Annotated in this window: 60 protein-coding genes, 2 pseudogenes and 1 riboswitch (1 of these 63 only partly in view); of the genes and pseudogenes, 43 read left to right on the top strand and 19 right to left on the bottom strand. The window is 66.2% G+C overall.

Annotated elements, in window-relative coordinates; translation table 11 throughout:
• Positions 1-937 precede the first annotated feature (937 nt).
• From IPG97_17175 to IPG97_17250, 16 genes and pseudogenes are all read left to right on the top strand, one after another.
• Complete coding sequence (locus tag IPG97_17175) at positions 938-2,149, top strand: RHS repeat protein (protein ID MBK6858228.1); 1,212 nt, start codon at positions 938-940, stop codon at positions 2,147-2,149.
• 89 nt (positions 2,150-2,238) lie between these two features.
• Positions 2,239-2,688 (top strand): hypothetical protein, encoded by a 450-nt coding sequence (locus IPG97_17180; GenBank protein MBK6858229.1) that lies wholly within the window; start codon positions 2,239-2,241, stop codon positions 2,686-2,688.
• 328 nt (positions 2,689-3,016) lie between these two features.
• Entirely contained in the window at positions 3,017-3,487 is a 471-nt protein-coding gene (locus IPG97_17185; GenBank protein MBK6858230.1) for a hypothetical protein, read from the top strand.
• Positions 3,488-3,783: 296 nt separating this feature from the next.
• Positions 3,784-4,077 (top strand): hypothetical protein, encoded by a 294-nt coding sequence (locus IPG97_17190; GenBank protein ID MBK6858231.1) that lies wholly within the window; start codon positions 3,784-3,786, stop codon positions 4,075-4,077.
• A 52-nt stretch (positions 4,078-4,129) separates the two neighbouring features.
• Positions 4,130-4,330 (top strand): hypothetical protein, encoded by a 201-nt coding sequence (locus tag IPG97_17195; protein ID MBK6858232.1) that lies wholly within the window; start codon positions 4,130-4,132, stop codon positions 4,328-4,330.
• A gap of 60 nt (positions 4,331-4,390) precedes the next feature.
• Positions 4,391-5,686 (top strand): RHS repeat-associated core domain-containing protein, encoded by a 1,296-nt coding sequence (locus IPG97_17200; GenBank protein ID MBK6858233.1) that lies wholly within the window; start codon positions 4,391-4,393, stop codon positions 5,684-5,686.
• A gap of 352 nt (positions 5,687-6,038) precedes the next feature.
• A complete protein-coding gene (locus tag IPG97_17205) occupies positions 6,039-6,320 on the top strand; it encodes a transposase (GenBank protein ID MBK6858234.1) in 282 nt (93 codons plus the stop codon).
• A pseudogene (locus tag IPG97_17210) lies at positions 6,317-7,165 on the top strand (IS3 family transposase). The gene IPG97_17205 and the pseudogene IPG97_17210 overlap by 4 nt, the downstream one beginning before the upstream one ends.
• Positions 7,166-7,231: 66 nt before the next feature.
• Positions 7,232-7,837 (top strand): transposase, encoded by a 606-nt coding sequence (locus tag IPG97_17215; GenBank protein ID MBK6858235.1) that lies wholly within the window; start codon positions 7,232-7,234, stop codon positions 7,835-7,837.
• Positions 7,838-8,026: 189 nt separating this feature from the next.
• Positions 8,027-8,308, top strand: a complete 282-nt coding sequence (locus IPG97_17220; GenBank protein MBK6858236.1) for a transposase — start codon at positions 8,027-8,029, stop codon at positions 8,306-8,308.
• 269 nt (positions 8,309-8,577) lie between these two features.
• On the top strand, positions 8,578-8,892 hold the full coding sequence (locus tag IPG97_17225; protein MBK6858237.1) for an integration host factor: 315 nt from the start codon (positions 8,578-8,580) through the stop codon (positions 8,890-8,892).
• A gap of 7 nt (positions 8,893-8,899) precedes the next feature.
• Positions 8,900-9,436: a cytidylate kinase family protein gene (locus IPG97_17230; GenBank protein MBK6858238.1), complete on the top strand. Its 537-nt coding sequence runs from the start codon at positions 8,900-8,902 to the stop codon at positions 9,434-9,436.
• Between the two features lie 165 nt (positions 9,437-9,601).
• Positions 9,602-9,925: a DNA-directed RNA polymerase subunit omega gene (rpoZ, locus tag IPG97_17235; protein MBK6858239.1), complete on the top strand. Its 324-nt coding sequence runs from the start codon at positions 9,602-9,604 to the stop codon at positions 9,923-9,925.
• Positions 9,888-11,213, top strand: a complete 1,326-nt coding sequence (gene coaBC, locus IPG97_17240) for a bifunctional phosphopantothenoylcysteine decarboxylase/phosphopantothenate--cysteine ligase CoaBC (protein MBK6858240.1) — start codon at positions 9,888-9,890, stop codon at positions 11,211-11,213. The genes rpoZ and coaBC overlap by 38 nt, the downstream gene beginning before the upstream one ends.
• Positions 11,210-12,402, top strand: a pseudogene (locus tag IPG97_17245) (methionine adenosyltransferase). Before coaBC ends, IPG97_17245 begins: the two are co-directional and overlap by 4 nt.
• 70 nt (positions 12,403-12,472) lie before the next feature.
• Positions 12,473-14,278: a hypothetical protein gene (locus IPG97_17250; protein MBK6858241.1), complete on the top strand. Its 1,806-nt coding sequence runs from the start codon at positions 12,473-12,475 to the stop codon at positions 14,276-14,278.
• A 71-nt stretch (positions 14,279-14,349) separates the two neighbouring features.
• On the opposite strand, the gene IPG97_17255 is transcribed toward IPG97_17250, so the two are convergent.
• Both IPG97_17255 and IPG97_17260 read right to left on the bottom strand, forming a co-directional pair.
• The gene (locus IPG97_17255; protein ID MBK6858242.1) at positions 14,350-14,874 is read right to left on the bottom strand and encodes a TrmH family RNA methyltransferase; all 525 of its coding nucleotides are present in this window, start codon (positions 14,872-14,874) and stop codon (positions 14,350-14,352) included.
• On the bottom strand, positions 14,871-15,560 hold the full coding sequence (locus IPG97_17260; GenBank protein MBK6858243.1) for a methyltransferase: 690 nt from the start codon (positions 15,558-15,560) through the stop codon (positions 14,871-14,873). The genes IPG97_17255 and IPG97_17260 overlap by 4 nt, the downstream gene beginning before the upstream one ends.
• Here IPG97_17260 and def point away from each other — a divergent pair.
• From def to IPG97_17320, 12 genes are all read left to right on the top strand, one after another.
• A complete protein-coding gene (gene def / locus IPG97_17265; protein MBK6858244.1) occupies positions 15,559-16,095 on the top strand; it encodes a peptide deformylase in 537 nt (178 codons plus the stop codon). The genes IPG97_17260 and def overlap by 2 nt on opposite strands.
• A gap of 10 nt (positions 16,096-16,105) precedes the next feature.
• Positions 16,106-17,047, top strand: coding sequence for a methionyl-tRNA formyltransferase (locus tag IPG97_17270; GenBank protein MBK6858245.1), 942 nt, complete (start codon positions 16,106-16,108; stop codon positions 17,045-17,047).
• A complete protein-coding gene (locus tag IPG97_17275; protein ID MBK6858246.1) occupies positions 17,044-18,273 on the top strand; it encodes a hypothetical protein in 1,230 nt (409 codons plus the stop codon). Before IPG97_17270 ends, IPG97_17275 begins: the two co-directional genes overlap by 4 nt.
• A complete protein-coding gene (locus IPG97_17280) occupies positions 18,270-18,779 on the top strand; it encodes a MogA/MoaB family molybdenum cofactor biosynthesis protein (GenBank protein ID MBK6858247.1) in 510 nt (169 codons plus the stop codon). Before IPG97_17275 ends, IPG97_17280 begins: the two co-directional genes overlap by 4 nt.
• Positions 18,780-18,882: 103 nt before the next feature.
• A riboswitch (FMN riboswitch) is annotated at positions 18,883-19,008 on the top strand.
• Positions 19,009-19,071: 63 nt separating this feature from the next.
• Positions 19,072-20,190 carry a bifunctional diaminohydroxyphosphoribosylaminopyrimidine deaminase/5-amino-6-(5-phosphoribosylamino)uracil reductase RibD gene (gene ribD, locus IPG97_17285; GenBank protein ID MBK6858248.1) on the top strand — a complete coding sequence of 373 codons (1,119 nt, stop codon included), beginning with the start codon at positions 19,072-19,074 and terminating at the stop codon, positions 20,188-20,190.
• Positions 20,190-20,759, top strand: a complete 570-nt coding sequence (locus IPG97_17290; protein ID MBK6858249.1) for a riboflavin synthase — start codon at positions 20,190-20,192, stop codon at positions 20,757-20,759. Before ribD ends, IPG97_17290 begins: the two co-directional genes overlap by 1 nt.
• Positions 20,756-22,111, top strand: coding sequence for a bifunctional 3,4-dihydroxy-2-butanone-4-phosphate synthase/GTP cyclohydrolase II (locus IPG97_17295; protein MBK6858250.1), 1,356 nt, complete (start codon positions 20,756-20,758; stop codon positions 22,109-22,111). The genes IPG97_17290 and IPG97_17295 overlap by 4 nt, the downstream gene beginning before the upstream one ends.
• A complete protein-coding gene (locus tag IPG97_17300; GenBank protein ID MBK6858251.1) occupies positions 22,101-22,595 on the top strand; it encodes a 6,7-dimethyl-8-ribityllumazine synthase in 495 nt (164 codons plus the stop codon). The genes IPG97_17295 and IPG97_17300 overlap by 11 nt, the downstream gene beginning before the upstream one ends.
• A gap of 99 nt (positions 22,596-22,694) precedes the next feature.
• Complete coding sequence (locus tag IPG97_17305; GenBank protein MBK6858252.1) at positions 22,695-23,807, top strand: hypothetical protein; 1,113 nt, start codon at positions 22,695-22,697, stop codon at positions 23,805-23,807.
• A 44-nt stretch (positions 23,808-23,851) separates the two neighbouring features.
• Positions 23,852-24,220 (top strand): FKBP-type peptidyl-prolyl cis-trans isomerase, encoded by a 369-nt coding sequence (locus IPG97_17310; protein ID MBK6858253.1) that lies wholly within the window; start codon positions 23,852-23,854, stop codon positions 24,218-24,220.
• A gap of 125 nt (positions 24,221-24,345) precedes the next feature.
• Positions 24,346-25,221: an ATP phosphoribosyltransferase gene (locus IPG97_17315; GenBank protein MBK6858254.1), complete on the top strand. Its 876-nt coding sequence runs from the start codon at positions 24,346-24,348 to the stop codon at positions 25,219-25,221.
• Between the two features lie 25 nt (positions 25,222-25,246).
• Positions 25,247-25,474: a cold shock domain-containing protein gene (locus tag IPG97_17320; protein ID MBK6858255.1), complete on the top strand. Its 228-nt coding sequence runs from the start codon at positions 25,247-25,249 to the stop codon at positions 25,472-25,474.
• Positions 25,475-25,539: 65 nt separating this feature from the next.
• Here IPG97_17320 and IPG97_17325 read toward each other — a convergent pair whose 3' ends face one another.
• Entirely contained in the window at positions 25,540-25,983 is a 444-nt protein-coding gene (locus tag IPG97_17325; GenBank protein ID MBK6858256.1) for a hypothetical protein, read from the bottom strand.
• Positions 25,984-26,107: 124 nt separating this feature from the next.
• On the opposite strand from IPG97_17325, the gene IPG97_17330 reads away from it, so the two are divergent.
• From IPG97_17330 to IPG97_17355, 6 genes are read left to right on the top strand one after another with little or no spacing between them, the layout of a single operon-like run.
• Positions 26,108-26,971 (top strand): translation initiation factor IF-3, encoded by an 864-nt coding sequence (locus IPG97_17330; GenBank protein ID MBK6858257.1) that lies wholly within the window; start codon positions 26,108-26,110, stop codon positions 26,969-26,971.
• A gap of 46 nt (positions 26,972-27,017) precedes the next feature.
• Positions 27,018-27,212: a 50S ribosomal protein L35 gene (rpmI, locus tag IPG97_17335; protein ID MBK6858258.1), complete on the top strand. Its 195-nt coding sequence runs from the start codon at positions 27,018-27,020 to the stop codon at positions 27,210-27,212.
• 27 nt (positions 27,213-27,239) lie between these two features.
• On the top strand, positions 27,240-27,608 hold the full coding sequence (rplT, locus tag IPG97_17340; GenBank protein ID MBK6858259.1) for a 50S ribosomal protein L20: 369 nt from the start codon (positions 27,240-27,242) through the stop codon (positions 27,606-27,608).
• Positions 27,609-27,641: 33 nt separating this feature from the next.
• Complete coding sequence (locus IPG97_17345; protein ID MBK6858260.1) at positions 27,642-28,436, top strand: RNA methyltransferase; 795 nt, start codon at positions 27,642-27,644, stop codon at positions 28,434-28,436.
• Positions 28,437-28,487: 51 nt separating this feature from the next.
• A complete protein-coding gene (gene pheS / locus IPG97_17350; protein ID MBK6858261.1) occupies positions 28,488-29,486 on the top strand; it encodes a phenylalanine--tRNA ligase subunit alpha in 999 nt (332 codons plus the stop codon).
• A 37-nt stretch (positions 29,487-29,523) separates the two neighbouring features.
• Positions 29,524-31,941: a phenylalanine--tRNA ligase subunit beta gene (locus IPG97_17355; GenBank protein ID MBK6858262.1), complete on the top strand. Its 2,418-nt coding sequence runs from the start codon at positions 29,524-29,526 to the stop codon at positions 31,939-31,941.
• A gap of 326 nt (positions 31,942-32,267) precedes the next feature.
• Here IPG97_17355 and IPG97_17360 read toward each other — a convergent pair whose 3' ends face one another.
• The 12 genes from IPG97_17360 to IPG97_17415 all read right to left on the bottom strand — a co-directional run bounded on the left by IPG97_17360 (position 32,268) and on the right by IPG97_17415 (position 45,085).
• On the bottom strand, positions 32,268-33,227 hold the full coding sequence (locus IPG97_17360; protein MBK6858263.1) for an alpha/beta hydrolase: 960 nt from the start codon (positions 33,225-33,227) through the stop codon (positions 32,268-32,270).
• A gap of 51 nt (positions 33,228-33,278) precedes the next feature.
• Positions 33,279-35,162: a glycosyltransferase family 39 protein gene (locus tag IPG97_17365; protein MBK6858264.1), complete on the bottom strand. Its 1,884-nt coding sequence runs from the start codon at positions 35,160-35,162 to the stop codon at positions 33,279-33,281.
• Positions 35,163-35,316: 154 nt separating this feature from the next.
• Positions 35,317-36,555 (bottom strand): hypothetical protein, encoded by a 1,239-nt coding sequence (locus tag IPG97_17370; GenBank protein ID MBK6858265.1) that lies wholly within the window; start codon positions 36,553-36,555, stop codon positions 35,317-35,319.
• A gap of 35 nt (positions 36,556-36,590) precedes the next feature.
• The gene (locus IPG97_17375; protein MBK6858266.1) at positions 36,591-36,953 is read right to left on the bottom strand and encodes a carboxymuconolactone decarboxylase family protein; all 363 of its coding nucleotides are present in this window, start codon (positions 36,951-36,953) and stop codon (positions 36,591-36,593) included.
• Positions 36,950-37,852, bottom strand: a complete 903-nt coding sequence (locus IPG97_17380) for an NAD(P)-dependent oxidoreductase (protein ID MBK6858267.1) — start codon at positions 37,850-37,852, stop codon at positions 36,950-36,952. The genes IPG97_17375 and IPG97_17380 overlap by 4 nt, the downstream gene beginning before the upstream one ends.
• Positions 37,849-38,604 (bottom strand): SDR family oxidoreductase, encoded by a 756-nt coding sequence (locus tag IPG97_17385; protein MBK6858268.1) that lies wholly within the window; start codon positions 38,602-38,604, stop codon positions 37,849-37,851. Before IPG97_17385 ends, IPG97_17380 begins: the two co-directional genes overlap by 4 nt.
• A gap of 101 nt (positions 38,605-38,705) precedes the next feature.
• A complete protein-coding gene (locus IPG97_17390; protein ID MBK6858269.1) occupies positions 38,706-40,184 on the bottom strand; it encodes an aldehyde dehydrogenase in 1,479 nt (492 codons plus the stop codon).
• Positions 40,181-40,744, bottom strand: coding sequence for a nuclear transport factor 2 family protein (locus IPG97_17395; protein ID MBK6858270.1), 564 nt, complete (start codon positions 40,742-40,744; stop codon positions 40,181-40,183). The genes IPG97_17390 and IPG97_17395 overlap by 4 nt, the downstream gene beginning before the upstream one ends.
• A 76-nt stretch (positions 40,745-40,820) precedes the next feature.
• Positions 40,821-42,473, bottom strand: coding sequence for a cytochrome P450 (locus IPG97_17400; GenBank protein ID MBK6858271.1), 1,653 nt, complete (start codon positions 42,471-42,473; stop codon positions 40,821-40,823).
• Positions 42,470-43,261 (bottom strand): SDR family oxidoreductase, encoded by a 792-nt coding sequence (locus IPG97_17405; protein MBK6858272.1) that lies wholly within the window; start codon positions 43,259-43,261, stop codon positions 42,470-42,472. The genes IPG97_17400 and IPG97_17405 overlap by 4 nt, the downstream gene beginning before the upstream one ends.
• Positions 43,261-44,460, bottom strand: coding sequence for a cytochrome P450 (locus tag IPG97_17410; GenBank protein MBK6858273.1), 1,200 nt, complete (start codon positions 44,458-44,460; stop codon positions 43,261-43,263). The genes IPG97_17405 and IPG97_17410 overlap by 1 nt, the downstream gene beginning before the upstream one ends.
• Positions 44,461-44,497: 37 nt before the next feature.
• Entirely contained in the window at positions 44,498-45,085 is a 588-nt protein-coding gene (locus IPG97_17415; GenBank protein ID MBK6858274.1) for a TetR/AcrR family transcriptional regulator, read from the bottom strand.
• Between the two features lie 199 nt (positions 45,086-45,284).
• Here IPG97_17415 and IPG97_17420 point away from each other — a divergent pair, with 199 nt between their 5' ends.
• From IPG97_17420 to argJ, 4 genes are all read left to right on the top strand, one after another.
• On the top strand, positions 45,285-45,533 hold the full coding sequence (locus tag IPG97_17420; protein MBK6858275.1) for an AbrB/MazE/SpoVT family DNA-binding domain-containing protein: 249 nt from the start codon (positions 45,285-45,287) through the stop codon (positions 45,531-45,533).
• Complete coding sequence (locus IPG97_17425; protein ID MBK6858276.1) at positions 45,530-45,937, top strand: type II toxin-antitoxin system VapC family toxin; 408 nt, start codon at positions 45,530-45,532, stop codon at positions 45,935-45,937. Before IPG97_17420 ends, IPG97_17425 begins: the two co-directional genes overlap by 4 nt.
• A 673-nt stretch (positions 45,938-46,610) precedes the next feature.
• A complete protein-coding gene (locus IPG97_17430) occupies positions 46,611-47,663 on the top strand; it encodes an N-acetyl-gamma-glutamyl-phosphate reductase (protein MBK6858277.1) in 1,053 nt (350 codons plus the stop codon).
• Between the two features lie 124 nt (positions 47,664-47,787).
• The gene (gene argJ, locus IPG97_17435; GenBank protein ID MBK6858278.1) at positions 47,788-48,957 is read left to right on the top strand and encodes a bifunctional glutamate N-acetyltransferase/amino-acid acetyltransferase ArgJ; all 1,170 of its coding nucleotides are present in this window, start codon (positions 47,788-47,790) and stop codon (positions 48,955-48,957) included.
• 57 nt (positions 48,958-49,014) lie between these two features.
• On the opposite strand, the gene IPG97_17440 is transcribed toward argJ, so the two are convergent.
• From IPG97_17440 to IPG97_17450, 3 genes are all read right to left on the bottom strand, one after another.
• Positions 49,015-49,560 carry a hypothetical protein gene (locus IPG97_17440; protein ID MBK6858279.1) on the bottom strand — a complete coding sequence of 182 codons (546 nt, stop codon included), beginning with the start codon at positions 49,558-49,560 and terminating at the stop codon, positions 49,015-49,017.
• Positions 49,561-49,727: 167 nt separating this feature from the next.
• Entirely contained in the window at positions 49,728-50,300 is a 573-nt protein-coding gene (locus IPG97_17445) for a hypothetical protein (GenBank protein ID MBK6858280.1), read from the bottom strand.
• Positions 50,301-50,471: 171 nt separating this feature from the next.
• Positions 50,472-50,693: a hypothetical protein gene (locus IPG97_17450; protein MBK6858281.1), complete on the bottom strand. Its 222-nt coding sequence runs from the start codon at positions 50,691-50,693 to the stop codon at positions 50,472-50,474.
• A 153-nt stretch (positions 50,694-50,846) separates the two neighbouring features.
• Between IPG97_17450 and IPG97_17455 the strand changes: the two genes are divergently transcribed.
• Positions 50,847-51,077, top strand: coding sequence for a hypothetical protein (locus tag IPG97_17455; protein MBK6858282.1), 231 nt, complete (start codon positions 50,847-50,849; stop codon positions 51,075-51,077).
• Positions 51,071-51,388: a type II toxin-antitoxin system PemK/MazF family toxin gene (locus tag IPG97_17460; protein MBK6858283.1), complete on the top strand. Its 318-nt coding sequence runs from the start codon at positions 51,071-51,073 to the stop codon at positions 51,386-51,388. The genes IPG97_17455 and IPG97_17460 overlap by 7 nt, the downstream gene beginning before the upstream one ends.
• Positions 51,389-51,414: 26 nt before the next feature.
• On the opposite strand, the gene IPG97_17465 is transcribed toward IPG97_17460, so the two are convergent.
• Positions 51,415-53,514: a cellulase family glycosylhydrolase gene (locus IPG97_17465; protein MBK6858284.1), complete on the bottom strand. Its 2,100-nt coding sequence runs from the start codon at positions 53,512-53,514 to the stop codon at positions 51,415-51,417.
• Positions 53,515-53,547: 33 nt separating this feature from the next.
• Here IPG97_17465 and IPG97_17470 point away from each other — a divergent pair, with 33 nt between their 5' ends.
• From IPG97_17470 to IPG97_17480, 3 genes are all read left to right on the top strand, one after another.
• Complete coding sequence (locus IPG97_17470) at positions 53,548-54,009, top strand: hypothetical protein (protein ID MBK6858285.1); 462 nt, start codon at positions 53,548-53,550, stop codon at positions 54,007-54,009.
• 27 nt (positions 54,010-54,036) lie between these two features.
• A complete protein-coding gene (locus IPG97_17475; protein MBK6858286.1) occupies positions 54,037-54,570 on the top strand; it encodes a hypothetical protein in 534 nt (177 codons plus the stop codon).
• A 222-nt stretch (positions 54,571-54,792) separates the two neighbouring features.
• Positions 54,793-56,382, top strand: the 5' portion of a protein-coding gene (locus IPG97_17480) for a hypothetical protein (GenBank protein MBK6858287.1). It continues 825 nt past the right edge of the window; the window shows 1,590 of its 2,415 coding nt (coding positions 1-1,590); the start codon lies at positions 54,793-54,795; its stop codon lies beyond the right edge, outside the window.

Here is a 56,382-nt window from a genome sequence, read left to right on the forward strand (position 1 = left end):
GGTGGCTGGTTGTTCACGAGAACCATTTGAGAGGTTCCGGGTTTGACGTTAGCAGGACGCCTGGTTTTGGTTTGTGACCAGTTCGGGAACGAGACCACCATTGCCCGTGATGGTGGTGGGCAGGCGTTGTCGATGGTGGACGAGGCGAAACCGTCAGCTGGTGTTTGGTGAATGCGGGCAGGTTGGAATTGGTGACTGACGGAACTCGCTCGATTGGCTTGGTATATGATGGGGCTGATGACTCCGTCAGGTTCACCGATGCTGGCGGTGGTGTTTTGGTCGCCCACCCACGAGGGGCACCGGTTGAAGTCGATGCGCAAACCCGCCACGACGGTGGAGCGGCTGGGAATGAAGTTGCTAACACCTCTGACCATTTGGGTCGCTGTCACCCAAACCAATGAAAATGGTGAGCCGATTAGGTTCGAATATTTACGCCGGGGTGAAGGCGATCATCGATCACTTCAGGGTCAGTCATGTGAATCGACTACTACAACACTGCGGGTGTTCACACGTCCACGGTGTCGGCCCCCGGAACTGAAGTCGAAACGGTCACCACGCTGGTCCGCGACTCCCGACACGTTGGCGCTTGAGCAGGTCACGTCTCCTGCGGGGTGGTGTTTGAGAATGATGCTCGTGGGAATCGGTTGATGGCCCGTGATGCGTCGGGTCGGGTGACGTTGGACCTACAACTTGTTTGATCAGGTGACGTCGGTGTCGTGGTGAGACGAAGTCCGTTGCTGGTGCCGACGGTGGGGTGGTGATCTTGACTGTGGCGTATAACGCGATGGCATGCCGGAGACGGTGGTGGAAGCTGCTGGTACTCCTGATGAGGCGGTGTCGTCGTTGGTATGACCCGTGCATCGCGAGGATTTGCGTGAGGTGGTCGATGGTCGGGTGAGATTGGCTGTACACCTACGACGAGTTGAGCGGTGATTTGGTGTCGGTGACGGACCCGGAGGGCAACAAGACCTCCATGGACTATGACTCGATCGGGCGTCTGGAGTGGGTGGTGGCCCCGAAAGGCAATCTGGTGGGCGCAGACCCGGAGTTGTGGAAGACCAGGTTGGTGTCTGATGCGTTTGGTCGGGTGATCGAGGAGACCGATCCGTTGGGCAACCGGGTGAAGACAGGGTTCGACGCCAACGGGAACATGATCCGGGTGGAGACCGGCTTGTCAGCGACGGTCACCAAAGGTGACGTGACCACCTATGGCTATGACGCCGTGGATCGGCTCACGTCGGTGGATCCACCCGGTCCCGGTGCCCGCACCTATTCCTATGACGCGGATGGCCGGCGGGTGGGGTTCGTGAACGAGTTGGGTGGCACGTGGGCGTACGGGTATGACGGTTTGGGCCGTTTGGTCTCACAGAGCGACCCTGCCGGGGAGGTCACCGCCTATGGCTGGGATGGTGAGGGCCGGTTGGGGACGGTGACCCAACCCGACGGGTCCTGCACACCACCAAAAACCGGGTGTGTGACCTACTCGTATGATCCGGCGGGGCGCCCGGTTGGGGTGGATTACGCGGATCCTGGTACTCCTGATGTTGAGAACATCACCTATGACGTGATCGGCCGTCGTACCCACGCCAGTAGGGGTGGGGTGACGGAGATGTGGGGTTGGGATCAACGGTCCCGGCTGGTGTCGCACAGCGATGTGAATGGTCGTTCCACTGGTTATGGCTGGGATGACACCGGAAACCTGACGTCGATCCACCCCGGCCAGACCATTACCGGTGACCCGCACCTTCGACGGTGCGGGCAGGATGGTGTCGACCACGGGATTGGGGCCGGCTCACCACGTTTGGGTATGACCAGAACAGCAACTGGTCCGAGACGGTGTTCCCTGCGGTATCGGCGAACCGGGACGTCTATTCGTTTGACCGGGGTGGATCGGATGGTTGGTGTGTCTTGGAACCGCGGATCCACCGTGCTCGGCTCGCTCGCATATGGGCCCCGTGACTTGAAGGGCCAGGTCACGTCTGTCACCGGCACCGGAGCCGTGGCTGGCCAGGACCAGTCGTGGTCCTATGACGATCGGGATCGCCTCACTTCGACTGGGACGGAGGGGTTCGGGTTTGATGCGGCCACGAACCTGGTGGATGCGGATGGTGTGTTGCAGGTGTTCGACCCCGCCCAACGCTTGTGTTGACATCGCAGACCGCGACCGGCGGTGATTGTGGACGCCACCGGCTGATGCCACCACCTCATGGCTATGACGCCTGCGGGAACCGGACGTCGATGACTCATCCGTCGGGAACAACCGCAACCTATGGGTTTGATGCCGAGAACCGCATGACGTCGGCGGTGTTGCCGACGACATGGCAAGACGACACTGTCCGCCAGTACGTACCGGTTCCTGTTGCCCGTGTTGCGGACAGCGCGGCGGGCACCGGTACCTGTGATGGGGCGCCGTGTGCTCGTATCGCCGCTGGTGATCCGGTGGCGTTGACGGTCGCTGGTGTTGGTGGTATTCCAGCTGCGGGGGTGACGGCGGTGGCAGTGTCGATCATCGCATCGGGCACCACGAGCGATGGCTGGTTGGAGGTGAACCCGGCCGGGGACGCCGCCGCGGGGACTTTGCCGCTCAACGCTGGGCAGACGTCGGCTCAGACGGTGACGGCGAAGGTCGCAGCCAACGGCACCATCGTGTTGTCCAGCGATGTTGGGGTGGGCGGGCTCAAGGGGTGACGGCAACACCGTGAGGTGACGGGTCCCACCGGTCAGAGCGCGTGATGGCGGCTATGATGGCCGCTGTTCACACAGCACCCGAACCGATGGAGAGTCCCAGCATGCCAGCTAACCCACTCACCGCGCCTGACGTGAGCAAATCCGCGCTGGGATCGAACGCGGGGACCTGACGCCTGTTCGCCCGCGGGCTGGGACGTCATCGCAGCACGATCGGACGCGATCGCCTGCAACGGTGGCCGAGCCGCGCACACCACCAAAGCGCAGGTCCGAGCTGACACGGCACGATTGCGACCAAAAGCACCGATGCTGGTCGCGAACCCGAACTGGCGTGGCAGGTGACCAAACGTCTCGTGGCCGGAGATTCGCCGACGACGATCTCGATCGAGCTGGCCCAAGGCCCCACGGCTATACCGCCAACATCTCCCACGAAATGATCTACCAGGGCGTCTACGCCCCGAAACGTCACGGCCCGCCCACCAAGGTCTACAAGATGTTGCACCGCCGTCGTCCACGACGCCGACACACCGGTCAACGCCATAGCCAGCAACGATCCAGCGTTCTCGGCCAGTTCAACATCATCCACAACCGCCCACCCGCCGCCGAGGCACGGGCAGAGGTCGGTCACCCCGAAGGCGACGGATCATCGGCGCCCCGCAACCAGTCCGCCATCATCACCCTCGTCGACCGCAAAACCCGGTACCCGTGGCTCGCCCGCCACGACACACCCAACTGTGCCTACACCGCCTTGAGCACCCAAACGCCCTCACCGCCACCCTCGAAACGATCCCACCTGAGCTGAGACTGACCCCTCACCTGGGATCGCGGCAGCGAGATGGCCAACCACCCCGCCATCGCCCAAGCCACCGGAATCGACATCTACTTGCGACCCCACAAACCATGGCAACGCCCAACCAACGAGAACACCAACGGCCTTATCCGACGCTGGCTCCCCAAAGGCACCGACCTCTCGATCTACACCCGCCGACCTCGACCGAATCGCCCACCGCATCAACACCATCCCCCGACGCTCACTCGGCTGGACCACCGCCGCCCACCACTACCATCACGCTGTCGCGATGACCGGTTGAACTCGCCGTGGATGTATCGGTCGATGTGGTCGGCTATTTCCGGGCGCCGTCCCCGTGGGTTCCGGCCCTGAACTACTGGCCTGTCACCCCCGCCGTTACCGCCGAATCGGCCTCGGGTACTGGTGTGTGTGATGGTTCGCCGTGCGGGACCCTGCCCGCTGGTGACACCGACGTCGCGACCGCTGGTCACGGCGGCATCCCCGCATCAGGGGTGAACGCGGTGACGGTGTCGATCGTGGCCCAAGACAGTACCTGGCGGCCACGCACGGGTCGCCCCGAACGGGACCGCATCAGCCGGTGAGCTCGTCTGGGAAGCAGGCAGTGTCGGGGCTGCTGGTGTGTTCACGGTTCCGTTGACCCCGGACGGGTCGATCACTCTCAACACCGCTGGTCCCACCAGCATTCGTGTTGCGGTCACCGGGTACTGGAAGATCCCCACCGGAACCGACACCGGGCTCGGCTTGGATCTGCTCGATGCCCCACCCGCCTCGTCGACACCACAAACAGCACGGGGACATGTGACGCAAACCCGTGTGGGACGCTGCAAGCGATGAACCCTGTCGACGTGGAGGTCACCGGGCCAGGGCGGGCTGAGTGGTGATATCACTGCGGTGATGGTTTCGGTGACTGCGATCGACCCGACCGCGGCTGGTGTCGTCGGTGTCGGCACACAAGAGGGTGAGCTCGATGGTGGGATCGTGGTGTTCGACCCCGCCCAACACGCATCCACCACCATGATCGTCGCCCTCTCCGACACCGGAACCATCACCGTCGGGTCATGGACCGAAACTGATGTGGCAATCGATGTGATCGGAGTGTTCCGGGCGCCGACCCGCACCTGGCGTTACGAATACGACACCACTGGCATGCGCACCGCGAAGCAACTAGACAACACGGCTGGTGCCGGTGCCGAGTGGCGTAAAGAACACACCTGGACCGCCGGAACCGGCCTCCCGCTACTGCTCGCGGAGCATCAAGGAGGCCAGAGCACGTATGTGATCTACGGTCCTGGTGGGACACCGATCTATCAGATCAACAAAACCGGTGAAGTCATCTACCTCCACCAGGACCACCAAGGCTCCACAAGACTCACAACCAACGCCAACGGCACCACCCGCAACACCATCACCTACAACGCTCACGGCGAAATCACCGCCAACACCAACTGGTGGCTCGAACAACCACTCAACGGCTACACAGGCCAATACCACGACACAGAAACCGGCTACATCTACCTAAGAGCCCGCCACTACGACCCCACAACCGGCCAATTCACAACCCTCGACCCACTAGTCGCAATCACCGAAGAACCCTACGGATACACCGGCGGCAACCCCGCTAATGGAAGTGACCCTAGCGGCCTCTGTGGGTTCCTTGGCGATGGGCCATGCAGTCCAGTTGGTATCGCCGAAGACATTAATGATCGGGCGGGGCAAGCGCGCGAACTCGCAGGAATTTGCAATACAAAGTTTGATGAGGGCTGCACGTCCTATGCCGAGGCAAGGCCCGGTGGCACGCAACATGTGGTTGATGTTTGTTCCGGTTTCTTGGCTGGTTCCTCGCTAGGCTTAGCGAAGGGACTCATCGGGGATAGGGCGCGCTGGGGTGAGCCGGGAACAGCTGCTGGATGGGTTATTGGGGGCGTCTCCTTGGTCCCATTCGCGATATTTGCAGCACCACTATTTAATGCGATAAGTATCACGGCCGGGGCGTTCGATGCTTGGAACGGTTGTGCCGCATCTGACTCGCGAACATTCAAAGGCTGTGTCGCCACCATTGCAGTTTGGGTGATGGCGGCGGGATTTGCTAAGGGAATTTCGGGCTCTCTTCCTGCTTCAGCAGGCGGGAAGAACGGATGGATGCAGGTCATTACTGGCGCCTTCGGCTGGATGCCTGGCTACGAGGAATGATGTGGCGTCCGTTGGAAGTTTTTTGATTATCCTAAGCTTTGTTGGGGTTATCAGAATTTCAATTCTACATGGATGGCCATACCGTCTTCGTGAGGAGCCTTTCCCTGATCGTCCGCTTGCGCTGGCGATGCCCGTCGCCCTCGTGCTGGGGAGCTTGCTACTCCTGGTCGCCGCATCGCGGTAGCAACCTACTGTTTGCTATTTCTAGGGCAAAGACGCGATTGGAGGTCCCCAGGCCGCGGGGGGGGGGGGGGGGGGGGGGGGGGGGGGGGGGGGGGGGGGGGGGGGGGGGGGGGGGGGGGGCGAATCTGGGGGGCATCATCTTTGAGGAGATGTGATGCCAGAGAAGCGCATGAAGTACGACCAGGAGTTCAAAGACGGTGCGGTGAGGCTGGTGCTTGACACTGGTCGACCGATCGCTGAGGTTGCCCGGGAGATCCAGGTTCATCCGGGCACGCTTGGGAACTGGCTCGATAAGGCCCGTGAGGCTGAGCGACCTGATGGCCTTGGGTTATCCGAACGTGAGGAGCTGTTGAAGCTCCGGAGAGAGGTGCATGAGCTGCGGATGCAGCGTGATGTACTCAAACGATCGGTGGTCCTTTGGGTGGACGAGGCGATGGGCCGGCGGCCGTGACCGCCCACATCGCAGCCCAAAGGACCGAGCACAAAGTTCCGGTGGCGACATCGTGTCGTGCCTTGGGGGTTTCAGAATCGTGGTTCTATCGGCACCACAACGCTGAGCCGACTCCGGCTGCTCAACGGCGCAGAGCTCGACGTTGCGGTCGCTGAGGTGTTCGCTGCTCATGACGGCGAGTACGGGTCACCGCGGATCCATGCCGAGCTGATCGAACGATCCGGAGTGGGCCCGCCTCGACGTGAAATCGGTGGCGGTGTCGATGAGCCGCCAGGGCCTGGTGGCCAAAGCCAAGCGTCGGGTCCGGCGATCGCTTACGCGACCGGACAAGACGGCCTACAAGTTCCCGAACCTGTTGAACCGCCAGTTCAACCCGGCCGCTGCGAACGTTGCGTGGGTTGGCGACATCACTGAGATCAAGACCTGGGAAGGCAAGCTGTACTTGGCGACGGTGATCGACCTCTACAGCCGCCGGCTGATCGGGTTCGCGATCGCCGAGCACTGTCGGGCGCCACTGGTGTGTGATGCGTTGAAAATGGCCATCGCCGCCCGGGGCGGCAAGGCCAACATCGGCGGAGTCATCATGCACACCGATCGCGGCAGCCAGTACACCTCTGACGCGTTCACCGGCCTGTGCCGCCGCCAGGGCATCACCCAGTCGATGTCAAGAGCCGGGTCATGTCTGGACAACGCCGTCGCCGCATCGTTTTTCGCGGGCCGGCGCTCGCCACCGAATCACAACTTGGATCGACCGCTACAACCGGATCCGTCGCCACAGCCACTGTGGCTTGAAAGCCCCGATCACCTACGAGAAACTGACCACCCCAGCGGCCACTGCCGCCTAACCCCCGGCCTCCACGATCCGTGGGGAACTCCACTCCCGAAAGGATCTGGAGCGGGTTCCTGACGCGTTGGCCGAGTTGGCTGTCCCCGAGCAGATGGCAGTAGCGATCGAGCGTAGCGACGGCATCGTCGTTGGGTTGCTTGGTGCTGCTGGTCACTCGGTTCTGGTGGCTGAACCAGCAGGGTTCAGAGCCACACGGCCACGCTGGGGGTCGGTGTGCACAAACTCGGATGCTGGGGACGCGTTCATGCTCGCTGACTACGCCCGGACCGATGGCCAGCGGCTGCACCGGGTTCTTCCGGTCGTGGAAGCGACTCGAGAACTTGGAGTGCTCGCCCGTGCTCGTAGCGCTGTGGTCGATGCCCGCACTGCAGCGTCGAACCAGTTGTGGGCCGTCCTGGCCGAGCACTGGCCCGGGGCCGCAATGGTGTTCCAGAAGCTGACCTCGAAGATAACCCTGGCGTTCTTGACCGACTATCCGACACCGCAGGCGGCCGCCCATCTAGGCGAGGGACGGATGGGCCAGTTCTGCCAGCGTCACGCATATGGGGCGGGAAAACTCCCGCTGAACTCGTCAGCCGACTTCGAGCTGCCCCTGTCGCCGCGATGCCGATCTACCCGAATGTTCTTTCGGCCATCGTCGCTGGGTCTGTCGCCCAAATCCGGGTGCTGAACACCGAAATCGCCCGCATCGAGGCCTCCATCGCTGAGGCTATCAGCCGTCGTCCTAAGGCCAAGCTGCTCGAAACCCTGCCCCGTACTGCAACCGTCAGCTTGGCTCAGCTCATCGCTGAGATAGGCCCATTGCTGGATCGGCGCGAGAGCCCCCGAACAGGTCGCGGCCATCTGCGGTGCGGCATCTGTGACCCGAGCCTCTGGCAAGACCCATACGGTCGGGTTCCGTTACGCCGCGAACAAGGCATCTCGCGTGGCGAATACTGGTTTCGCTGACAATTCCCGACACTCCTCAGCTTGGGCTGCCGACCGCTACAGCCAGGTCCGCGCCCGCGGAGCCCGCCACCCCCACGCCGTGCGAATCTGGGCCCGCTGCTGGCTCCGCGTCATCTGGGCCTGCTGGCACACCAACACCATCTACGACCCGTTACGACACGGCGGAGAGCAGCTCGCCGTCACCACCACTTGACCAAGAGAACTCAAACGATCGGTGGTCCTTTGGGTGGACGAGGCGATGGGCCGGCGGCCATGACCACATACATCGCAGCCCCGCCGAGGGGGTGACTGCGGTGGCGGTCTCGATCATCGCGTCGGGAACGACTAGCGATGGCTGGTTGGAGGTGAACCCGGCCGGGGACGCCGCGGCCGGGACTCTGCCGCTTAACGCTAGGCAAACGTCAGCACGGAGTGTCCAACGTGTCCGCCTGGGGCGGGCGGGGCAGGGGTAGGGTTTTCGTCATGGCACAGCCTCCTTCCCTCACCCCCGAACAGCGTGCTGCCGCACTGGAAAAGGCGGCGGCTGCTCGTCGGGCCCGGGCCGAACTGAAGGAGCGCCTCAAGCTGGGGTCGATCACCCTGGCCGAGGTGCTCGAACAGGGCGAAACCGATGAACTGGTCGGTAAGACCAAGGTCCTCGCCGTGTTGGAGTCCCTTCCCGGCGTCGGCAAGGTCAAAGCCCGCCGCACCATGGAAGAGATCGGCATCGCCGATACCCGACGGGTTCGGGGCCTCGGTAGCCAGCAGCGCGAGGCGTTGCTGGCCGCGTTCTCCTGACCGGCCGGTGCTGATCACGCTGGCTGGCCTGCCGGGTTCGGGTACGAGCACCGCGGGCCGGGAGGTCGCGTCCCGGTTGGGGCTCGAACACGTGGACGGCGGCAGTGTGTTTCGGGCGTTGGCGGCTGAGCGAGGGATGAGCCTGGCGGAGTTCGCCACGGTGGCCGAAGCCGACGATCGAATCGACCGGGAGCTGGACGACCGGCTTACCGACCGGGCGAGAGATGGGAACGTCCTGTTGGAGTCCCGGTTGTCGGCTTGGTTGGTGACCCGGGCCGAGGTTCGGGCGCTACGAGTTCTGATCTACTGCGACGAGGTGGAACGGGCCCGTCGGGTAGCGGGCCGTGACAGCCACGAAGCGCAGGAGGCGTTGGAGGTGAACCGGGTGCGGGAGGCCTCCGAGGCTGCTCGCTATCTCGCCTATTACGGCATCGACGTGAATGACACATCGGTGTACGACGTCATCCTCGACTCCACCTCTACCCCTCCTGAAGAACTGGTCGCGGCGATAGTGGCGGCTGCTGCAGCTTTCGAAGGGGCTTGAGCACGGCCCGCTGCTACGGCGCCGGCAGGCCGGCGACCGAACTCAGCCGGAAGTCGGTAGTCGCTCGGGCGGTATGAGACTTGGTAGGATCAGCCGTCCCCTGGCCGTACTTTGGCCACAATCCAACCAAGAGGTCCACCAGCCATGGCCTGGCAGCACGACACGATGATGAACCCTCCGATCGAGGGACTGCTCGACCGGGCTGGCTCCAAGTTCCGACTGGTCACGTTGGGGGCGATGCGGGCCCGTCAGATCAACTCGTACTTCGGCCAACTTGGCGACACCTCGGGCAAGCTCGTGCCCCCGCAGGTGGCCTCGGTTGCTCGTAAGCCGCTGTCCATCGCTTTCGAAGAGATCTCCGCTGACAAGATCGAGGGCATCGACATCGACCCCGAGGCCTTGGCCGCCGAGGCCGCCGAGATCGAGGCCGCCGAGGCTCAGGCCGCTGCCGATGCCGCAGCAGCCGAGGCTGCGGCCGGCAACTCCTGAGCTGGGTCTGAAACCGAATCAGGCCGGTCTAGCGGTGCCGTCGGGACCTCGCGTTGTCCTCGGTGTAACTGGCGGTATTGCCGCCTACAAGGCAATTGAGGTTTGTCGACGTCTCGTCGACGGTGGCGCCCACGTACAGCCGATCCTCACTCGCGGTGCCCTGCGCTTCGTGGGCGAGACAACCTTCTCCGCCTTGGCCTCCGAGCCGGTCCGCACATCGCTGTGGTCCGAGGCCGACCCGATACCCCACACCACGCTGGGTCAGGGCGCCGACGTGATCGTCGTGGCTCCCGCCACCGCCCGGCTGTTGGCCGACTATGCCGCGGGGCGGTCCAACGACCTGCTCACCGCCACGTTGCTGGCCACTCGGGCCCCGGTCGTGGTGTGTCCCGCCATGCACACCGAGATGTGGGAGCACCCCGCCGTCCAGGAGAACCTGGCCACGTTGCGTCGACGTGGCGTCCACGTGGTCGACCCCGAGTCGGGTCGTCTTGCTGGTGGAGACGTGGGGCACGGCCGCTTGGCCGACCCGGCCCGCATCGTCGAGGCCGTTCTGGCTGTGCTGGCACCGTCCGACCTGGCCGGGCTGGAGGTGGTCGTAACCGCCGGCGGTACCAGGGAAGCCATCGATCCGGTCCGCTTCATCGGCAACCGGTCCTCCGGCAAGCAGGGTCATGCCGTGGCCGTGGCCGCTGCTCGACGAGGTGCCCGGGTCACGTTGATCACCACCGCCGTCCTTCCTGCGCCAGGCGTGCACGAGGTGGTGTCGGTGGTGAGCGCCGCCGAGATGCACGACGCCGTCATGGGGCGGGCTGCCACCGCCGATGTAGTCGTGATGTCGGCGGCAGTGGCCGACTTCCGACCGGTCACGGTGGCCGACCACAAGATCAAGAAGGCCGACGGTCCACCCGAGATCCGCCTCGAGCCGACCGTTGACATCCTTTCCGCCCTGGGTCACAGCAAGGTGCCCGGCCAGATCGTGGTCGGATTCGCCGCCGAGACCACCGACGTCGCCGCCCACGCCCGAGCCAAGTTGACGGCCAAGAACGTCGATCTACTGGTGGCCAACGACGTGTCGGCCCCCGCGACTGGGTTCGAGCACGACACCAACGAGGTCGTCATCTACGGTGCAGCAGGTTCGGAGACGTCGGTACCGCTGACCACCAAGGAGGGGGTGGCCGAGAGGATCCTCGATGCCATCGCAGACCTTCGCCTACATTCTCCGCCGCCCCAAATCGTCAAGTCGCAACCGTCAACTCAAGAATCGCCCCCCAAGGAGCAGCAGTGACCCAGTGGACCTTCACCTCGGAGTCGGTGACCGAGGGCCATCCCGACAAGATGGCCGACCAGATCTCCGACGCCGTACTCGACGCCATCCTGGCCAAGGACCCCATGGCCCGTGTGGCGTGTGAGACCCTCATCACCACCGGCCTGGTGGTGGTGGCCGGTGAGATCACCACGTCGGCCTACATCGAGTTCCCCAAGATCGTCCGCGAGACGATCAACGGTATCGGCTTCGACAACGGCAACACCGGGTTCGACGGCAACACGTGTGGCGTCATCACCTCGATCGACCCCAGAGCCCCGACATCGCTCAAGGCGTCGACACCGCCTTCGAGACCCGCACCGGTACCGCTGGCGAGGATGCCCTCAACAGCCAGGGAGCTGGCGACCAGGGAATGATGTTCGGCTACGCCTGCAACGAGACCGAAGATCTCATGCCGCTACCGATCTGGTTGGCCCACAAGATGGCCGCCCGCCTCGCCGAAGTCCGCAAGGCCGGGACCATCCCGTACCTGCGCCCCGACGGCAAGACCCAGGTCACCTTCGACTACGAGGGAAACACCCCGGTCCGTCTCCGCACCGTGTTGATCTCGACCCAGCACCAGCCCGGCATCGACGCCGAGACCACCATCAAGCCCGACCTGATCGAGCACGTGATCCGTCCGTCGCTGCCGGCCCAGTTCGCCGACGACGACTTCGCCGTCATGGTCAACCCCACCGGAAAGTTCGAGCTCGGTGGCCCCCACGCCGATGTGGGCCTCACCGGCCGCAAGATCATCGTCGACACCTACGGCGGCATGGCCCGCCACGGCGGCGGCGCCTTCTCGGGCAAGGACCCGTCCAAGGTCGACCGTTCGGCCGCCTACGCCGGTCGCTGGGTGGCCAAGAACCTGGTGGCCGCCGGTGCCGCTGATCGGGCCGAGGTCCAGGTCGCCTACGCCATTGGCGTGGCCCACCCCGTGTCCCTGTTGGTCGAGACGTTCGGCACCGCCAAGGTCGAGGAGACCAAGATCGTCAAGGCCGTTCAGGACGTGTTCGACCTGCGCCCCGGCGCCATCCTCCGCGACCTCGATCTACGTCGACCGATCTACCAGAAGACGGCGGCCTACGGTCACTTCGGTCGCAACGACCCCGACTTCACCTGGGAGCACACCACCCGGGCCGCCGACCTCAAGTCGGCACTCGGACTCTGATCAGTCCACGTTCGACTCGTGTCATGTCCCGGAGGGGCGGGTTTCGGCCCGCCCCTCCGGCGCGTCCGTGATGACTGGTGAGGGGCGGCGAGTGGTCCGGGTCCTGCCCGACGTGGCCGCCATCGACAAGGAGTTCGACTACCTGGTTCCGACGGGTGTGGCGGTGTCGGTGGGCGACGTGGTGCGAGTCGACCTGCACGGTCGGCGGGTTGGAGGTTGGGTGGTGGCGGCCGATGTCGAGTCCGAGCCAGGAATCACACTTCGGCCGTTGGCCAAGGTGAGCGGTCGGGGACCCTCGCCCGACGTGATCGAACTCGCGGACTGGGCGGCCTGGCGCTGGGCTGGGCGGCGGGCGTCGTACCTGCGCACCGCCAGCCCACCAGCGGTGGTTGCCGCCCTTCCCCCGGCGTCGCCGTCACGTTCCGCACCGGATCTGGCGAGCTTGCTGGCCGACGCCGCGCCCGACACGGCTCGCGTGATCCGTCACGCCCTGGAACTCGAGCGGGCGCTGCTTCGGCTGGCCCCGGGGGCCGACCGCTACATCCTGGTCCGGGCCGCCCTGGCCGATGCCGCCACCCGGGGCGGATCTTGCCTGGTGCTGTGCCCCAGCGTGGATGAGGCCCGGGGTCTTGGTCGGCGCCTGATCCGGGACGGCGTAAACACCGCGGTTGTTGTCGACGGTGACCGGCCGCGGGTGGTGGCCACCGAATGGGCCCGCGCCGCGGCCGGGGCGACCGCGGTGGTGGGGACCCGAAGCACCGCATGGGCACCCGTCGCCAACCTGACCCGCGTGGTGGTGCTCGACGAGCACGACGAGGCTTACCAGCAGGAGCAGGCCCCGACATGGCACGCACGCGACGTGGTCCTGGAACGCGCCCGCCGGGCGGATGTTCCGGTCGTGCTGGTGTCACCGTGTCCCACTCTCGAAGCACTCGGCTGCGCAACGTTGGTGAAGACCGACCGTCAGAGCGAGCGCCTCGGGTGGGGCAGGGTCGAGGTGGTCGACCAGCGCGATCTGGACCCTTCCCTGGGACCGCTGTTCTCGCCCCGGTTGGTCGACCTGGTTCGAGGACCGGGACGGGTCCTGTGCGTGCTCAACCGGACCGGCCGGTCCCGCCTGCTGGCCTGCGCGACCTGTTCGACGCTGGCCCGCTGTGAACGTTGCTCGGGGCCGGTGGCTGACCTGGGCGGTGGATCGATGGTGTGCGGGCGTTGTGGCACGGAGCGTCCGCCGGTGTGCCTGGACTGTGGCGGCGCCCGGTTCAAGAACCTGCGACTGGGTGTCAGCCGGGCCCGGGAAGAGCTGGAGGCTCTGGTCGGCGAGCCGGTGGGGGAGGTCACCGCCGGATCACCCGAGATCGGGCGGTACGACCAACGGGTGGTGATGGGCACCGAAGCTGTGCTGCATCGGGTTGACCGGGCCGACATGGTGGCGTTCCTCGACTTCGACCAGGAGCTCCTCGCTCCCCGCTACCGGGCGGTCGAACAGGCCCTGGCCCTACTGGCCCGCGCTTGCCGGCTGGTGCATCGCAGCGGTCGTGGCGACGCCCGGGTTCTGGTCCAGACCCGTTCACCCGATCATCCGGTGCTGGTCGCGGCCCGTCTTGCCGACCCGGGCAGGCTGAGCGACAGCGAGGCGGTGCTGCGTTCGGCCCTCGGGTTTCCTCCGGCGGTGGCGATGGCGGTGGTGTCGGGTATGGCGGCCGAGGCCTGGATAGCCGCCTTCGGCGCTCCGTCCGGCGTGGCCGTCCAGGGACCGGTCGAGGGCGCATGGAGGCTCACCGCCCCCGACCACGAGACCCTCTGCGACGCCATGTCCACGGTGACCCGCCCACCCGGCCGCCTGCGCCTCGAGGTCGACCCCCTGCGCCTCTGAAAGGAGTCCCTCCAGCGGCGTCGGCCCGTTCATTCGGACACTGCCGAACCCATGGTGGCACCGCTCGCCTCCTAAGCCCAGGCTTGGCGGCGGGCCTCGTACATGGCAATCGATGCTGCGGTCGCCACGTTGAGCGAACCGATCTTGCCCAACTGGGGGATGAACACGACCGTGTCTGCGCCGTCGAGCACGGTGGCGCTCAGCCCGCGGTCCTCGTGGCCGACGGCCAGGCACACCGGATCTGTCAGTTCGACGGAGTGGATCGGCTCCGCACCGTGGGCGAGTTCCACCGCCACCAGGCTGTAGCCGGCCACTTTGATCTGGCCGATCGCCTCCGCCACTTGTTCGCAGCGGTGCAGGGTCAGGTACCGCTCCGATCCCAAGGCGGTGCGACCCACCCCGGCGGTGGAGGGGTCTGGGGTCTGGCCACATAGCCATACATCGTCCACCCGCAGCGCGGCCGCGGTCCGCAGGATCGAGCCGACGTTGGCCGGGGTCGCCACCGAATCGAGCAATAGGGCCACTCGACCGGAGGCGTTGCGGCGCCATTCTCGGTGGAGCCGCTTCAGGTCCGTGCTTCCGAGCGGTCGGTTCATGTCCGGTCCTCCGGGTCGTCGGTGTGGGAGGGCCTCGACGCCGACACACTCAACAGTCGGTAGCCGGCCCGGCTGGCCCGACGGGTTGTCGGCCAGCCGTTGGCCTCCAGCCAGCGGGCCAACGAGTCAGATCCCAGATGCTTCTGCACCACCAGTTCGGCCGTGCCGTGGGCCGGGTCGAGGCGCTCCAGCCAGCCGGTGAGCAGGTCGTGGAGGGCGGTCTTGCCGATCCGGATCGGCGGGTTCGACCACACCTGGTCGACCGTCAGGGCAGTGGGTACCTCCTCGGGGGCCACCACCCGTACCTGATCGGCCACGCCGTTGGCTTCGGCGTTGGATCGGCACAGAGCCCTGGCTCGCTCGTTGACCTCGACCGCCCAGACGGTGGCGTCGGGCCCGGCCCGCAAGGCCAGGGTCACCGCGATCGGTCCGTAGCCGCATCCGACGTCGGCCAGGACCGGGCCGCGGACCGGCGGACCCTCGGCCAGCAGTACCCGTGTGCCGGGATCGACCCGGTCCCCGGAGAACACGCCGCGGTCCGTCGCCAGTCGGATCAAACGACCTTCGGGCAGTACGAGCTCTACCTGGGCGGGGGCCGAGGTGACAGAGGGGTCGGAGGAGAAGTAGTGCCCGGAGGGGTCGGGCTGGGGGGTCGCCACGTCGGCGACGGTAGCCTTCTGAGCCATGGCCCCCTACGAGATCCGCGTCATCGGCGATCCGGTGCTCAAGCAACGCGCCGACGACATCACCGACATCGACGGAAAGCTCGCCCGCCTGGTCGACGACATGGTCGCCACCATGTACGCCGCACCCGGTGTGGGGTTGGCTGCCCCCCAGGTGGGCGTGCAGAAGCGCTTGTTCGTGTGGGACATAGACGATGGCACCGGTGCCCACGCCATCGTCAACCCCGAGATCGTGGAGTCCGACGGCGAGTGGACCTATCAGGAGGGTTGCCTGTCGGTCCCGGGTCTTTCCTGGGAGATCACTCGACCCAACCACGTCCACGTGATGGGCCGAGACCTGGACGGAAACGAGGTCTCCTTCGATGCCTCCGAGTTCGAGGGACGCATGTTCCAGCACGAGTTGGACCACATAAACGGCGTACTGCTGGTCGACCGGCTCGACGAGGATCAGGCTCGACAGGCCAAGCGCCAGGTCCGAGAACTGATGCTGGGCCTTGGCGAACAACGGCCGGCGTCGGGCCGACTGTCCCTGCGCTGACCGGACCACCGTGACCTCCACCGGAGCCGAGCCGGCACCTTCGACGGCCCTGGCCGAACCACCGCGTCACCCCCGACGGATCGTCTACCTGGGAACACCGGAGATGGCAGTGGCCCCGCTGCGCGCCTTGGTGGAAGCGGGCTACGAGGTGGTGTTGGTGATCACCGGCAAGGACAAGCGCCGGGGCAGGAGGGGTGCCGCCACGCCCACCCCCGTGAAGGCGACGGCCGAGGAAATGGGGTTGCCCATCGGCCACGACCCTTCCCTGGCCACTTCTGTGGGTGCAGATCTCGGGGTGGTGGTCGCATTCGGGCAGATCCTTCGTCGACCGGTGCTGGAGGCATTGCCCATGGTCAACATCCACTTCTCGCTTCTGCCTCGATGGCGCGGGGCGGCACCGGTCGAGCGGGCGATCCTGGCTGGAGACACCGTTACCGGGGTTTGTGTAATGGCGGTGGAGGAGGGCCTCGATACGGGAGGGGTCTATGCCCGTACTGAAGTTCCGCTGGGTCCCGATGTCACGGCAGCCGATCTGCGTTCCGAGCTGACCGCTGCGGGGTCAAATCTGCTGGTGGACACCTTGAACCGAGGGTTGGGTACGCCCGAACCCCAGGTTGGCGAGGTCACCTATGCCGCCAAGATCCACACCCGAGACCTACGCCTCGATTGGAACCGGCCCGCCATGGATCTGCATCGCTTGATCCGGGTCGGTGGTGCCTGGAGCACTTGGGCCGATTCTCGCCTGAAGGTGCACAAAGCGATTGTCCATTCCAACCGAGTCGGCCTCGGGTTACCGGGAGCGCTGCACGGTGTCGAGGTGACGACCGGTGATGGAACATTGGAGCTGACAGAGGTGCAACCCGAAGGAAAGGGCCCGATGTCCGTCAAGGCATGGTTGAACGGCATCCGGCCGAGCCCGGGCGAGGTACTCGGGTCTGAGGTGGACCGGTGAACGACAAAGCCCGCCGCACGGGCCGCCCCGGCCAGGCCCAGCGATCGACTAGGGGGACGGCCAATCGGCGTGTGGCCGTGACACCCTCAGCTTTGCCGACCGATGCTCGACGGGTAGCAGTTCAGGCCCTCGTGCGAATCGATACCGAAGGGGCATATGCCAACCTGATCCTGCCCAGCGTGTTGGCCCGCAGCGGCCTACCAGACAGGGACCGGGCCTTCGTGACCCAACTGGTCTACGGAACCACCCGCCTTCGGCGCGCCTGTGACTGGTTCGTGGACCGTTTCGTCCACGGCGACCTGGACCCCGAGGTGCGGGCGGCACTACGGCTGGGTGTATTCCAACTCAGGTTCCTCGGAACTCCACCTCATGCCGCCGTGTCGGCCACCGTGGCAGTGGTTCCTCGCCGGGCGAGGGGGCTGGTCAACGCGGTACTACGTCGGGTATCGGAAGCCGAGGATGCCTGGCCGTCCGACGCGGTGCGCCTCAGCTATCCCGACTGGATCGCCGACGCACTTGAGCGTGACCTCGGGGCCGATCGCTCCAGGGGGGCACTGGAAGCCATGAACGGGGCCGCACCCGTGACCGAGCGTGCCGACGGCTACATCCAAGACGAAGCCTCCCAGTGGGTAGCCGCCGCCGTCGGAGCGGAGCCAGGCGAACGCGTACTGGATCTGTGCGCGGCCCCGGGGGGAAAGGCCACGGCCCTGGCCGGGGCCGGGGCATGGGTGGTGGCCGGTGACATCCGACCGGCCCGGGCCGGTCTCATCTCCGCCAACGCCAGTCGGCTGGAGGCCGGCTCCGAAGCGGGTGGAGCTGTGAACGTCGTCGTCGCCGATGGGCTACATCCGCCGTTCGCTTCTGCCTCTTTCCAACGGGTCCTGGTCGATGCGCCGTGCTCAGGACTGGGCTCGCTCAGGCGTCGGGCCGATGCCCGGTGGCGAATCGACGAGGCCGCGCCCACCCGCCTGGCCGAGATCCAATCCCAGCTCCTCGATTCGGCCGCCGACCTGGTGGTCAGCGGCGGGACGCTGGTCTACTCCGTCTGTACGCTCACCGCCGAGGAGACGACCGGCGTGGCTGAGCGTTTCACGACGGCCCACCCGGGGTGGGTTGCCCAAGCTGTCCCCGGTACGCCTTGGGAGCCGTGGGGGAGCGGTGCCGTGCTGTTGCCGCAGTCAGCGGGAACCGATGGAATGGCCTTGTTCGTGTGGAGAGCGCCATGAACGAGTCGACCGACCACGGACCATCGATTACTCCGCGGTCAGGTTGGTCGGCTCGGGTCATCACCGTGTCCGACGGAGTGGCGGCCGGAACCCGTCAGGATCGGGGCGGCCCCGCCGTGGCTGACGCGCTTTTGCGAGCCGGTGCGACCCTCGGTGACCCAGTGGTGGTCGGTGACGGGGTGGACAGCGTTGCGGCTGTCCTGTTGGAGGCCTGCGAGGGTTTCAACGGTGTGGTCATCACCACCGGAGGGACCGGCTTCGGGCCCCGTGACCTGACCCCTGAAGCCACCCGTTCGGTGATCGAACGCGAGGCGCCGGGAATGGCTGAGGCCATGCGGGTAGTGAACCCACTCGGACGACTGTCTCGGGGGATGGTTGGAACCGTCGGTCAGGCGTTGGTGGTGAATCTGCCCGGATCACCCACCGGTGCGGTGGAATGCCTCGAAGCGGTGGTAGACGTCATCCCACATGCCCTCAAGATGCTGAGCGGCGACACGGGCCACTGAGCAGAGCATCGGTAGATGCCGAACTGGTCGCGGCACGTACGACCGCTGTTGCCCGCGACCGAAATCCGCACCTACAGTGGAAATCCACAACCGAACCAACTACGTCCCCTCGCGGGGCAGGGTGGAAATCCCTACCGGCGGTGAAAGTCCGCGAACCCGGGCTGCGGCTCGGGCCGATCCGGTGCAACTCCGGGACCGACGGTCACAGTCCGGATGAGAGCGAGGGCGCCGTCGCCTCGCGCGCCGCGTGCCCGGTCCACACACGGGAGCAACGGTGAACGATTCCGAGGCCATGGTGAAGGCGATCGAGGTCGCATCCACGGTCCGCGGAACCACATCGCCCAACCCGTGGGTCGGCTGTGTGATCCAGACGGCTGGCGGCGAGGTGTTCACCGGCGCCACCGCGCCGCCCGGCGGCCTCCACGCCGAAGCCGCTGCCCTCATCCAAGCAGGAGCTTCGGCGCCGGGATCAACGGTGTGGGTGACACTCGAACCGTGCTCGCACACCGGGCGCACCCCACCCTGTGCCGACGCACTGATCGAAGCTGGGGTCAGTCGTGTCGTGGTCGGAATCGAAGATCCTGACCCCCGGGTTGCTGGTCGCGGGTTGGCAAGGCTCAGAGACGCCGGAATCGACGTCGAGGTCGGTGTCGAGGCATCCGCCATCAGAATGCAACTGGCGCCATACCTCAAGCACCGCAGGACCGGCCGCCCCTGGGTGGTGCTCAAGCTCGGCGCCAGCATCGACGGTCACACCGCAGCCCCCGACGGATCCAGTCGCTGGATCACCGGCGCCACCGCTCGGGCCGACGCCCACCTCCTACGAGCCCACAGCGGTGCCGTGGTGGTTGGTGCCAACACCGTTCGTCAGGACGACCCCTCTCTCACCGTCCGCCACGTCGAGGGCATCGATCCCCTGCGGGTGGTGCTCGGCCGTGCCGCCCCAGACGCCAAGGTGCAGCCCGCCATCGAGTTTCAGGGTGACCTCGACGATCTCCTGGTCCAGTTGGGTGAGAGGGGCGTTCTCCAGGTGTTGGTCGAGGGTGGTGCAGGCGTGGCCGGGGAGTTCCACCGCCGTCGCCTCGTGGACCAGTACGTCTTCTACATGGCCCCGGTAATTTTCGGCGGTACCGATGCACGGCCCATGTTCGACGGGCCGGCAGCTGCCACCATCGCCGACGTGTGGAGGGGAGCGTTCAGCTCGATTCTGCCGCTGGGAGCGGATCTACGCATCGACCTGCTCGCCGACGTGGACCCGCTGATCGCTGGGGCGGTCCCGGTGGGCCGAGCCGTGGATGCCACCGATGGCCCGACCACCGGATCCACCCCTGTGGTCACCATGGACCTGCCCCTCCCCGACGGCCTCACCGTCGAGGGCACGATCGAATCCCCAACCGAAGAGGAGAGCTGATGTTCACCGGCATCGTCGAGGAACTTGGCACGCTCGCCAGCCGTTCAGGTCCACGTCTACGAATCTCGGCCAACACCGTCCTCGGAGACGTGGAGATGGGGGCATCGATAGCCGTGAACGGGACCTGTCTCACCGTGGTCGCCTGGGGAGACGGCTGGTGGGAAGCCGATGTGGTCGAGGAGACCTACGCCCGCACCAGCCTCGGTGCCCTCCAACCCGGTGACCGCGTCAACCTCGAACGCCCGGTCCGACTGGCCGACCGCCTCGGCGGCCACCTGGTGCAGGGCCACGTCGACGCGGTCGGAACCATCCTCACCCCGGCCCCCGACCTGAAGGTCACAGTGCCGCCCGAACTCTTGCGCTACATCGTGCACAAGGGATCGGTGACCGTCGACGGCGTGAGCCTCACCGTGGCCGCCGTCCACCCCGATGGGTTCTCCATCGCCGTCATCCCCCACACTGCCGAGGTCACCACCCTGGGTCGCAAAGGCCCCGGAGACCCTGTGAACATCGAGCTCGACGTGATCGCCAAGTACGTCGAGTCGCTCCTGGAAGGACACAAGTCATGACCGCTACCACCGACGCGTCCGAGGGCCGCCCCAACCGGGGTCCAACCGACGACGGCCCGCTTGCCGACATCGGCGAGGCCCTTGAAGCGTTCGCCCGCGGCGAGATCTTGGTGGTGGTGGACGACGAGGACCGAGAGAACGAAGGCGACCTGATCATGGCCGCCGAGCACGTCACTCCCGAGAAGATCGCATTCTTCCTCCATCACACCTCCGGTTTCATCTGCGCTCCGATCACCCCCGAACGCGCCGCTGAGCTCGACCTGAGGCCCATGGTCGAGCAGAACACCGAGTCGATGCGCACCGCGTTCCTGGTAAGCGTCGACTACCGCCACGGAACCACCACCGGGATCTCCGCCTTCGACCGGGCCGCCACCGTCCTGGCCCTCGTCGATCCCACCACTCGCCCCGGCGACCTGGCCCGGCCCGGCCACATCCTTCCGCTGGAGGCACGCGAGGGCGGGGTGCTCAAGAGGGCCGGCCACACCGAGGCCACCGTCGACCTGGCTCGAATGGCTGGCCTCTACCCAGCCGGGATCCTGTGCGAGATAGTCGACGACAAGAAGATGGGCATGGCCCGCCAGCCCGAGCTTCGTCGCTTCGCCCGTGAACACGACCTCTACATGATCTCCATCGCCGACATGATCCGCTACCGGCGGCGAACCGAGAAGCTGGTTCGGCGGGTCGCTGAAGCCCGTATCCCCACCGGGTGGGGCGACTTCAACGCCTTCGTGTACGAGAACGTCCTCGACGGTGAACAGCACATCGCCATGGTCCGTGGGGACGTCAACGGTGCCGACGATGTGCTGGTCCGGGTGCACAGCGAGTGCCTCACGGGCGACGTGTTCGGGTCCATGCGCTGCGATTGCGGGGTGCAGCTCGATGCGGCCATGAAGATGGTGGCCGACGAAGGAACCGGTGTCGTGGTCTACCTGCGGGGTCACGAGGGCCGGGGAATCGGCATCGGCCACAAGATCCGGGCCTATGAGCTCCAAGACGAAGGCCACGACACCGTGGAGGCCAACGAAGCCCTGGGACTTCCCGTGGATTCGCGCGAGTACGGCATCGGAGCTCAGATACTTGTAGATCTCGGCATAACGACGATGCGGTTGATAACTAACAACCCAGCTAAGTACGGAGGCCTGGACGGGTTCGGACTCGATATCACCGGCCGGGTCCCGTCGATTACCGCACCCAACCCCGAGAACATTCGATACCTGAAGACCAAGGCGGAGAAGATGGGCCACCTCCTCGAAGGCTTGGAGGACTTGCCGCCCGATGCTTCTGGAGCGGTGACCCCGGCGTCGGCCGACGACGTTCTGGTCCTAGACGAGGAACACGACCATGGCCGGTGACCACCAGTCCTCGCTGGCACCCGTTCCCGTGCTGGATGGCAACGGCCTGAAGGTGGCGATCATCGCCGCCCGATGGAACTCCGAGATCACCATGCGCCTCCTCGACGGGGCCCGGCGTGGGCTGAGTGCTGCTGGCGTAGATCCGGCCGATGTGATCGAGGACTGGGTACCGGGAGCCTTCGAACTTCCTCTCGCCGCCCGTACATGGGCTGTATCAGGACGTGTCGATGCAGTGATATGTCTCGGCTGCGTGATCCGTGGGGAGACGACCCACTACGAGGCGGTGGCAGGGGAGTGCGCCAGGGGCATTCAAGACGTCCAGCTCGCCACCGGCGTCCCGGTGGCGTTCGGTGCGCTCACGGTCGAGAACCTCGATCAGGCCCTAGCCCGCAGCGAGGACGTCGGAGGCCACAACGTTGGCGAGGACGGCGCCAACGTGGCCGTGGAGATGGCCAGGCTGGTTCAGCGGGTGCTGGATCGCTGAGTCGACTCGACCGCGCGTTCGAGATGTCCTCACCGAACGGGCCGAAAGTGGCAAGCTGGGTACCCCCCGGACGCACATCGACAAGGGAGACCGGGTCGCGTGTATGTGCATGAACTAGCCGCCGAGCTTGGCGTTGAGCCCCGTGACGTGATCGACCTCGCCGCGCTCGCCGGCTTCGGATTGGTGAACGCCGATACGTTCCTTACACCCGACCAGATCACCACGCTGCGTCTGTCAGCACCGAGCAGCGCGGCCTTCGCCAACGGCGGAGCGCTACCGCCGTCGGCGTTCTCCTTCGATACCGGCGGTGCTTCGGCCGGTGGTTCCTTCTCCGGACCGCTCGGCTTCGCGCCACCGGGAACGACGCCACCACCCACTTCGGCCCCACCGGCCGAGAAGCGGTGGGACGAAGAACCGTTGTGGGAGCCGCTCACCTTCGGCGGTGCCCTGGATCCCTCCACCGTCACAATCGATGACACCGGTGTCCACTACGGAGAACCGGCAGCCACGCCCGTCTACAACCCACCCCCACCCGAGGTGGACATTTCGCGGTTTCGGGCTCCGCCACCCCCGCTGCCGATCGCGACCACTGACCACACCAAGCTCCGCAAGCTCGCAATCGGCGTTGTCGGCCTGTTGGTGATCATCTTCGGTGCCCGATTCGTGGGTGAGCAGCTCGACATCATCGGGCCCGGTGCCGAACGGCACTGCACCCTCACCACCAAGCCGTTCGAAGGTGGTGAGGGAATGATCGAGGAGTTGGTGTGCCTGGATGGACGAGGCAAGGAGGTGAGCCGTGAGGTCCGCGTCCCCGACAGTACCTCGCCCGGCATCGAGTTCGGCACCGCCGAGAATGGCGACACCACCCGAATCATCGACCTGCCCGAGTTTTGTCGGGGCGCCACGAACTTCGAGGATTTCCGGTCAGGCCTGAGTGACCAACTGACCAAAGCCGACTCCATGGCGCCGGTGGGCAACTGGTACGACGAGAACGACGGCTACGGAAGCGGCGGCCTCGGAACCATGCTGGAGACGTTTGGAAACGCTGGTCCCAACCCCCAGCTCACCGACCTCCACCAGTATCTGGCCGATGTCGAAGAAGCCGTTCGCTCCAACTCCCTGGAGGCCGCCCGGATGCTCGTGGCCGCCAGCGAGCAGACGCACGAGGCCCAGCTCCGGGCTCTGCGCACCATCACCCTCAACCAGTGCTGACAGCACGGACCATGGGGGGCTGGCGATCCGTCTAGGGTCCAGCCATGACGAAGCCCGAGGTCACCATCCCAGACACACCGCCCCCCGCCGAACTGGTCATCGAAGACATCGAAGTCGGTGACGGGCCTGAGGCGACTGCTGGTCAGCCAGTCGAGGTCCACTACGTGGGGGTTGCTTGGTCAACCCGCGAGCAGTTCGACGCATCCTGGGACCGGGGTGACAGTTTCGGGTTCCGCTTGGGTGCTGGCCAGGTCATCGCCGGATGGGATCAGGGAGTTGCGGGCATGAAGCTGGGAGGCCGCCGCCGCCTGACCATCCCGCCGCACATGGGTTACGGCTCCGCTGGGGCCGGCGGGGTCATCGGCCCCAACGAGACCCTCGTGTTCGTGGTCGATCTGCTCGGGGTCGGCTGACGCGCCGGCCGCGGAGCGGGTGGCCCGGCGGGCCTGGTTCAGACGCTGTCGGCGCGTCTCCTCGGACCGTGACTGGGTGCAACCCTTTGGCTCCAGTCACGGTCCACCCGATACCGTCAGCCACCGTGCTGCAACTGGTTCTCCCCAAAGGTTCGCTCGAAAAGGCCACCCTCGAGCTGTTCACCGCTGCTGATCTGACGGTGAACCGGTCATCTACCGTCGACTACAAGGCTTCCATCGACGACCCCAGGGTCGATTCGGTTCGAATCCTGCGGCCGCAAGAGATACCGATGTACGTGGCCGAAGGGATGTTCGACCTGGGCATCACCGGTCGGGACTGGATCGAGGAGACATCCAGCGACGTGGTGTCGCTGGGTGAGCTGCACTACTCCAAGGCCACGTCTCGCCCCATCCGCATGGTCGTCGCTGTGGCCGGGGATTCACCGGTGCAGCGCGTCGAGGACCTGCCCCAAGGCGTGAGGGTGTCCACGGAGTACCCCGAGGTCACCCGGCGGTTCTTCGAGAGCCGCGGTATCGAGGCCGACATCCGTCTCAGCTACGGCGCCACCGAGGCGAAGATCCCCGACATCGTCGACTGCATCGTCGAGATCACCGAGACCGGACGGGCCCTGCGGGCGGCCGGGTTGCGAGAGATCGACCAGATCCTTCAGTCCTACACCGAACTGGTGGCCAACCCGGCGGCCTACGCCGACCCTGACAAGGCCCACGCCATGCACCAGATCCGCACCCTGCTACAGGGCGTGCTCGAGGCACGGGGCAAGGTGCTGGTGAAGCTGAACGTCGGTGATGGTGACCTGGACGCGGTGATCGGTCTATTGCCAGCAATGAAGGCACCCACGGTGTCCAAGCTCCATGGTGATGGGGGATACGCAGTGGAGACGGTGGTCCTCAAACGGGAGATCAACGTGTTGATTCCGGCGCTGAAAGATGCGGGGGCATCCGACATCATCGAGCTTCCGCTCGCCAAGATCGTCCACTGACGGTCGCCGTCCTGAGGTGGCCACCGTGACCATCCCCTCCACTGTCAACCTGGTTCGTTCTGGTGTCGTGGTGGACTTCGACGACCATGTTGGTGCGGGCCGTTTGGTCGACGTCGACGACGAGAGGGAGTGGTGGTTCCACTGCACCCGAATCGCGGACGGTTCGCGTCACATCGAAACGGGGGCCTCGGTCGGTTTCCGGGTGACCACAGGCCCCACCGGGCTGGAGGCCACCGACGTCACCTCTCGGTGAACACCGTTCATGCGGGTCGCCAGCGGCGAGCCAGGCGAGTGACCACTCGGTCTGGTGTCTGGAAGTCAGTCTCCGCCGTCTTCTTCGGTGGTCTCGGGAGTCACCGCCGTTGCGGCACCTTCTCCCGCGGTGGCCTGCTCCCAGGAGGCCTTGACCTGAACGAAGGCAAGGCGGATCTGGGCCAGGGCATCGGCCAGAGTGGCCTCATCGGGGCCAAGACGACCTTCGGTCACGCCCAACAGCGCGCCGAAGGCGTCGATGGCGAGCTGGGCCTCGGGGAAATTCGGGGGTTGGTTCGAGAGGTGGATGGCGGCGAGCTCGTAGCAGCCCATGGCGTGGTTGGCGATGACCACCGCGGCGGGGACCTGGGCCAGCTGGTCCCGGACGGCTTGCATCTCCGCTGCGATCTGATGTGCCTCCAGCTCCTGGTCGGCCGTGAGCCGGTCGGCGGGGGCGGCCGGGCCGCCTCGATCCACGGGGTGCTCTCCACCGGGGGTCCAAAGGCTCATGGGAAGGCAGACTCCTGAATCGTTGCGCCGGACTTGTGAGCCCGGTCGAGGGTCCTGGTACCCTACGACACGCAACAACCAGTGGAAGCGGGGCTATGCCCCCACCCGGCCACCGCCCTCGGGCATGTGCGTCCGGGTCGATGGCTGCAAAGGGTGCTTCGGTGCCGGCTGCGGATGTCGGCTTTCCCGGCATCCGCATCGTTCGTTTTCGGGCCCGGCTCGGCGCGGTGCATGTCGAACAATCTCAATCGACCATGCGTCAGGGAGGACCTACGCACTTGAACAAGAGCGACCGGCCATAGCTACGCCGACCAGCAACAACGAGCCCCGGATCAACGAACGCATCCGAGCCCGTGAGGTCCGACTCGTCGGACCGGACGGGGAACAGGTGGGGATCAAACCCTTCCCGGAGGCGCTCAACTACGCCCGGGCCCTCGACCTCGACCTCGTCGAGGTGGCCGACAAGGCCAACCCGCCCGTCTGCCGAGTCATGGACTACGGCAAGTACAAGTACGAGGCGGCCCAGAAGGCCAAGGAATCCCGGCGCAAGTCCACCAACGTGGTGATCAAGGAGATGAAGTACCGCCCCAAGATCGGTGGCGGTGACTTCGACACCAAGACCCGCAAGGTGGCCAAGTTCCTGGGCGAGGGACACAAGGTCAAGATCACGATCATGTTCCGTGGTCGTGAGATGGCCCACCCCGAACTGGGCAAGAAGATCCTGGACAAGGTGGCCGAAGAGGTCGCCCACACCGGCCGGGTCGAGGTGTACCCCAAGCTCGACGGTCCCCGAAACATGATCATGGTGCTGGCACCGGACAAGAAGGCTCAGGCCGCCCACGCCGATCAGCTCCGCAAGGCCCAAGAGGCCACCGCTCCGGAGTCGACCGAGCCAGCCGCCGGCACCGCCCCAGAACCGCCCCAGGCTGATGCCGCCGCCCCCGCCACCGACGAGACAGTCGCCACCGAGGCCGGCGCCGAGGCCTGAAACCCGCTCCGTCGCCTAGTTGGAGACGGACAGGAGGAAACCACAGATGCCCAAGATGAAGACCCACCGCGGCGCTGCCAAGCGCTTCAAGGCCACCGGCACCGGCAAGCTCCGGCGCCGCCGCGCCTTCCGGAACCACATCCTGGAGAAGAAGCCGTCAACCCGTACCCGCCGCCTGAAGGACGAGGTCACCCTTGTCTCGGGCGACGAGGCCCGCATCAAGCGGATGCTCGGCAAGTAATCACCACCCTCTCGAAAGGAGCCCTCCATGGCCAGGGTCAAGCGCGCCGTCCACTCCAAGAAGCACCGCCGCGCCACGCTCGAGCGCGCCAAGGGTTACTACGGCAACAAGAGCCGTTCGTACCGTGCCGCCAACGAGCAGGTGATGCACTCCCTGCAATACGCCTACCGGGACCGTCGTGCCCGCAAGGGTGAATTCCGCAAGCTGTGGATCACCCGCATCAATGCCGCCTGCCGCCTCAACGGAGTCAGCTACAGCCGTTTCATCAACGGCCTCAAGCTGGCCGGAATCGAGGTAGACCGCAAGGTCCTTGCCGATCTCGCTGTCACCGATCCCGGGGCTTTCACCGCCCTGGTGCAGGTGTCCACCGAGGCGCAGGCTGCCAAGGCATCCTGAACCTCGGGTGGGCTCTGTCCACCCGATCCGACCGTGCGCCCGCTCTCGGCCCGAAATCCTCGCGTCACCCGGCTCAACCGCCTGGTGAGACGCCGGGAGGAACGGGTCGAGCAGCGGGCGTTCGTCGTCGAAGGACCCGTGCTGGTTCGAGCCGCTCTGGAAGCGGGTGCGGAACTGATCGACGTCTATGTGGACGACGACGCGATGCAACGCCCGGCGGTGGCGGCCCTGCTGGATGACCTGCCCGCCGAGGTCGACCCGTGGCTGCTGCCTGTGGGCACCCTGGACCGGATCGGCGATGCCACCACCTCCCAGGGCGTGCTGGCCACGGTTCGCCTGCCTCGATCGAGATGGCCCGACCCTTCTCACACCGATCTGGTGATGGTCCTGGTAGATGTGGCCGACCCCGGCAACACCGGTACGTTGCTCCGGACCGCCACGGCGGCCGGTGCAGGCGCAGTTGTCGTGGTCGGCGGCGCTGATCCCACCAGTCCGAAGGTGGTGCGGTCCTCGGCAGGAGCGGTGTTCTCGATCGACGTCGTCACGTTCGACTCGCCCGACTTGGCGATCGAGAATCTCAAGACGGCCGGTTACGTGACGGTTGGAACGACCGTCCAAGGGGGCGAGAACTATGACGAAGCCGACCTCTCGGGGTCGGTGGCCGTGGTCGTCGGCAACGAAGCCCACGGGCTGGATTCCGCCGTGATGGCATCCCTTGATCGGCTCGTGACCATTCCGATGGCGGGCCCCACAGAGTCCCTGAACGTGGCCATGGCAGGCACCCTGGTGGCCTTCGAAGTGCTCCGCCAGCGCCGGCGCGCCGTCTGATCGGATCGGAGTGGACTCGGGGGGGCCTGAGGCGCAAAAGTTCCAGGCACCATGATCGACGACATCCGCCGCATCGAAGCCGATGCCGTCACCCGTATCGAGGCTGCCGCCACTCTGGATGACCTGGGGGTGCTCGAACGGGAGCTCCTAGGCAAGACATCGGAGCTCTCTGGCTTCAAAAAGCTCATGGGCGGACTCGACCACGAGGCCAAACGGGAGGTCGGTGCTGCGCTCAACGCGGCCCGCGAGGCGATGAGCGCGGCCGCTTCCTCTCGCCGGTCAGACCTGGAGCTGGTTGCATCCCGGCAACAGGCCGAGGCCGAACGTCTGGATCTGAGTGAGGTGAGGGCCGGGCGCGATGCCGGTCACCTCCACCTGGTCACCCAGACCATCGAGGAGCTCGAGGATGTCTTCGTGGGACTCGGCTTCATGGTGGCCGAAGGGCCCGAGGTCGAAGACGACTGGCACAACTTCACCGCTCTGAACTTCGGGGAGTACCACCCGGCACGAGACATGCAGGACACGTTCTTCGTGGGACTCGGCGGCCCTCGCGAAGTGGTGATGCGCACCCACACCTCACCGGTGCAGATCCGGGTGATGGAACAACAAGCTCCTCCGATCTACTCGGTGATGCCGGGTCGGGTGTACCGCAACGAAGCCACCGACGCCACCCACCTGGCCGTGTTCCACCAGCTCGAATGCCTGGTGGTGGACCGGGGGATCACCTTCGGACATCTGGCCGGAACCATCGACATGTTCACCAAGGCCTACTTCGGGCCGGGTTGGACTTCGCGTCTACGCCCGTCGTACTTCCCCTTCACCGAGCCATCGGCGGAGTTCGACATCCAACGGCCCGATTGGACATGGCTGGAACTGGGCGGCTGCGGCATGGTTCATCCCAACGTGTTGTCGAACTGCGGAATTGATCCCGAGGAGTTCTCGGGTTTCGCCTTCGGGTTCGGACTGGACCGTCTGGCTGCCACGAGGCACGGGGTCACCGACCTCCGCGAGCTGGCCAGCACCGACATTCGCTTCCTCGAGCAGTTCTGACCCTCCCGCTCCCACCCGCTCCCACCCAAGGCCCACCATGAAGGTCCTCCACTCCTGGTTGCAGCAGTACCTCGATTCTCCGGTGTCGCCGGAGGCCGTTGCCGCCGCGTTCGACGACCTGGGAACACCGATCGAGGAGGAGACCAGGCTGGGTGAGGGGCTGACCGGGATCGAGGTGGTTCAGGTCCTGGACCTGAGGCCGCACCCCAATGCCGACAAGATCCAGTTGGTCGACGTGGACCGGGGAGACGGCGAGCCCCTCCAGATCTGCTGCGGTGCCTCCAACATGGCGATCGGTGACAAGTTGCCTCTGGCCACCCTGGGGACGGTGATGCCCGGTGGGTTGTCGATCGAGCGCCGCAAGCTCCGGGGCGAATGGTCCAACGGCATGTTGTGCTCGGCCCGCGAGATGGGTCTGGGCGACGATCACGGCGGGATCTTGATACTCGACCCGTCATTGGCATTGGGAACACCCTTGGCCGAGGCGCTGGGGATCGAGCCCGACATCCTGTGGGAACTGGAGATCAACCCCAATCGGCCCGACGCCATGTCTGTGGTCGGACTGGCACGAGATGTGGCCGCCAAGGTGGGGGTCGGGTTCGTTCCACCCACTCCTGCGGCTGCCGTAACCGAAGACGGTGTCGAGCCGGTCGCGTGGGGCGCGTCGGGGGGTGGAGGAACGAGCTCCGCGGTGGGGCCCGACGGTACCGACATAACCGTGCACATCGCTGACCCTGCTGGCTGTGGCCGGTTCGTAGCCCGGGTCCTAACCGGGGTCGATCCTTCGGCCACCACCCCGCAGTGGATGCAGCGCCGCCTGACCGCCCTGGGCATGCGTCCCATCTCGGCCATGGTCGACATCTCCAACTACGTGATGTTGGAGATGGGTCAGCCCAACCACCCCTACGACATGGCCAAGGTGGCAGAGCGCACCCTCGGGGTGCGCCGGGCCCGCGACGGCGAGTCAATGGTGACCCTCGATGACGTCAGCCGAACCTTCACGACCGATGACCTGCTCATCGTCGACGGTGCTGACCGGGCCGTCGGGATCGCCGGGATCATGGGTGGGGCCGATTGCGAGATCGGAGCTGGAACCACCGACGTCTTGGTGGAGATGGCCTGGTTCGACCCGACGTCGGTCAGTCGGAGCTCTCGACGCCTGGGCCTCCGTTCGGAGGCGTCGGCACGCTTCGAGAAGGGTGCCGACCCCGGTGTAATCGCCGCCGCGGCCGACCGCTTCTGTGAGCTGGCCGCCGAGATCTGCGGGGCGGTCACCGAACCGGTGCAGGTTGACGTCCGGGGTGCGCTACCCGAGCGGCCCCCGGTGCGAGTTCGTACCGCCCGGGTCAATGCCGTGCTCGGAACCACCCTGACGTCTGACCGGGTGGCCGAACTGCTGGAGCCGATCGGGTTCTCTACCGTCGCCGACGGCGAGGACCATCTCGTCACCATTCCGACCTGGCGTTTCGATTCCGCCACCGAGATCGATGTGATCGAGGAGATCGGTCGCCACGAGGGCTATCGGAACATCCCCAACCGCGAGCTCACCGAGCCTCGCTCCGGGCGGCTGACCCCGCGTCAGATGGAGCGCCGGGCGCTGCGGCGTCTGATGTGCGGGCTGGGCTTGGCTGAAGCGCAGCCGCTCCCGTTCCTGGCCCCTGGACAGTTGGCCGCCGCCGGTCTCGACCCGGCCGGGATCGAACTGGTCAACCCGTTGGTGGCCGAGGAATCGGTGCTGCGCACCGCGCTGCTGCCCGGGATGGTTGCTGCGGTGGCCCACAACCACGCCCGACGTCAGCTCGGCGTCGGCCTGTGGGAGATCGGGCACGTCTTCCTGCCGCCACCTGACGGCCAGGTACTGCCCGACGAGCGTGAGCATCTCGCCGTGGCGCTGGCCGGACGGGAGGCTCCTGATGCGGTGGAGGTGTGGCAGGTCCTGGCCGAGCAGCTCCGTCTTGACAGCCCGACGGTGGCCAATGCCGAGATCCCCGGCCTTCATCCCACCCGCGGCGGCCGTTGTCTGGTGGCAGGCACTGCAGTTGGAGTGGTGGGCGAGATCGACCCCGCGGTCCTGGGTCGCCACGATATCGGTGAACGGGTGGCGTACCTGGAGGTCGACCTGGACGCGCTGGCGACGGCATCGCGTCGTAGCGAGGCGTACCGCCAGATCAGCCGCTTCCCATCCAGTGACATCGATCTGGCTTTCGAGGTGCCGGAGGAGATCTCGGCCGAGTCGGTGGAGGCGACCCTGCGCTTGGGTGATGACCTGGTGTGGTCGGTGAGGTTGTTCGACGTCTACCGGGGTGCGCCGGTCGCTGAGGGGCGACGGAGCCTGGCCTTCGGTGTACGGCTACAGGCCGTGGATCGGACCCTTACCGATGCTGAGGTGGCCGAGGTAAGGTCGGCTCTGATCGGCCAGGTGGAAGAGAAGCACCAGGCCACGCTTAGAGGTTGATGATCCGAGGGTGGCGGGCATCGGTGGCCCCAACCCCGTTGGGTAGGCGTAGAGCAGTCCATGGCCGTCGGGCTGTGAGCTATGCCGTTACCGGCAACCTTTGACCGGTCCTGGAGTCATCGGCGCTGCCCGCGGTCCGGTTCTCGTGGGCCGCCTTCGGCGGGCGTTCCTGGTTCCGTCGAGCCCGGTCCTCACTTCGTTGCGGCGGCTCAACGGCGTTTGCCCAGTGGCTCGCGAGCTCACAACAGCGCAAACGTTGTCTGTTGCAGCGCTAGTCAGGCATGGTGGTCGGGTCTCAGCGGGTGAGCCGGTGGGTGGCTGGCCCATCACTGCGGCGCTGCTGATGTTGTGAAGGCAGCCGCCAACGAGGCGATGGCCTCCTGCTCGTAGGTTGCGGCCGAGGGAATGATCCGGGTGAAGGCAAACGTGAGGTGCACGTGACCGGACAGCATCCGGTAGGTGGCCGCGACTCCAGCGGCTTGTAGGGCCGCGGCGTAGGCCCGCCCGTCATCTCGGAGCTTGTCGAACTCTGCGCTCATGATCCAGGCCGGCGGAAGCCCCGAGAGGTCATTGGCCAACAGGGGAGAGGCGTAGGGGTTGGTGGCCATGGACCGATCGGTCAGGTAGCAGTCGAGGTACTCCTCGATGGCGGAGCGATCCAGGAGGTAGCCGTCGGGGACATCACGGAACGACGGCTGCGACAAGGTCAGGTCCAACGCCGGAACATCCAGCCATTGATGGACGATGTTCGGCTCACCGCGGTCCCGGCTCATCAGACACAGGGCGGCGGCCAGGTTGCCACCGGCAGACTCTCCTCCCACCGCCACCCGGTCGGCATCGAGATCGAGGCGGTCGGTATGATCGACCAGCCAGGCCAAGGCCGAGTAGCAATCCTCGACAGGTGTCGGAAAGGCATTCTCGGGTGCCAGCCGATAGTCGACAGATGCCACCACACACCGTGCCCCTGCCGAGATGGCCCGGCACCGACCATCGCGTTCCTCGACGGTTCCGGTGCACCACCCGCCCCCGTGGATGAACAGGTACAACGGGAACGGGCCTGGGCCATGGGGTCGGTAGATGCGAACCCGGATCCGGCCGTCTCGTACCGGCACCTCGAGGTCAACCTGTTCGGCGGGTACCGGCCCAGCAGGGATCACCAGGACCGCGCCCTTTCGCGATACGGCCGCAGCCTGACGACGACGAGTGGCAATGGATGCACTGCTCGACCGGCGATCCGCTCTGTTGAAGACCCGGACCAGCCAGGACACTCGGCGTTCTAAGGGCATGGCATCACTCCGAACCGGATCTTGGTCGACATAGGGCGAATGTCGGGCATCTCATCGGGAGGAGCGTGCCTGAATCAGGACTTCGAACCCATCAACGGAACCGACGGTGGTCCATCCAGGAGTTCGGCCCACCCCTGATCCTGGGATCGCCGTCGATCCCGGAACCAGGGGAGTGAGAGCCGGACCGCGGTGGAGCAGGAACTCGTAGCGGACCGAGGGCAGACCGGTCTTGTCATGTTGGCGCACGGGCTCGATCAGTAGCTCAACTCGAGATCCCCCGTTGGGAACCGTCTCGATTGTGGTCGCCGCCCCCTCGGCCTGCGCCCCCAGCTTCCAAGTGAAAATGGCCTGGTTCTCTGATGTCGCGACCAGGTGGGTGGTGGTTGCAACTACATCACCGCCGATTGAGAGCGACCCTCGCAATTGGCTACCGGCTGCAGCCCGGTATGTCGCGGAGATGGCCAAGACCGGGCCGGTGACGAGCTCGGCGGGATCGACGGTCAGGTCGTACAGCGGCCGCGGTGAGCCGGAATGCTGACCCGTGCCGGCGGCCACGGCCCGTTGGATGTAGGCGGTCCGATCGGGGTGCTGTTGGATGAAGCGAAGGAGCGACGGGTCGGCGTCGGTCGCCCAGATGACATCATCTGAGAGGGTGGCGTCGTTGGCCGAGTTGGGATTCATGTAGATCAGGTAGTCCGCCTCGGAAACGACCACCAGCGCGGGGCGGTCGATGCTCGCCAGGGAGTCAGACCACACCTTCTGGGTCTCGCTGATCTGACGGTTCTCCAGTAGAGGCTGTCGGGCCATAGGAATGGTCATGGCCAGCGCGGCAACCGACAGGATCATGGCCATCGGTAGCGCTCGTCGGAAAGCGATGATGAGCCCTTGCGCCATGAGTATGCACAGTGGGACGTAGACTGGTATGTAGTAGATCGGGCCGTGGAGGGGGCTGGTAGTAGCCGCGACGGTGGTTCCCCAGAATCCGAGGTAACCGACGGGGAACACGACCCCGAGCGAGACCAGGAGCCATGTCGACCGTCTCCGTCGATTGCCCACCACGGCGGCGACAGCTGCGATCGCTCCGATGTATCCCCCGAGCACAAACCAGGGTAGGAACATCAGGTTCTCGACCGCCGATTCGAGGGCGATCCCCAGGTCGTAGGTGGTGGTCTCGATTCCAGGCATCATCCGGCGTTCACCGAATCCGAAGGCGTCGAGTGGGTCTGCCACGGAGATCGGAAAACTGAGCGGGCTTCCGGTGAGGTGGTTGTTGAAAGCGAGTTGGCCCAACACGAACGGCAACGTCGCGACGATCAGGGTCGGTGCAAGGCGTTGGAGTTCTCGAAGCTGGCGCCGTTCGGTCACCACCACGTATCCGAGGACAGCGACCGCCCAAAGGACGGCGTCGAACGGACGGGTCAGGATCAGGATCCCAAGGCAGGCTCCGGTGCCGAGGAGCCAGCGGCGCGATGCCAGCCGCACGCCGGCCAGCACACAGGTGGTGAAGATGGCGCCGACACCGGAGGCGAAAAGGTAGGTGAGGAACACTCCACTGTGGATGGCCACGATCGGTGACAGCACCAACAGGGTCGCGCTGAGTCCGGCGACTCGACGTTCACGGGTGATCTCCAGGGCAAGGGCATAGGTCCCGAGGATCGCCACGATGGATGCGATGATCAGGGTGAGTTCCGGCCACCCGACCAGTCGTCCCACCGACATCACCAACGGCCAGCCCGGCGGGTACTGGGAGAAGATCTCGCCGTTGTGGCGTCCGGTGAGCCAGGGCTGAAGTATCTCGCCGAAGCCGAAGTCGCTCATCGACAGCCGGCGCTTGGCGAGCAGTTCGGTCTGCCACTGGTACACCGACTCGTCGCGGTTGGCTGAGCCTCCGGGATAGGCGGCGTAGCGGGATGCGACAGCTACCAGGGTCGCCATGACGCCTAGGGCATGGACGTATCGCGGAGATGCGAGGACTCCGCCAAACCACCGCAAGAGGGATGCCGATCTGTCGTCCATTGGTAGGTGGTCACCGTAATGGGCGATCACCTAGGGGTAAGCCGGGCGATGCCGCCGTTGGTTGGGCTCTGGGTCAGGCTGGGCGTTGGAAATTGAACGCCGCACCGGTGGAGAACTCGGTGAGGGTCACCTCGTCGAACTGGGGGGCAGGGTCGGCGACGGGGTCGAGCGTGATCTGCCACGTGGCGACGGTGTCGGGAAGCGGGGTGACTCGCTGCACCCGGGCCCGAGGGGTCACGGCGTGGATGATGGCCGACAGGGCACGGTCGTCGTGTTCGACCATGATCTGGGGCCAGCTCAGGCCGTCGGCCTCCCCGAGGGCAGGGCACGGGGCGAGGGAGACCAGCAGTTCTGATCCGGGGTCGGACATGCGGAGGTCGACGTAGGCCCGGGGCAGGAACACCGGATGTACGGCCAGGATCTCGGCTACGCCGGCCAGGTCGGGCTCGGCGTCGAGCAGGGCGGCCAGCCTCTTGGCGGCCAGTCCGGCCACGCCACAGACCTGCTTGCCCCCCACGACCACTGCCTCGGCTCCACCGGAGCGGTCGGTCACCGGCAAGAGGAACGCCCGCGACAGGAGGTGCCCCTGGAGGGCGACTTCGTCGGCGATGGCGGCCAGGGTGGCCGAGGAGAACCGGGACAGTGCCAGGTCGGGGTCCATCGGGCCCCGGTAGTCGTTGGCCCCGTCGTCATCGGACAGGTCGGCCGGCCGTGCCGCCAGGGGCAGGCGGGCCACTTCGGAGTCGGCGACCCGCTCGGCGTCGCCGGGAAATGGGAGCGGTTCCGCGTCGGCTTCGACGGTGATGGTCCAGGCACAGTGGGGGTGGCGATCGGCGGGTGTACGGGGAGGTCGGTGGATCGGTCGTATCCGGGCCCGAGGGTTGGTGGCCGCGGCGGTGGCATCGAAGGTCGGGTCTTCGATGGTGTGGCACATGGTGTGTACGTAGTCCTCGCCCATCGGTTCCACGTCCATGAGGGCCCCGCAGTGGTCGAGATGGAACTCGGCGTGGTCGTCGTCGTGGATGGTGAAGCGGAAGTCCAAGAACTCGAGCGGCCCGCCGATGTCGAGTTGGATGTTCTTGCAGATGGTGGCCACCGATGGGGACTCGAAGTCCAAGAGGGTCTGCATGCGACGGCTGTAGATGGGGCTGGCTCCCATCCACTCGGCGATGGCGATCTCGGCCATCCCGTCTCGGCCGTAGCGCTCGATGAGATGGGGCATCCCCGAGCGGTCGATCATGTGGCCACACAACAAGAGCTCACGGACCAACAGCGCCAGGTCGCGGTGGCTTCGCCCGCGGTAGGGGTCGATAGCCCCCTCTCCAGCGGTGGTCGAGGTTGAATCGGTCACGGGGTCTTCTCGTGGCGGGAGATGATCTTCTCCACCTCGGTGTTCAGACGCGCGGCCCGGGGCCAACCGGCGTAGTGGGCCAGGAAGACTACCAGTGTCCGCAGGTCGTCGGCATCGAGCTCACCTAGCTTCAGGGCGGCGTCCATCTGGAGCCCGGCCACGTCCTCCAGGCCACTGCCGGCTGCCATCCCGATCAGCACTAGGCGGCGGTCGCGCACCGACAGGTCGCCTTGGGCCCATACCTCACCGAACAGGTGGTCCACCGTGGCCACTTCAAACGGCTTGTCGGGCTCGATGTCCCAGCCGTACACCTGGCGCATCTGGTCCTTGCCGCGCTGGCGTGCTTCCTCAGTGGTCATCGGTCTACCTCGGGGTCCGGATCTCGGTCGGAGACAGAGGGCGGGTGTTCTATACCGAGCGCGCTGGCCAGGCGCTCGACGGCCAGATGGGCGACGGCCATGTCCAAGCCCAGGCTCTCACCCAGGTCGATGGCCAGGCCTAGATCCTTCTCACCCAGACCACACGTGTGCACGAAGATGTCGTGTAGCCCGTCGTCGGGGGAGAGGGGAGCGGCGGTGGGGCGCAACATGACCGACCCGGGGCCGCCCGTGATCCGGTCGGAGTGTCGTACCACCTCGCCCAGCAAGGCCAGGTCGACCCCAGCGGCCTCGGCCAGCCGGGAGGCTTCGCCCACGGCGGCGAAGGAGGCGAAGGTGATCAGGTTGCGGGCCAGCTTGGCCCGGGTCCCGGCCCCGACCGGACCGAGGTGGGCGACGAGGGTGCCGAGGCGCTCCAACGGACCGCGGGCCAGGGCCACGGCTTCGTCGCTTCCCCCCACCATCAGCGCCAGGGTGCCGTCGTGGGCCCCGATGGCTCCTCCGCTGACGGGAGCGTCGACTACGTGGACCCGCTGGGCCGTCGCGATCTCGGCCAGACGGGCCGGGGTGTCGGCTTCCACGGTGGAGTGGATGACGACGACGGTGCCCGCTCTTGCCGTGGACAATATGCCGTCGGGTCCGCACATGACGTCATGTACCTGGGCGTCGTCTCTGACCATCACCGATATGACCAGGGCGTGCTCAGCGAGGGCGGCGGGACTGGAGGCGACGGTGGCACCCTTGCGGGCGAATCGCTCGGTTGCCTCGGGCACCACGTCGTACACGGTGAGTCCGCCCGGCCAGTCGCTCAGCCGACGGGCCATCGGGCCGCCGATCTGGCCCAGCCCGATGAATCCGACCGGCGGCTGTCCGGTGGTCATGAGCGGAAGATCTGGCCGCCGTCCACGGCCAGGATCTGGCCGGTGACCCAAGCGGCGTCGTCTGACAGCAAGAACAGGCAGGCCCCCACCATGTCGCCGGGGGTGCCGGGGCGTTTGATGGCCAGGTCCTTGACCAGGCTCTTGATCATGCCCTCACCGACCTGGTTCCGGGTGGCCTCGGTGTCGGTCGGGCCGGGGGCGATGGCGTTCACCCGGATCCCCTGACCGCCCAGTTCGTGGGCGAGTTGTTGGGTGAGGCCGTTCACACCGACCTTGGCCAGCCCGTAGAACCCCGAGTAGAGCCAGGCCGCGGTGGAGGACTGGTTGACGATGGCACCGCCTCCTCGCTGGGCCATGTGGGGATAACAGGCGCGGGTGCACAGCAGAGCACCGTTCATGTTCACGCCCATGAACTGCTGGTAGTAGTCCCAGTCCACGCTGATGAGCAGGTCGAACTGCATGGTGCCGTAGATGGCGGCGTTGTTGACCAACAAGTCGATGCCGCCGAACCGGTCGACGGTGGCCGAGGCCAGGGCCAGGGTGGACGCCTCGTCGCCGACGTCGACCTTCACGAACTCGGCGGTTCCACCACCGGCCGCAGTGATGTCGGCGGCGGTGGCTCGGCCCTTGTCCTCGTCGAGGTCGGCGACCACCACCGATGCTCCCTCGGCGGCCAGCGCTCGGGCGTAGGCCTCACCGATTCCTCCGGCGGCACCGGTGACGATCGCCACCTTCCCGTCGAACCTGTTCATGTCTGGTCTCGTTTCGCTTCGTTGGTAGATGGTGTCACTTGGCTAGCGGGTTGCGGCTAGCCGCTAGCGGCTGTTGGGGTTCGGTGGATCTGGCGTTGGGCTCAGGCCGGGGTGGCGACGGACTTGGTTTCGAGGTACTCCTCGAACCCGGCCACACCCATCTCCCGTCCGATGCCCGAGGCCTTGTAGCCTCCGAAGGGAACGTCGCCGCCGTACCAGACGCCGCCGTTCACGCTCATGGTCCCGGTTCGGACCCGACGGGCCACCGCCCAGGCCCGGTCGATGTCGGCGCTGTGGACCGCTCCCGAGAGGCCGTAGGGCGAGTCGTTGGCGATGCGCACTGCGTCGTCGTCGCCGTCGTGGCTGATGACGGTGAGCACCGGGCCGAAGATCTCCTCACGGGCCACGCGGGCGGTGTTGTCGAGCCCGGTGATCAGAGTCGGCTCGACGAAGAACCCTCGGTCTCGGCCAGCCGGTCGACCGCCACCGACCGCGAACGTTCCGCCTTCGTCCTGGGCCAGTCGCAGGTAGTCCTCGACTCGGTCGCGTTGGCGGGCCGAGATCAGTGGCCCGCAGATGGTGCCGGGGTCGTTCGGGTCTCCGGCCCCCAACGCGGCCATGGTGGCGGCCGCCGCCTCCACTACCTCGTCATGGCGGGCCCGAGGCACCAGGAGTCTGGTGGTGATGGCACAGCCCTGCCCGGCGTGGGTGCAGGCGGTGAAGGCGGCGAGGCTGGCTGCCGATGCGATGTCGGCATCGTCGAGGATGATGAACGCCGACTTGCCACCCAACTCGAGGAACACCCGCTTCAGGGTCTCGGAGGCCGCGGCCATGACCTTGCGCCCGGTAGCTGTGGAGCCGGTGAAGGAGACCAGGTCGACGCGGGGGTCAGACGACAACATGGCGCCCAGGGCGTGGTCCGACGAGTTGACCACGTTGAGAACGCCAGGCGGGATGTCGGTCTCGGTGGCGGCCAGGTGGGCCAACGCGGCGGCCGCCCAGGGCGTGTCGGGCGCCGGCTTGAGGATCACGGTGCAGCCGGCGGCCAAGGCCGGGCCGACCTTGGCCAGGTTGATCTGGTGGGGGAAGTTCCAGGGCGTGACGGCACCGACGACCCCGGCGGGTTCGCGCAGTACCCAGCGGTGGCTGGGAACCCCGGCGGGGCTGGCCACACCCAGGTCCTGGCTCCAGCCCTCGTAGTTCTCGGCCAGATCGGCGATGTAGCCGAGGTCTTCGACCGGTGAGTCGAGCTGGGCCAGGGTGGTCAGGAAGCGAGGTGCGCCAACCTCGGCGATGGTCAGCTCCCGCAGTTCTTCGCTGTGGTTGAGCATCGCTTCTTTGAGCTGTCGCAGGCAGCGGGCCCTGAAGGCAACGTCGGTGGTCCACCCCTCGACGTCGTCGTCGAAGGCTCGCCGGGCGGCGGCGATGGCAGCGTCCACGTCGGCGACGGTGGCATCGGCAGCCACACCGAGCACGTCCTCGGTAGCGGGGTTGAGCGTCTCGAAGGTTGCGCCGTTCGACGAGGCAACCAGGCGGCCGTCGATGAGGTTGCGGTCGAGACCGTCGCGCAGGTCGCTCACGACGGCATCTCCCACAGGCCGACCGGGGTGTCGGCCAGCTTGTAGTGGCCGGGAAGTTGTCCGGGCCGAAGCGAGCGTTCCATCCGGGCGGTCATCCCGTCGGAGAGGGTGCCGTCGGTCATCATCTCCATGAACAGCGATGCCGCGTTGCCGAAGTCGAACCAGTCCCGCTGCCACGCCCATTGGAAGTCGCCGCCGTAGAGGAACCAGCTTCCCCCGATCCCGGCCACCTCGTAGGTGCCGCCGTCGGGTCGCTTCGCATCGGCGACCTGACGCCAAAATCCGACCACCATTGCCTTCTTCTCGTCGATGAGGATGTGCTCGTAGGGGTACTGCCAGCCATCGAGGCCACCCATCTCCAACCCGAGGGCTACATCGCGGATCTCGTCGCGACCGACGGCCATGAAGTTCTCCTTGGCGCCGTAGTTCCAGCCGTAGGTGGCGTCCTCGCGGTACATGAGGGCCATCGATTCCCAGTTGCCGGCGGCTTCGGCGTCACGGTTGGCTTGGAGCCAACGCTCCACCATCTCTTCCATCTCGGCACGGGGGTAGGCGGTCATCTGGCTCTCAGCTCCTGGTCGGGTTGGGGGTTGGTGGGCGTGGGTCTGGTGTTGGCGGGTGTGGTGCCGGTGTTCGTCACTCGTCGTCGACGATGGACAGGGCATGGGTGGGGCAGTAGCGGACCGCGGCCTCGGCTCGTTCCCGGGCGTCATTGCGGGGCCGCTGGTCGAGGATGGTCAGCTCACCCTTCTTGGACACCGCAAACAGGCTGGGCGCTTCGTTCTCGCACACGGCGTGGCCTTGGCACAGGTCGCGGTCGACCACGATGCGCCAACCTTCGGTGCGGGTGGAGGGAGCGTCATCGGCATGGACGCCGAATTCGTGGTGCTGGTCGGCCGGTACCTCCGACGATGAGGAGTCCCGACGGTGGAAGTTGGCGAGGCAGGGCTGCGCCAACTGCACCACCATCTTGGAGTGGTCGTTGTGGTAGCTGTCGAGGGGTTGCGCGGCCTCGAATGTCCAGTCCTTGAGCAGCACCGAGAAGATGGCCTTGAGCTGCATCATGGCGAAGGCGGCCCCGACGCAGCGGTGGCGGCCAGCGCCGAAGGGGATCCAGTTCCACGGGTTGGCCAGGTCGGCGCCCGGGTCCTCGAGGTAGCGGCCGGGTCGGAACACCTCGGGGTCACCGAAGGCTTCGGGTAGCCGGTTGGAGATGGCGGGACTGGCCGCCACCATCTTTCCGGCGGGTATGCGGTATCCGCCGACCTCGACGTCGACGCTGGCCACCCGCATCAACAAGATCAACGGCGGATGGAGGCGCAGGGCCTCCTTGATCGCGCTCTCCAGGCGTGGCATCTCCCGCAACGCCTGGTAGCTGACCTCGGCCCCGTCGGCGTAGAGCTCGTCCAGTTCGGCCACCACCGCGGCCATCTCTTCGGGGTGACGCAACAGCTCGATGAGGGTCCAAGCCGCGGTGCCCGACGTGGTGTGGTGGCCGGCGAACATCATCGAGATGAACATGCCGGTGATGCTGTCGGCATCGAATCGGAGCTGGCCTTCCTCGTCCTTGAGCGAGATCAAGACGTCGAGCAGATCACGGTCATCGCCCTCCACGGGACCGGCGTCGGCCCGGCGGTCCATGATGTCCTGGACCAGCTCGACCAGCCCGAGGCGGGCGGCGTCACGGGCACGGAAGCTGGGGATGTCGGCGTAGGGGTCGACGAAGGCGATGGCGTCGGTGCCTTGTTCGAGGTCGTGGTAAAGCTCGGCGAAGCGCCGGTCCAGATCGAGTCGGAACTTGCGCCCGATCAGACACGACGACGACGTGTAGATGGTCAGCTCGGCGAACCAGTCGAGCAGGTCGATCTGGCCTTGGTCGTCCCACTGGGCGACCATCTCGTCCACCTCGCGCTGGATGGTCTCGGCATGGCCACGCATGAACTTGTCGCGCAGAGCCATGTTGTGGAGCTGTTCACGGCGCCGTTCGGGGGAGGCGTCGAACACCACGCCTTCGCCGAACACCGGCTTCATGAACGGGTAGGCGGCTGCCTGATCCAGTTCGTCGTCTGAAGCCCGGAAGAACACCTCGTTGGCCTCCGCACCTGACAGGAGCACCAGCTCCTTGTCGGCCAGGCGGAACTGGCCGACGTCTCCGCATTCGTCTCGCACCCGTTGCATCAGGGCGATGGGATCGGTGCGCAACTCGTCGAGGTGGCCGGTGTCGCCGGTCCCGCCCGACACCCAAGGTGGTTCGGGTAGGGGCAGTGGGGTGGTATCGGTGGCGGTCATGTCAGGAGGCTCCGTTGCGGGGTGACTGGTGCTTCGGGTTGCACCTCGATCAGGGTCAGGTGACTTCCCTTGGGGGCCGACACCATGGCGACGATGGCGGCGGCCACATGGTCGGGAAGGAGCGCGCCGTGGTGGCGCAGGTGGCCCCACAACGTCCAGAACGGCAGGACCCGGTTGATGGTCTCCTCGCTCCAGGTGGTGCCCTGCTCGGTGCTGGCGGGGCCGGGGCGAACCATCCCGACCCGCACGCCCGAACCTTCCAGTTCCATCTGCATGGCCCGGGCCAGGCCCTCCAGGCCGGACTTGGCGGCGACGTAGGCGGCCATGTGGGTGCGCTGCCGTACGACCACGTCGGAGGTGACGAACACGATGTCGCCGTGACCTCGGGTGCGCATGTCGGGTCCGAGGCGGCTGACGAGACGCTGCGCTCCGAGGAGGTTGACGTGAACCGACTGGGCGAAGGCGTCGGGGTCGGCGTCGAGGGCGGTCATGGGCACCACCTCGCCGGCGTTGCAGATCAACAGGTCCGGTGGCCCGAGCACGTCGGCCTTGTCGGCGAAGGCGTCGATGGAGTCGGGGTCGGACAGATCGAGGGTGAGGGCCTTGGCCTCGCCTCCCTCGTGGGTGATCTCCTCGGCAAGGGCGTGGAGGCGTTCGGCTCGTCGGGCCGCCACGACCACCGGGTGGCCCGCCGCGGCCAGGGCCCGGGCGGTGGCGGCACCGATGCCAGAGGAGGCACCGGTGACCACCGCGGGCCGGCGCTCGGGATGGGGGTCGAAGCGGGGCATCAGCGGGTGACCACCGTGGTGGGCAACGACTCGAACCCACGGACGTTGACCGAGTGGACCCGCCGCGTGCCGGCCGGATCGATGTCGTAGGTGGAGACCCGCTTGACCAGTTCTTCGAGCACCACCCTGGTTTCGAGGCGGGCCAGTGAGGCGCCCATGCAGAAGTGGCGGCCGACGCCGAAACTGGCGATGCCGTCCTTGTCCCGGTCGATGTCGAAGCGGTCGGGATCGGGGAAGTAACGCTCGTCTCGGTTCGCTGATCCGGCCAGTAGCAGCACCCGGTCCCCGGCGGGGATCACCTGGCCGTGCAGCTCGACGTCGCTGGTTGTGACTCGGGCCAGCATCTGGCTGGAGGTGTCGTAGCGCAGCGTCTCCTCGGCCCAGTCCGCCACCCGGGAGATGTCGGCGAACGGTTTGGCCCGCTCGTCGGGGTGGACCCAACCCCAATACCAGGCGTGGGCCAACAACTTGGTGGTGGTCTCGTTTCCGGCCACCACCATGAGGAACAAGAAGCTGGTGATCTCGTTGTCGGTGAGGCGATCGCCTTCGATCTCCGCCGCGCACAGGGCCGACACCAGGTCGTCTCCGGGGCGGGCTCGCCGGTCGGCGATCAAATCGGCGTAGTAGACGACGAGGCTCAGGGCCGCCTCGATGCCCGACGGCGGTACGTCGGTCACGCCTTCTTCGCGGTGGACCAGCAGGTCTGACAGACGTCGCAGTTCGGCCCGGTCCGATTCCGGGACCCCGAGCATCTCCGAGATCACGTCCATCGGCACCTTGCCGGCTAGGTCGGCCACGAAGTCGAACGTGCCGGACTCCAGTGCCGGTTCCAGGTGGTTGATCGTCAGGGCCCTGATCCCGTCTTCAATCTCGGCCACCCGTCTGGGGGTGAACCCCCGTGACACCAGGCCGCGCATACGGCCGTGCTGGGGTGGGTCCATGGCCAGGAACGACATGGTGCGGTGGGCGTTGGGCCCCGACGCCGCCGGATCGATGGACACACCCTGGGCGCTGGAGAAGCGGTCCGAATCCCGGAAGGCCGCCATGACGTCGTCGTAGCGAGACAGCGCCCAGAAGCCTCGTTCGTCGTTGCGGTAGACGGGAGACTCGTCTCGCATGCGACGGTAGGTGGGGTACGGGTCCTCGTGGATGGCGTAGGAGTACGGGTCATAGACGAGCGGTTCGCTGGTGACGGTCATGGTTCTCCGGCGCAGGGGGTCAGGTGGGGTACGGCGGTCAAGTGAGGACGAGTCGGGCCACGTCGGCCAGCAGGGCTGGTACCGCGTCGTAGGCGAGATGTCCGGTCCCGGCTTGGAGCAGGGCACCGCTGGTGGCCAGCAGCAGGGTTTGCACGGCCAACGGATCGGCATCGGTACCCAGCGCTTCGACCAGGCGACGATGGGTCTCGGTACCGATCCGAAGCCGCAGATCTCTTACCTCGGGGTCGTTGGCCAGCAGCGCCACCGTGCAGGCCGCCGCCAGTTCGGGCTCGTCGGCCACCATGGCGAACTCGCCCAGCACCGATGCTGCCCGCGACGCCGGGGAGCCAGGCGTGGTGATGCCGTCGTGGTGACCGGCATCCTCAGTCGAGCGATCTCGGGAGTATCGGCGCCAGAACACTTCGGCCACAAGGTGTTCCTTGGACCCGAAGTAGGTGTACGCCGTGGCCGGGGCGACGCCTGCACGTCGAGCGACACCCCTCACGGTGAGAGCGTCGTAGCCGACCTCGGTCAGCTCGGTGAGCGCGGCATCGAGCAGCAGGCTGACGGTCCGTGCTTGACGCCCCGACAGGTGACGCCGGGGAGAGACGGTCTGCTCAGCCAACCTGGACACAAGTCCAGACTATTGTCCAAATTGTGACCGAGGTCAACCCCGTGAGCAAGCAGGGTGTCGTGGTGAACACGAAAACGATGCAGCACTTGATGCGCCGTCACGATGTGGAGGTCGCAAGGTCACGACCCTACGGTCATGCCGTCCAGGACGAGCCGCTATCCTTACGTCGATCCCAAGGTAAGGAGGACTCATGGACGTCGCTGCCAAGCTCACGTCGAAGGGTCAGATGACCGTGCCGAAGGCGGTGCGCGATGCCCTCGGCCTCGAGGAGGGTGACGAGGTCGTCTTCCACGTGGAGGGAAACCGGGCGGTACTTGCTCGGACGCCGGACTTTCTCTCCCTCGCCGGTGCGATTCCGGTGCCCGCCGCGAAGCGCAATGTCGCGTGGGACGAGGTGATCCGCAAGACCCGCTCGGCGCGTTCGGCCAAGCGGCGGTGAGTGCGTTCGTCGACACCAACATCCTCGTCCGCCACCTCACGGGTGACCCGCCAGCGATGGCGGCACGTGCCACGGCGTACCTGGCTTCGGCTGACGAGCTGTACCTGCCCGACCTGATCGTCGCCGAGACGGTCTACGTGCTCGAGTCCTACTACGAGGTGCCTCGACCGCAGGTCGCGATGGCGATGCGGTCGCTCATCGCCTTCGACGCGATCGCCACGGTCGACCCGGCACTGCTCCTCCGAGCGATCGAGGTCTACGAGATCGACCGGCTGGACTTCGCCGACGCCTACCTGGTCGCGTGCGCAGAGAGCACCGGCGTCAGCAGCGTCGCATCGTTCGACAAGTCGATCGACCGGGTGAAGACCATCGAGCGGATCGAGCCGCCCAGGACGCCGAAATGATGAGGGGTCGGGTCGATCGTTGGCTCGTGTCCCAACTGAAAGCGAAGGTCACCGGATCCCCGACGGCGTCCACCAGTTCGAAACGCGTGGCATAACGGCCAACTCCGATCCAACCCGGCCTCCACCTCCGCGGCGAAAGTGACGCCCAGATCGACCCGTTCCGGTTCCCGAGATGACTCAGGCCAGGGCCGGGACTGTGGAGGCGTGTGTGTGACCGAAGGGTGGTGATGAGCCGTCTCTCCTAGGCGACGGCGTTCCTCATCGCCGCCGAACTCGTTGTCGAGGATGACCGTGAGGATGCAGCGCAGAGGGTCATGGCATCCCTCGCGGTGCTCGCTGGTATTGCCGCGCCGGAGCGTTGAGGGCGAGCTTGCCACGCCTGAAGTGAAGTCATGTGCGGAGCCCTCAGCCACTTCTGCGGCCGCGTGGGGGTGTGATCAGGGCCGGAGGTCTCGCCACTGCCATGTCGACCCGTCGACGAGGAGCTCGGGATCGCCTGTCCAGAGGGTGGCATTGATGGCGACGGTGAGTGCCGCCGCGAAAGCGTTCGCGTAAGCCATCGGGTGATCGGCCTTGATCCGGGCGGCGTCAAATGAGCTCCGAGCGTTCCGGGCGGCGCATCGTGGCCGCACCGGATTGCATAGTCATGCATGTTTTCGCATAGAGTGGGCGGATGGTGTTGAGAGCAGGGATCGTCGGGGCGTCGGGGTTCACCGGGGCGGAGTTGCTGCGGTTGTTGCACGCCCATCCCGAGATCGACGTCGTAGTTGCCACGGGTGACAGCCAGGCTGGAACGGCGGCGGCTGCGCTCTACCCTTCGCTGGCAGCGGCTTATCCCGATCTTGGTTTCGAGCCGTACCACCGGGGTCTGGCCGATGAGCGTGGGCTGGACGTCGTGTTCTGCGGGCTGCCTCACGGGACATCGCAGGAGATCGTGCCCGATCTGTTGCCGGGTGAGAGGTTGGTGGTGGATCTCGGGGCCGATTTCCGGCTGAAGGATCCGGCGCTGTACCCGCGCTGGTATCACGCCGAGCACAGCGTTCCGGAGTTGTTGGCTCACGCTGTCTATGGCCTGCCTGAGCTGTTCCGTGAGGAGTTGGCCGCGCTTGGTGGGTCTGGTTTGGTGGCTACACCGGGGTGCTATGTGACCACGGCGACGTTGGCGCTGGCCCCCTTGGTGGAGGCCGGGTTGGTGGAGACCACCGGGATCGTGGTCGATGCGGCTAGTGGGGTTTCGGGGGCAGGGCGTCCGCCCAAGCCCAACACCACGTTCTGTACGGTGGATGAAGACTTCACGGCCTATGGGTTGCTCGACCACCGTCACACTCCCGAGATCGAGCAGAACCTGTCCCATGTGGCTGGGGAAGACGTTCAGGTTCTGTTCACGCCACACCTGGCTCCCATGAACTGGGGGATCTTGGCCACCTGTTATGCCCGGCCCACCGGCGCGGTCACTACCGAGGCGGTGCGTGAGGTGCTGCGGGCCGCCTATGAGCACGAGCCGTTTGTGGTGGTGTGCGATGAGCCCCCTTCCACCAAGGCGACCCTTGGTTCCAATGCGGTTCATGTGACCGGTTGTGCCGATGATCGCACCGGTTGGGTGGTTGCGATCGCTGCCCTGGACAACTTGACCAAGGGGGCGTCGGGTGGAGCGGTGCAGGCCGCCAATGTGGCCTTGGGTCTACCCGAAATGACGGGCCTGCCGGTGGTCGGTCTCTACCCCTGACCCTCGTGGGCTCGGCCTCGCGGTGTGTCAGCCGCGTGTCCGACCGGGGACTGGTGCGCCCGGTTCCTTCTGAACCCACTCGTATTTGGACCTGTCCGGGTGGACAGCCGAGCAAGGAGCAATCATGAGCGTTACTGCAGCCAAGGGATTCGTGGCCTCGGGTGTTGCCTGTGGCATCAAGGCCTCTGGTGACCTTGACCTTTCGCTGGTTGCCACCGTTGACGGCGTGGCGGTTCCGGCCGCGGCCGTGTTCACCGACAACAAGATGACCGCGGCACCGGTGGTGGTCTCGGATCTCCATCTGTGTGCCACCGGTGGAAGGGCCGCCGCGGTGATCTTGAACTCGGGCAACGCCAACGCCGCCACCGGAAGCCCTGGTCAGGACGATGCGCGGGCCATGTGCGCGGCGACCGCTGCCGGTGTGGGTTGTGTCCCCGAGGAGGTTCTGGTCTGTTCGACCGGTCTGATCGGAATTCCGTTGCCGATCGACACCATCCTGGCTGGGGTGCCGGCGCTGGTTGCGGCTCGCAACCCTCAAGGCGGAACGGACGCCGCCGAGGCCATTCGCACCACTGACACCCATCGCAAAGAGACGGTGGTGGCGGTGGGTGCCAGCGCGGCGGTGGTTGGAGGGATGGCCAAGGGGGCGGCCATGTTGGCCCCGAACATGGCCACCATGTTGGCGGTGCTCACCACTGATGCTGCCGCCGAGCCCGGTCAGCTTCGCCAGATCCTGCGAGACGCGGTGTCCACCAGTTTCAACCGGTTGATGACCGATGCGTGTCGTTCCACCAACGACACCGTGATCATCTTGGCCAGCGGGGCGGCAGGCCCGGTCGACGGTGGGGACTTGGCGGCCGCGGTGGCCTTGGCTTGTGCGGATCTGGCTGGCCAGATGGCTGGTGATGCTGAGGGTGCTACCAAGGTGGTGCGCCTCAGCGTGACCGGCGCGGCCAGCGACGTTGATGCCGAGGCGGGTGCCCGCCAGATCGCTCGTAGTGCTTTGTGTAAATGCTCCTGGTTCGGGCAGGACCCTTACTGGGGTCGTTTGGCCAGTGAGCTCGGAAGTGCCGGCATCGAGTTTTCGCCCGAGTTGATCTCGGTGTCCTACGGAGGGGTGACGGTGGCCGACGGGGGAGTGACCATCGAACATGACGCCGTGGCCGTGGCCGCCCACATGGCCCAACGCAACCTTGAGATCGTGTGTGATCTGGGTATCGGCACCGGTTCGTTCACCGTGCTCACCAACGACTTGACCCACCAGTACATAGACGAGAACACCGGCGGCAGCTGAATGATGCGGGCTCCGATCCGCGAAGGGCTGCAGAGTTTCGGATCGTGGGTCGCCCGCCTAGGTGCTCGAGGTCCGCACCGGCGGTAAGACGATTTGCGGATCGGAGCGGGTGAGCTCGTACTCGCCCAGCACGGCGCTGAGAATCAAGTGACCGCGGTGGGGGATCTCCTCTTCGCCGAGGTACACGTCGTCGACCAACGCTTGGGCTTGCTCGATGGAACTGATCCCGCAGCGACGAACCAGCACGGCGATGTCTTCGTCGTCTCGCCCCATGCGTGACGCTCGCAGTTTCATGGCCAACAAGAACTCGGGCGGGGCCACATGGACGACGACGTCACCGGCCGATATCAGCGGCACGCCTTGTGGCTTGCCGCTTGGAGGCAGGAATCCGCCAGCCTTGTCGTTGAACCAATCTCGGCGAAGTCCGTGTTCGTCTGCGATCTCGGCGGCAACCTTCGCCACAACGTCATGGGGCGAAAAGATCGCGTCGATGTCGATGGAGGTCCTGCGGTCGACGCCGTCTGGGTAGTAGGCCATGCCGGCGGCGACACCACCGATGAGGTAGATCGTGGCCTTTTGGTTGGTGGCGACGAGCCTGTCCATTAGGTCGGTCAGCAGTTGAACCTGCCGGGCTGTGCTCAGGCGTTGCGGTCGGGAGTTGGTGAGCGGCTCGGCTGGGCTCGCCTCAGGTCGCGTGCGACGCCGATGAGCAGCCGATGCTCCACTGGTGCGGTCACCGTTGGTATCCCTGCCGCCGCCCGTATTGCCCATCAGACGCTCGCGAAGAACTCGGCTGGCACGAACACGTTCCGCACGGAGAACACAGCGGGGGTGGATGCCTCGATGTGGTGGCGGATCGAGCGGTTGGGGACCAGGTGGAACGGCTCGGGTGCGGGAGCGATGTCCCCGACCCACAGCGGTACCGGCCAGTTCGAGCGAGTGAAGATGAACTCGACGAGCCCGGCCAGGCTGGCATCGACGCCGGGGTGGCCGGTGGGTGCGGGTGCGAGCAGGCACAGCCCGACAGCCGTCGCGCCGTCGACCGAGGTGAGATCGTCGGCGACCTGGATGAACCCAGAGCGGACTGCTGGGAGGTCATCCTCTTGAATCCAGGTGCGGAATGCCTGTGCCCACGATGCGAGGGTCGGCAGTCGGGTCGGCAGGGCCGCGACCTGGGCTCCGACGGGTTCGAGGATGCGGTTCAGGCGTCCAACGGTTGCGTCACCTCTGGCACTTTCCAGGCGGGCGAGCGCGGGCTGAAGAGTGCCGGCAGCGCGTGCCAGTTCGTCTTGAGACCTGGCCGAACTAGCTCGCACGCTGCGGAGGATGCTTGCCGTATCCACCTCCTCATAATAACCGATAAGTGATGTAGATGGTCACTGGGTCTTGAGCTGTCTCGCTCAGGAACTGTCGTAGGTCCACCGATCTCGCGTCGGGGTGTGCGCCCGTCAGGTCTACCTCTGCCTCGGATCGGGTCGTTCGGGCGTACAGTCTGTTGGGATGACGTGGTTGGTTCAACGCTCGGCCCCTATGGCCTGGAGGGCTTCGTGGGCGGAGCGGAGGTCGGCGCAGGCGTAGGCGTCCACGGTGCACACGACGAGCGGGGCAGGGCGTAGCGCCGATGCGGTGTCCCAGGCGTCGGTGGGCACGAGTCGCACGATCACGTTGAGGTCCGGGTCTGCGTCCGCGATGCGGTGCTCGGCACGAAGTGCCAGCCATGGCACCAGTATCGACATCGTTCCTCACAATGGGTTGAAATCCCCACCTATTGCTGTGGTGGGTGCGTTGGATACGTCCGACGCGTACTGGGCGGTCCCTGGGCTGCGGGCCCACGACCGGGACCTCGGGAACAGCAGCGGGTTAGGTCGGTGCATACGTAAGATACGTACGTGCCAAACAAGACGATCAGTGTTCCTGATGATGTGGTGCCGATCATCGAGAACCTCGACGTGCCCTTCTCTCGGTGGGTAACCGATCAGCTCCGTCGACATGCTGCCCAGTCTGGGTCGAGCTTCGGGCAGCAGTTGCTGGCCGACGCAGTGCTGGCTGGCGGAGAGCGCCTAGATCGTGAGGACGCGGTGGCTGCCGGTGAACGCATGGAGCGGACCGCTCCGTGGTGATCCGTGGCGGGGTCTATTGGATCGATCTGGACAAGCGGCGGCCCTGTGTCGTCGTCTCGTCGCCCGATGTACTGGGCGTCGATGTGTGGCAGACCCACGTCGTTCCGTTGACCTCCAACGTGGGCCGGGCTGATCTGGCGGGCAACGTCCTGCTAGATGCCGCGGTGACCGGGCTGTCGAAGGACTCGGTCGCGATTCCGCTGGGCCTGGAACTGGTGGATCGGTCCTGGCTCGGCAAGCAGGTGGGGCAGTTGCCGCTTCCTTTGGTCGCCGCAATCGATAACGGGATCCGCGCGGTTCTGGGGCTGTGAGAACCCGATGGCAGGCGACGGTGCGCTCATCCGGTGTAGTCGGGGGACCCAGATCGAGGTTGGGCCGGTCGCGCCGTTGGTGCCGGGTGAGGGGGTTGGCCGCTCGGTGCTGTTTGGTGTGAGCCAGGGCGGGTTGTCGGGGTGGTGTTGGCGGGGATGGTCGGATGAGTGGGGGACGGGGGAGTTGATGGAGTCGACGGGGTGGATGGAGTCGATGGGGCGGGAACCGAGGGGGTCGGCTCGGAGCCGATGCCGGGGCCGAGTTCGAGCAGGTAGTCGCCAGGGTCTCTGACCACCGCGGTGATGATCCGACCACCCGGCACCGGGTATTGGGTGACCTCGATCAGACCTTCGGTCTTGATGCCGTCGCCGGGGTTGGCGGTGGTCGGGGTCCACACCACCAGGGTGTCTCCGGCGTCGGTGGTCGTGCCCCGAACCACGAGATGTCCGCTAGCGATGTCGCTGGTGACGCTGGTCAGACGACCTGGAGCGGCTCGGGGGTAGCCCCGGCCGACCACATCCAGGAAGGCGTCGTTTGGTTCGAGGTCGGTGTTGTCGGGGCATGACGTGATGTTGAGGTGCACCGAGTCTCCGTCGGGCACCACCACCTCACCGTTGGACCACTGGACCGAGTGCGGGTCGCCACAGGACTGGCGCCACTGCCACCAGGCCCCACCCCACAGGTGGGCGTCTTCGTCGGCGGCGTAGCGGTGGGCCTTGGCCAGCGTCGTCGGTGCCGTGTCCCAGAATCCGTACTCGCCTCCCCAGTTGGGGACACCCAGGCTGGCGGTGAGCGACTCGATCAGGTCGTTCATCGCTTCGAGGGTCAGCTGGTCACCGATCGCTTCCATGTAGTTGTGGACCGAGGCCGAAATGTTCGAGACGTCACCGTCGAGGGCTGCGGGGCTCGGTATCACCAGACCCCGGGACTGGTCACCGGCGGGTATCGCCGGCTCCACGAACACGATGTGATCGAAGGGAGCTGTGGCCTCGGCGGAGCGGATGGCCCGGATGGTGTCGGCCAGGAGGTCGTCATAGAGAGGCTGAAGCTGCGCGGCGGGTCGGGACACTTCGGGTTCGTTGAGGATGTCGTATCCCGCCACTTCGGGGCGCCCGGCGAAGCGGGCCGCCACCGCGGCCCATGCCTGGGTGAAGTTGGTGCGGATCCCGTCGACATCGTCATAGAAGTTGTTCCATGCGGCCTCCACGGCGGGGGAGCTGTTGCGGTCACCGTTGCGCAGGCAGGTCGACAGACCTTCGGTGAGGGTGGCCCACGCCGGGGCACCGTCCCAGCCCTTGGCCGGGCTGGTCCCGGCCGGACACGAGGCCGGGTCTGTGGTGTAGATGAAGGCGGAGTAGGCGTCTTGGTGCATGTCGATCACGGTGTAGATGCCACGGCTGGCCGCCTCCTGCACGTGGCGGTCGACCTCGTCGAGGTAGTTCTGATCGATCGTGCCTCTGGTCGGCTCGACGCGCGACCAGGTGATGAGGAGGCGCACCACCGAGAAGCCCCGGGCAGCCATCTCGTCCCAGTCCGCAGAGGTCACGGGGGTGTTGGCCGGCACCGTCGGCGCACCCTGCCAGTACTCGCCAAGGGAGTTGATGTTGGCGCCTCGCAGGAGGACGTCTCGTCCGGCAGTGTCGACGATGCGACGGTCCAGGGTCTGCAGTGGAAGAAGCTCGAGAGGTCGGCCAGGAGTTGCGAGCCCGTGGGCGACGATGGCCTCCGAGGCCTCGTCGGCACCGCTCCGAGGGACCGACGCCGAGACGATGGCCACGGCCAACACGGTCGAGACGGCGAGAAGCTTGCCAACCGAGAGGTGACCCTTCGCTGCTAACGGAAAGGCCCCTCGGGGGTGCCCGGTGTGGGCTCGGCGGGATACTTGAATGACCGTTCGGGCAAGGACCATGGCGGTATTCAATCGCACTTCTCCGAGCTCTGGATCGGCCACCTGCAACAACGAGGTATCGCCAACTCCCAAGGACCAGAGCGGATAGGTCCGGTCCTTGTCGCTGAACGGGGAACTGGAGCGAGCGGGTACCGACAAGGCTTGGCGATGAGGCGTCAGTCGAGCAGCGGTAGGCGTGCCACGTCGACTACCTACCTTGAACACAGCGCTACTCATGACGAACTTCGTCAGCCAGCAGACCATTGGTACATGCACCACAGACGACGTACTTCCCTGATCCTCGCCCTCTTCACTGTGTGCGTTCTCGCGCTCGGTGCCTGCGGTGACAGCACTGATCGAGCTTCCGACGCTCCCACCAATGCCAAAGACACCTCAGGTGGCGGTTCGGCGGTGGGTGAAGACGTCACCGAGGCCCTCGAGGCCCAGACGCCCGACGCAACCGTCGAAGTTCCCTCAGCCGATGGAGCAACCACTATCGCTGACTACGCAGCGGGAGGCAGCAGCTACGAGCCCTCCGACCCCCAAGAACTCGCTCAGATCCTGGCGCTCATCGGCACTGATGCAGACGGGTACCTCACCGACAACGTGGTGGTGGTCCACACGACCGCGGCCGATGCAACCTTGCTGTGCAAGACCGCCGACCGCCTCGCCATTTCCTCATACACCGTCGTTCCTGTGCTGCCCGATGGCATCGGTGTCGACTGCGGCTGACCTTTGACACCAAACCCTGGAGCGCAAATGAACCGAACCACATCACACGTCGCAGCCGCCGCCGCTGCGGTCGTCGCCCTCATCCTCTCCGGATGCGGTGCGGCGGCAGAGAAGGCAGGCGAGAAGGCGACAGAACAGATCCTCGAGGAACAGATCGGAGGCAACGTCGACATCGACACCGCCGGTGACGGCTCCGTGGAGATCGAGACCGAGGAGGGCTCGGCGAGCTTCGGGACAGGAGAGGTGCCCGAAGACTGGCCGGAGTTCCTAGAACTGCCAGATGATCTCGAAATCCAGTCGGGCACGACCATCGATGCCTCGGATGGACGTCTAGTCACGATCGTCGGGATCACCGATGAAACCCCAGAAGATGTCCTGGCCCGCTACAAGGACGTGCTTGCAGACTGGGAGATCTCGGGGGAGAGCACCTCCACCGGTGGCGGCTCGACGATAACCGGGGCCCAGTGGGAGAACGGCGAGGAGCGGGTCACCCTTGCGGCGAGCGATACCGAGGCAGACGCCAGGACCTTCCTGACCCTCGGGCACACCACGCTCGGCTGACCGTCGTGGAACGTCGGGGCGTCTACCCGCCATTATCGGGGGGTGGACGCCCCTTCTGTCGCGAGTTGGCCGTTCGTGGGTCGCACGGCTGATCTTGATCGCCTCCGTAGCGCTATCGACGTTCCGGCTTTCCATGCGGTGGTGATCACCGCTCCAGCCGGGGTTGGGAAGACTCGCCTCGTCCGACAGGCGACCACAACGCTCGAGAGTCCGCCTCTCTGGTTGCAGGCATCGCCTGCGGTGGCCACCGTCCCCTTTGGTGTCCTGGCGCACCACCCCGATCTACCGATCGACGATCCCGCCGCGATGTACCGCTGGATCACCACGGTCGCCGATGAGGGAGGCGGCGTGGTGGTGGTCGATGACGCCCCCCACCTTGACGCCCGCACTGCCGACCTGCTGCATCGCCTTGTCGCAGCACGGGCAACGACCGTGGTCGCAACTGCTCGTGCCGGCGTCCCGGTCCCGTCCTGGCTCGAGTGGCTGTGGCTCGGTGAGTCGACCGAGCACATCGAACTCGGGCCCCTTCACGATGACGACATCGGCCACCTGGTGGAAATCGTCCTGGGAAACCTGGACTCCAACCAGAACGACCGTGTGGTGGCGTCCCTCTCGGCTCGAACCAACGGCAACGCCCTGTTCATCCGACAACTCCTTCTCGACCTCCGCCAACGCCGTGACGCCGGGGGCGAGACCGTGCTGGATGCCACCGCACCGACCCACCTCCTCCGGGTCCTTCAGGCACGTCTCAGCGACGCGGGAGACGTGATCGTGCCGTTGCGTTGTGTCGCCGTGCTTGGTGACCTACCCCTTCTGGTCCTCAGATGCTGCGTGACCGACGCCCAGATTGATGCTGCGGAGGCGGCAGGTTGGCTGGTGATTGAAGGATCACCACGCGCGACGGCCCGTCCCGCCCATCCGCTCTACGCCGAAGCAAGCCTCGCCGCCATGACGACGCTCGAACGAAGCGATCTTTCCGAGCAGGTCGCACGCCGCGTGGTCACCACCGTTGGCACCACTGCGGGCGAACGACTGCGCGCCACCGCCGCTCTCGTCGGGCTCGGCGCAACCGTGGACGTCGACGACCTCGTCGACGCAGCCCGGACCGCCTTCGCCGCCCTCGATCATGACCTGGCCAGGACACTCGCCCAGGCCGCGGTCGACAACGGGGCCACGTTCGAGGCTCTTCTCGTCCTCGGGGCAGCGCAATCAGGACTCGGACAGAGCGATGATGCCGAGACATCGCTTCGACTCGCCCTGGCGACGGCTGACACCGATGACCGACGAGCCCGCGCCGTAGGCCGTCTCTCGGTCCACCTCGTCGCCGACGGAGGCCGCGTCGACGAAGCCGAGGCTCTGCTCGACGAGATCGAGCCCCTGCTTTCCGATGTCGCTGCCCGGTCCTTCGTCGCTGCTGATCGAGCCAAGCTGGCCTCCATTCGGGGTGACCTCACCGCCGTCTCTCCTCGTCTGGCCGACGGTGCTGACGACCTGACCCGTCTCAATGCCGCAATCGTCGGGGCATACATCGATGCGATGGCCGGCAACGCCGCCGCCTGCCGGGCGACGATCGCTCGAGCGCTCCCCCTCGCAGAAGCTCACACCACCGTCCTGCCATGGTCAGCGGAGCTCGTACGGTTCAGTGGCCCCTTCGCTGCCCTGCTCGAAGCAGGACCTACCGCCGCCGAGGCGGAGGCCCGTGAGGGTGGATCTCGCATCGGTCCCGCCGCCGACGCGACCCTCGGCACCTGGAATTTCCTCACCGGCTTCACCGCAGCCATCGCTGGGCGGCTCGATTCGTCGATGCTCACG

The organism is Microthrixaceae bacterium, from assembly GCA_016702505.1.
In the GTDB taxonomy this organism is placed as follows: Bacteria; Actinomycetota; Acidimicrobiia; order Acidimicrobiales; family Iamiaceae; genus Aquihabitans.

Excerpts from the sequence above, each read along its gene's own strand:
- IPG97_17325 (MBK6858256.1), bottom strand. The coding sequence starts at position 25,983 with ATGAGCCTTTGGACCCCCGGTGGAGAGCACCCCGTGGATCGAGGCGGC.
- IPG97_17375 (MBK6858266.1), bottom strand. The coding sequence starts at position 36,953 with ATGACCACTGAGGAAGCACGCCAGCGCGGCAAGGACCAGATGCGCCAG.
- IPG97_17250 (MBK6858241.1), top strand. The coding sequence starts at position 12,473 with ATGACTGGTGAGGGGCGGCGAGTGGTCCGGGTCCTGCCCGACGTGGCC.
- pheS (MBK6858261.1), top strand. The coding sequence starts at position 28,488 with ATGATCGACGACATCCGCCGCATCGAAGCCGATGCCGTCACCCGTATC.
- IPG97_17410 (MBK6858273.1), bottom strand. The coding sequence starts at position 44,460 with ATGACCGTCACCAGCGAACCGCTCGTCTATGACCCGTACTCCTACGCC.
- ribD (MBK6858248.1), top strand. The coding sequence starts at position 19,072 with ATGGTGAAGGCGATCGAGGTCGCATCCACGGTCCGCGGAACCACATCG.
- rpmI (MBK6858258.1), top strand. The coding sequence starts at position 27,018 with ATGCCCAAGATGAAGACCCACCGCGGCGCTGCCAAGCGCTTCAAGGCC.
- IPG97_17290 (MBK6858249.1), top strand. The coding sequence starts at position 20,190 with ATGTTCACCGGCATCGTCGAGGAACTTGGCACGCTCGCCAGCCGTTCA.
- IPG97_17470 (MBK6858285.1), top strand. The coding sequence starts at position 53,548 with ATGCACCACAGACGACGTACTTCCCTGATCCTCGCCCTCTTCACTGTG.
- IPG97_17440 (MBK6858279.1), bottom strand. The coding sequence starts at position 49,560 with ATGGACAGGCTCGTCGCCACCAACCAAAAGGCCACGATCTACCTCATC.
- IPG97_17200 (MBK6858233.1), top strand. The coding sequence starts at position 4,391 with ATGGTTTCGGTGACTGCGATCGACCCGACCGCGGCTGGTGTCGTCGGT.
- IPG97_17330 (MBK6858257.1), top strand. The coding sequence starts at position 26,108 with ATGTGCGTCCGGGTCGATGGCTGCAAAGGGTGCTTCGGTGCCGGCTGC.
- IPG97_17355 (MBK6858262.1), top strand. The coding sequence starts at position 29,524 with ATGAAGGTCCTCCACTCCTGGTTGCAGCAGTACCTCGATTCTCCGGTG.
- IPG97_17405 (MBK6858272.1), bottom strand. The coding sequence starts at position 43,261 with ATGCCCCGCTTCGACCCCCATCCCGAGCGCCGGCCCGCGGTGGTCACC.
- rplT (MBK6858259.1), top strand. The coding sequence starts at position 27,240 with ATGGCCAGGGTCAAGCGCGCCGTCCACTCCAAGAAGCACCGCCGCGCC.
- rpoZ (MBK6858239.1), top strand. The coding sequence starts at position 9,602 with ATGATGAACCCTCCGATCGAGGGACTGCTCGACCGGGCTGGCTCCAAG.
- IPG97_17260 (MBK6858243.1), bottom strand. The coding sequence starts at position 15,560 with ATGGCTCAGAAGGCTACCGTCGCCGACGTGGCGACCCCCCAGCCCGAC.
- IPG97_17450 (MBK6858281.1), bottom strand. The coding sequence starts at position 50,693 with ATGTCGATACTGGTGCCATGGCTGGCACTTCGTGCCGAGCACCGCATC.
- IPG97_17255 (MBK6858242.1), bottom strand. The coding sequence starts at position 14,874 with ATGAACCGACCGCTCGGAAGCACGGACCTGAAGCGGCTCCACCGAGAA.
- IPG97_17225 (MBK6858237.1), top strand. The coding sequence starts at position 8,578 with ATGGCACAGCCTCCTTCCCTCACCCCCGAACAGCGTGCTGCCGCACTG.
- IPG97_17310 (MBK6858253.1), top strand. The coding sequence starts at position 23,852 with ATGACGAAGCCCGAGGTCACCATCCCAGACACACCGCCCCCCGCCGAA.
- IPG97_17395 (MBK6858270.1), bottom strand. The coding sequence starts at position 40,744 with ATGACCGCCTACCCCCGTGCCGAGATGGAAGAGATGGTGGAGCGTTGG.
- IPG97_17295 (MBK6858250.1), top strand. The coding sequence starts at position 20,756 with ATGACCGCTACCACCGACGCGTCCGAGGGCCGCCCCAACCGGGGTCCA.
- IPG97_17475 (MBK6858286.1), top strand. The coding sequence starts at position 54,037 with ATGAACCGAACCACATCACACGTCGCAGCCGCCGCCGCTGCGGTCGTC.
- IPG97_17430 (MBK6858277.1), top strand. The coding sequence starts at position 46,611 with ATGGTGTTGAGAGCAGGGATCGTCGGGGCGTCGGGGTTCACCGGGGCG.
- IPG97_17280 (MBK6858247.1), top strand. The coding sequence starts at position 18,270 with ATGAACGAGTCGACCGACCACGGACCATCGATTACTCCGCGGTCAGGT.
- argJ (MBK6858278.1), top strand. The coding sequence starts at position 47,788 with ATGAGCGTTACTGCAGCCAAGGGATTCGTGGCCTCGGGTGTTGCCTGT.
- IPG97_17385 (MBK6858268.1), bottom strand. The coding sequence starts at position 38,604 with ATGAACAGGTTCGACGGGAAGGTGGCGATCGTCACCGGTGCCGCCGGA.
- IPG97_17365 (MBK6858264.1), bottom strand. The coding sequence starts at position 35,162 with ATGGCGACCCTGGTAGCTGTCGCATCCCGCTACGCCGCCTATCCCGGA.
- IPG97_17360 (MBK6858263.1), bottom strand. The coding sequence starts at position 33,227 with ATGCCCTTAGAACGCCGAGTGTCCTGGCTGGTCCGGGTCTTCAACAGA.
- IPG97_17205 (MBK6858234.1), top strand. The coding sequence starts at position 6,039 with ATGAAGTACGACCAGGAGTTCAAAGACGGTGCGGTGAGGCTGGTGCTT.
- IPG97_17300 (MBK6858251.1), top strand. The coding sequence starts at position 22,101 with ATGGCCGGTGACCACCAGTCCTCGCTGGCACCCGTTCCCGTGCTGGAT.
- IPG97_17420 (MBK6858275.1), top strand. The coding sequence starts at position 45,285 with ATGGACGTCGCTGCCAAGCTCACGTCGAAGGGTCAGATGACCGTGCCG.
- def (MBK6858244.1), top strand. The coding sequence starts at position 15,559 with ATGGCCCCCTACGAGATCCGCGTCATCGGCGATCCGGTGCTCAAGCAA.
- IPG97_17180 (MBK6858229.1), top strand. The coding sequence starts at position 2,239 with ATGACTCATCCGTCGGGAACAACCGCAACCTATGGGTTTGATGCCGAG.
- IPG97_17380 (MBK6858267.1), bottom strand. The coding sequence starts at position 37,852 with ATGACCACCGGACAGCCGCCGGTCGGATTCATCGGGCTGGGCCAGATC.
- coaBC (MBK6858240.1), top strand. The coding sequence starts at position 9,888 with ATGCCGCAGCAGCCGAGGCTGCGGCCGGCAACTCCTGAGCTGGGTCTG.
- IPG97_17465 (MBK6858284.1), bottom strand. The coding sequence starts at position 53,514 with ATGAGTAGCGCTGTGTTCAAGGTAGGTAGTCGACGTGGCACGCCTACC.
- IPG97_17400 (MBK6858271.1), bottom strand. The coding sequence starts at position 42,473 with ATGACCGCCACCGATACCACCCCACTGCCCCTACCCGAACCACCTTGG.